Raw genomic sequence first — 40387 nt, forward strand, 5'->3', positions numbered from 1 at the left:
GGCCCGCCGCGGTACGCAGACGGTGGGGCGGTGGAGTCGCCCCCCCTCCCCCGGGTCCCCGGGCCTCAGAGGCCCTTGCGGACCCGGGCCGCGCGGCGGGCCTCGGCGGCCTGGCGCGCCTCGATGGTCTTGCGGGACTCCTTGCCCCGGCCCGGCCGGCCCGGCCGGGTGCCGATGCCCCGGAAACCGAGTTCCGTGCCGCTCGGGCGGCCCTTGGCGTCGGTCGGCAGGGCCCCGGACAGCGGGACCCCGGAGGGCTTCCTGGCGCCGGTGATCCGGCTCAGGGCCGTCTCGCCGGAGCGCACCTGGGTGATGGTGGGCCGGATCTTGGCGTCGGCCATCAGGCGCACCATGTCGCGCCGCTGGTTGGGGGTGACCAGGGTGACCACCTTGCCGGACTCGCCCGCCCGCGCGGTGCGGCCGCCCCGGTGCAGGTAGTCCTTGCTGTCCGCCGGCGGGTCCACGTTGACCACGAGGTCGAGGTCGTCGACGTGGATGCCCCGGGCGGCCACGTTCGTCGCGACCAGGACCGTGATCAGGCCGTCCTTGAACTGGCCGAGGGTCTTGGTGCGCTGCGGCTGGGACTTGCCGCTGTGCAGCCCCTCCGCCCGTACGCCCATGGCCCGCAGGTGCTTCACGAACTGGTCCACGCCGTGCTTGGTGTCCAGGAACATGAGCACCCGGCCCTCGCGGGCCGCGATCTCGGTCGCCGCCGAGACCTTGTCCGCCGCGTGGATGTGCAGCACGTGGTGGTCCATCGTGCCGACCGACGCCGACTGCGGGTCCACGGAGTGCGAGACCGGGTCCTTCAGGTACTGGCGCACGAGCTGGTCGACGTTGCGGTCCAGGGTGGCCGAGAACAGCATCCGCTGCCCGTCGTGGTGGACCTGGTCCAGGATCTCCGTGACCTGCGGCATGAAGCCCATGTCGCACATCTGGTCGGCCTCGTCCAGCACCGTGATCCGCACCCGCTCCAGGTGCACGTCACGCCGTCCGACCAGGTCGCTGAGGCGGCCGGGGGTGGCGACCACGACCTCCGCGCCGGTGCGCAGCGCGCTGGTCTGGCGGCCGATGGAGAGCCCGCCGACGACGGTGGCCATGCGCAGCTTGAGGGCCTGCGCGTACGGGGTGAGCGCCTCGGTCACCTGCTGCGCCAGCTCGCGCGTCGGTACGAGGACCAGGGCGAGCGGCCGCTTGGGGTCGGCCTGCTGTCCGGCCGTGCGGGCCAGCAGGGCCAGGCCGAAGGCGAGGGTCTTGCCGGAGCCGGTGCGTCCGCGGCCGAGGATGTCACGGCCCGCGAGGGAGTTGGGCAGGGTGGCCGCCTGGATCGGGAAGGGTTCCCGCACCTCCTGCTCGGCCATGGTCCTCACCAGCTCAGCGGGCAGCCCGAGTTCGTCGAACGAGGCCACCGGGGGCAGCGCCGGGGTGGTGGTCCGCGGCATGGCGAACTCGCCCTGGGGGCCGAGGGTCCGGGGGGCCTTGCCGGCTCCCCTGGCGCTCTTGGCTCCCGGCTTGGAGCCTGCCTTCGCCCCGGCCTTGATGCCGAAACGCCCGTGAGCTGACGGGTTCTTCATGCAGAACCTTCCGTGAGGAGAGTGAGGCGGGCGGGGCCGCGGCGGGGTAACGGCGACGAGCCGGGGTCCGTACCCCTCGGTACGGTCCCCGGCTCGTCGTACGCGTCCGCACCGGGCGCAAGCGCCCCGCGCCTCAAGTTTCCCGGCCATTTTACCAGCCGGTCACCGGCCCGGCCTGGGGTCGAGCTCCCCGGACCGCACCTGGGCGAGGTGGGCCCGCATCTCGACCGCCGCCCGGCCGAACCAGTCGGCGATCACGGCGACCTCGTCGGGGGTGTACTCGGCGAACACGGTGCCGAGCCGGTCGTAGAAGGGCTGGTAGGTGGCGATGACCCGGGCGGCGGCCTCGGGATCGGCCACCACCCGTACCCGCCTGCGGTCGGCGGGATCGGGCTGCCGACGGGCGTACCCGGCCTTCTCCAGCCGGTTGAGCACGCCGGTGACGGCACCGGTGGTGAGGTTCACCAGCCCGGCGAGGTCGCCGGCCGAGAGGGGCTCGTCGCAGGCGGCCAGGATGTGGGCGAGGCAGGTCAGGTCGGTGACGTTGATCCCGAGGAGCTGGGCCACCTCCTGCTGGCCTACGAGGCCGAGGGCCACGTACTGGTCCATGCGCGCGATCGCCTCCCCGGCCGTGGCCGCGGGGCGGGGCTTGCCGTGCACCGACACTCTCCTTACTATCTAAGTTACTTAGCTCGTGAGATAAATGATCCTGCTCCGAGCGTACTGCCGCCTGCCCTTTTAGGGGGAATCATGAGCGCCCACGGCGACGTCGACCTCGGCCACACCGTGGCCGGCTGGACCGGAACCACCCTGGCCCTGCTGGGCTGCGCCGGAGCGGGCGCCGCCCTGTGCGCGGCCTGGACCCCGGGAATCTGGCTGGGCCTCGGCCTGGTCGTGGCGGCGGGAGTGGCCACCTGGCTGCTCCACCTCGCCGGCTGGGGCAAGCCCAGCGGTCCCCGTCCGCGCGAGGCGTGGGACTGGCGCGTACGGGACACCGCCGCCCGGACGGGACACGCCGACTGCCTGGGCTGCCGGGCGGGCGGTCCGCGCCGCGCGGCGGCGGCGTCCGCGGGCCGCCCTTCCGTCGGCGGGCGGTCCGCCGCCCCGCTGCCCGCAGGGGACGGCGGCGCCTGACCCGCCCCGGTTGGCCGCGTTCGGCGTGTGGCGTGCGGGGCGGGTGGGCAGTATCGAGACGGCCGCGTATGCGGCCCGAGCGGAACGTTGAGAAGGATCAGTACCGATGGCAACTGGCACCGTGAAGTGGTTCAACTCGGAGAAGGGGTTCGGCTTCATCCAGCAGGACGACGGCGGCCCCGACGTGTTCGTGCACTTCTCCGCCATCCAGGGAACCGGTTTCAAGTCCCTGGAGGAGAACACCCGGGTCTCGTACGACGTCACCCAGGGCCCCAAGGGCCCCCAGGCGGAACACGTGGTCCCCGAGTAGCGCCGGCCGCCCCGCGGTTCCCGTCGCCGGGAGCCCCCGCCGGTCATCCGGCGGGGGCTCCCGCACGACACGGGGGACCCGCTCAGTCCGCCGGTGCCTCCCCGGCCTCCCCGGCCTCCCCGGTCTCCCGGACGGTGATCGCCGAGACCGGGCAGGCGCGCGCGGCCTCCCGGACCAGCGGGCTCCCGTGGCCGTCCTCGCGACCCGCGAGCACCTGGCCGAAACCGTCGTCGTCCTGGGTGAAGACCTGCGGCGCGGTCAGCACGCACCGGCCGGCGCCGATGCAGACGTCCTGGTCCACAAAGACCCGCACGCCGCTCACCACGTCACGGGCAGTTCGAGCATGCCCTGGATGGTGTCGCCGGGCTTGAACGGGATCCGGTCCGGGTCGGCCGCCAGGCGCAGGCCCGGCAGCCGCTCGAACAGGGTCCCGAGGGCGATCTCCATCTCGGCGCGCGCCAGGTTCTGGCCCAGGCACTGGTGGATGCCGAAACCGAAGGCCAGGTGGTGGCGGGCCGGCCGGTGCCAGTCGAGCGCGTCGGGGTCGGCGAAGACCGCTTCGTCGCGGTTGATGACCGAGGTGGAGAAGACCACCCCGTCGTCCGGCCGGATGGTCACCCCGCCGACCTCGATCTCCCGCGTGGCCACCCGCAGCATCCCGTCCGCGATGGACAGGTACCGCATCAGCTCCTCCACCGCCTCCGGCATCAGGGAGGGGTCGGACCGCAGCTCGGCCAGCTGCTCCGGGTGCCGCAGCAGGGTGAAGGTGCCCAGCGAGATCATGTTCGCCGTGGTCTCGTGCCCCGCGATCAGCAGGATCGCGGCCAGCGACACCAGTTCCTCGACGTCGGTCTCGCCCGCCGCCAGCCGGGTCGAGACCAGCTCGTCCAGCAGCCCGTCACCCGGCTCGGTGCGCTTGCGCCGGATCAGGGCCTCCAGGTAGGCGTCCAGCCGCTCCCGGGCGTCCTCCACGTCGGCGGTCGAGGGGCCGCGCAGCAGCCGCCGCGACTGCTCCTCGAAGAAGTCGTGGTCCTCGTACGGGACCCCGAGCAGGGCGCAGATCACCATGGACGGCACCGGCAGTGCGAAGTCGTCCACCAGCTCGGCCCCCGGCCCCCGGGCCGCCATCGCGTCGATCAGCCGGTCCACGGTCTCCTGGATCCGGGGGCGCAGGGCGGCCGTCCGCTTGACCGAGAAGCTCGGGATCAGCATCCGCCGCTGCGCGTTGTGCTCGGGGTCGTCCACCCCGAGCAGGGCCGTCCGCCGGTTCTGCAGCCCCTTGAAGCGGGCGGTGGGGGCGGGGAAGGCCTCGTTGGTGGGGTCGGTCGACAGCCGCCCGTCGGAGAGCAGGGCCCGGGCCTCGGCGTGGCCGGTGACCACCCATACCGAGCGGCCGTCGAAGAGCGTGACCCGGGAGAGCGGCCGCCCCTCCCGGAGTGGCCGGTAGGCGGCCGGCGGGTGGTAGGGGCAGGTTCGGTCCTGAGGGAAGGCAACGGCATCGGTCATGGAAAGCAACACCTCGCAAGCGATGGTTCCGTCTCGCCGGACTCCCATTACATGCCTGAGGCACCTATCCCACCTATGCCACTTTCGGCCAGCCTGCCCGAGTTCACCCGCCGGGCCGCGCGGACCGGTCCGGGCCGCGCGGGAGCTACAGGTGCGCGTCCAGGAAGGCGCGCAGCTCCGCCCGCCCCATCGGCCCCGCGTGCGTCGCCACGGCCTCACCGGACCGCAGCAGCACCACCGTCGGGGCACCCGTCACCCCGTAGCGCCGCACCGGTCCGGGACAGCGGGTGATGTCGGCGCGCACGGCCGTGAACCGCGCGCCGTACTCCGGGCCCTGGGCCAGCTCCGCGACGAGGGAGTCCAGCTCCCGGCACGCCTCGACGGCCTTGGGCCAGGTGCCGGTGAAATAGGCGAGGACCGGCCCCGGCGCCATCCCGGCGATGAAGTCGAATTCCTGGTCCTCGAGCGGCCGGTGTACCCGACTGGCCATGGGTGGTGCTCCTCGGTTCGCGTACGACGTGGCCGCCAGCCTATGGGGTGCCCCGCGGACCACGCGGGGCCCGTTGTCAGTGGTGGCTGTGAAGCTGGGCGCATGGACGACCGGATCCCGCGCCGCCGTGTCTACGGCGCCGACCACGAAGACCCCGACCCGGGCCCCCGCCCGGGCCACGCCTACGGCGAGCTCGTGGGCGGCCCCCTCGACGGGCTCCTCCTCGACGTCACCGGCTGGAGCCCCGACCGGCTGGCCGAAGAGGCACGCCTGCCGACCGAGATAGGCCGCTACGGGGCGGGCGGCCGCGCCCACTACCGCCGGCGGGCCTCGGACCCCGGCCGCTGGGACTGGGCGGGGGACAGCCGGTAGGCCGCCTCAGCCGTCCGCGAGCCCCCGGACCGCCGACGTGTGACCGGGGGCTCCGCCCCCTCTTCGGCCGCCGGGGCCCGCCCGGACGCGGCGAGGAGGCGCCGGTGGCCGGTTCCGCGGAATCTCCGAAGAATTTTCCGGAGAGCTGTCGATCCGGGCGTCTCCCGTTCGACGCAGAGGTGAGAGGCAGGGGAAAGGCCCCGCCCTCACGACCGAGGAGTCACCATGCCGCGCTTCCTGACGCTGATCCGCATCGACGAGCAGAACCTGACCCCCGAAACCCCCTTCCCGGCCGACTTCGAGGAGCGCATGGGCGCCCTGATGGAGGAGATCACCAAGGCCGGGGTGATGCTCGACACCGCCGGTCTGCTCCCCACCTCCGAAGGCACCCGCGTCACCTGGTCGGGCGGCAGGACCAGCTTCACCGACGGCCCCTTCACCGAGACCAAGGAAGTCGTCGGCGGATACGCCTTCCTCCAGTGCAAGGACAAGGCCGAGGCCCTGGAATGGACCAGGCGGTTCCTGGAGACCCACCCGGCGGAATGGACCGTCGGCGCCGAGGTCCGCCAGGTCCAGGAGATGTGACCCGGCCGCGGCCCGCGCCGGGTGCCGCGTTTGCCCCGCCCCGCCGCGGCTGCTCTGATGGGTGGCCGTGACGGCAGTGAGCGCGGCCCGGGCGGTCGAAGCGGTGTTCAGGATCGAGTCCGCGCGGATCATCGCCGGCGTCACCCGCATCGTCCGGGACGTCGGGATCGCCGAGGAGATCGCACAGGACGCCCTGGTCGCCGCCCTGGAGCAGTGGCCGCGGGACGGGGTACCCGACCGGCCCGGTGCCTGGCTCACGGCCACCGCCAGGCACCGGGCCGTCGACCTCGTCCGGCGCAAGGAGACCTACGCGCGCAAGCTCGCCGAGGTCGGCCGCAACCTGGAGGACGTACCGCCGCCGCCCGAACCCGCGGAACCGGACGACATCGACGACGACCTGCTGCGCCTGGTGTTCACCGCCTGCCACCCGGTGCTGGGCACCGACGCGCGCATCGCGCTCACCCTGCGCCTGGTGGCAGGCCTCACCACCCAGGAGATCGCCCGCGCCTTCCTCACCTCCGAGCCCACCGTCGCCCAGCGAGTCGTCCGGGCCAAGCGGACCCTCGCCAGGGCCCGGGTGCCCTTCGAGGTGCCCCGCGGAGCCGACCGCGAACAGCGCCTGGCCTCCGTGCTGGAGGTCATCTACCTCGTCTTCAACGAGGGCTACTCGGCCACCGCCGGCGACGACCTGCTGCGCCCCGCCCTCTGCGAGGACGGCCTGCGCCTGGCCCGCGTACTGGCCGCGCTGATGCCGGACGAGCCCGAGGTCCACGGACTCGCCGCGCTGCTGGAGTTCCAGGCCTCCCGCACGGCCACCCGCACCGGCCCCGACGGCGAGCCGGTACTGCTCGCCGACCAGAACCGGGCCAGGTGGAACCGGCTGCTCATCCGGCGCGGGGTGGAATCCCTGCACCGGGCGGGCAGCGGCCCCTACGCCCTCCAGGCCGCCATCGCCGGCTGCCACGCGGCCGCCGTGCGCTACGAGGACACCGACTGGCGGGCCATCGCCGCCCTCTACGGGAGGCTCGCCGAGCAGCTCCCCTCCCCGGTGGTCGAGCTGAACCGGGCGGTCGCCGTCTCCATGGCCGAAGGCCCCGGAGCGGCCCTGCCGCTGGTCGACGCCCTCGCCCGGGAGCCCGCCCTGCGCTCCTACCACCTGCTGCCGAGCGTACGCGGGGACCTGCTGGAGCGGCTCGGCCGCGGCCCCGAGGCCCGCGCAGAGTTCGAGAGGGCGGCCGCCCTCACCCGCAACACCCGCGAGCGGGACCTGCTGCTGGCCCGCGCCGCCGCCCTCCGGCGACTCAGCCCCTGACGCGCGCGGCCCGCTGCCCGGGACGGCGCGGCGCCGTGAGCGCGACGGGCCTGCGGAAGCCGCCGGTGCGCGTGACGCTCTGCACGGTGAGCCGCAGCGCCTCCTGGAAGCCGCCCATCGTGCGGCGCGCCGCCGGGGTGTCCACGTACAGCGAGTTCATGTGCAGCCCGTCCGAGTCCCGCTGGAACCAGGAGCAGGTCCCGTTGGCCCGCGCCGACCACACGTGCGTGGCGGGCCGCCACTCGTCGTGCCGGTCGGCGCCCCGGCAGCGGCGCATGTCGATGTACGAGAAGAAGTTCACCGGGTACGGCCAGGAGCGGCCGGCGAACTCCTCGGGCGCCAGCAGCTGCCAGGCCCGCACGAAGGGCACGTCGAGGTGGCGCATCATCTCGGTGAACCCCGCCCGGACCTCGCCCATGACCTGGGCGAAGTCCTTGCCGGGCGAGGCGTCGAACTCGATCGGCAGCGTGTTCACGAACCAGCCCACCGAGTTGTTCCAGTCCTCGCGCCCGCGTTCGCTGACGGGCATGAACCCCCGGTACACCCCGGGCCCGCCCGCCTCGCGCAGACACACGCCCACCGAGCCCAGCAGGCCCATGAACGGCTTCCCGCCGGCCTGCCCGCACACCTTCTCGAAGACCTCGGTCTCGGCGGCGTCCAGCAGCGTGGACGCCTCGTTGACGATCGGGTACATCCGGTCCGGCTCCACGCCCAGGTCCAGCGGGAAGCGGGGGAAGAACTCCCCGCCCCGGGCCGTGAACGACTTCCAGTAGTCCAGACGCTCGTCGTCCGCCTCGATCGACAGGTAGCGGCGGCGCTGCGCGTCGGCGAAGTCCAGGTAGCTGGGCGCGGGCGGCAGCACGGGCTCCTCCCCGCGCCGCAGCGCCTCGTAGCAGGTCAGCACGTCGTGGACGACGACCGGCATCGACATGCCGTCGCAGACGATGTGGTCGAAGGCGAGGTACACCGTCGCGGAGTCCGGGCGCAGTACCGCGCCCATCGTGAACAGGGGCCACGACAGGGTGTCGATGCTGCGCGTGAACCGCTCCGCGAGGAACTCGCGCTGCCGCTCCACGTCGTCGAAGTCGCCGACGTGGAACGCCTCCAGGAAGAGGACCTCGGGCGCGAGGGGCTCGCAGGACAGCTCCCCGGCCAGCCGCCGGAACTCGCAGCGCAGCACCTCGTGCCGACGCACGAAGTCCAGCAGGGCCCCGGCCAGGGCCGGTTCGTCGAGGGCTCCCTCGATCTCGAAGGTGACGGCCACCCAGGACGCCATGGGGTCGTCGTCCGCGCGGCTCTCCTCGGCGACGGTGAAGTGCTTGTCCTGGTTGAAGGACGCCTTCTTGCCCTCCTCGCCACCCCGGTCCGGTCCCTGTGGCCCGGTGGTGGCCCGCAACCGCCACTCGACCAGGCGCCCCGGCTCGATGTGGTGCATCCGCAGAGGAAACTGCCGCATTACGTCATCCCTTCGCCCCCCGGTTCAGCCCCGAGCCCCTAACGACCCCCGGGCCGCGGAAGTGACGCCCGAACCGCCGGCGCGGGTCGGGACGGTGAACGCGCCCGGGCTCTAGTCGGTGTCCTCCGGCCCCGTGCCGGCCGGGTCGTCCGCGTCGTCGCGCCGGACCTCGATGCGGTCGGCGGCCAGGTCGACCGCGACGCGGTGCTCCATGCCCAGTGCCTCCAGGAACTTGTGCGGCAGCTGCACCCGGCCGGTGCGGTCCAGCATCACGTACTCGCGCTCGCTGACCGACTCCGTGCCGTGCTCGTCGGTCACCGTGCGGCGCAGCACCTCGCTGCTGGTGCGGCCGTCGCGGATCGCCACCGTACGGCGGACCTCGCCCGCCACCATCGGGTCGTGGGTCACGATGACCACGGTGGCGCCCAGCTCCCGGTTCACGGTGCGGAAGGCCTCGAAGACGGCCGCGCCGGTCTCGGAGTCCAGCTCGCCGGTCGGCTCGTCGGCGAGCAGCACCGCCGGGTCGTTGGCCATGGCCACGGCGATGGCCACCCGCTGCTGCTGGCCGCCGGACAGCTCGGCGGGGCGGCGGCCGCCGAGATCGCCGATCTCCAGTGCCTCCAGCAGCTCCGCGACCCGGCCCGACTGCCGCGCCCGGGCGCCGCGCCCGCCGCCCCCCTTCAACTGCATCGGCAGCGCTATGTTCTGAGCTGCCGTCAGGAACGGCAGCAGGTTGCGCGCGGTCTGCTGCCAGACGAACCCCACCGTCTCGCGCCGGTACCGCAGCCGGTCCCGCGCGGACATCTCCAGCAGGTCGTAGCCGCCGACGGTGGCGGTGCCGGCCGTGGGCACGTCCAGCCCCGCGAGGATGTTCAGCAGGGTGGACTTGCCGCTGCCGGAGGCCCCGACCAGCGCCACCAGGTCGCCCTGGGCCACCGTCAGCTCCAGCCCCTGCAGGGCCTGCACCTCCACGCCGTCGCTGGTGAAGATGCGTACCAGGCGGTCGCAGGCGATGGCCGTGCCGGCGGCGTGCCGGCGCGGTGCGGCGGCCGCCAGGGCCTGGCGCCGCAGTTCCTCGTACGTGGGCGCTTCGGTGTTCAACGTCGGTCTCCCGCTCTCAACTCGGTGGTGATCTGACGCCGGCCGTTCACCGCCGCCTCCGCGAGCACGGCCGCGGCCACCAGTCCCGCCATGCCCAGCGCCTGCACGAGCACCGGCCGCAGGCCCAGCCCCAGCCCGGCCGGCACAGCGGCGCCGACCAGCGTCGACAGGTCGACCGACGGGCCCAGCAGGGCGATCGCGGCGACCGCCGTCAGGGCGCCGCCCAGCGGAGCCGCCAGCACCTGCGGCAGCGACTCCGTCAGTACGAGCACCACGCCCTGCCGGGGCCGCAGGCCCATGGTCCGCAGCCTGGCCAGCAGTGCGGCCCGCTCCGGGGCGGCCCGTACCAGGGTCAGCAGCACGGACAGCACCGCGAAGCCGGCCGCCGCGGCCAGGGAGGTCCAGAACAGCTGCCCGGCCGCGTGCTGGAGGGGGTCGCCGGCGAGCTTCGCGGAGACCCGCGCGCTGGTGCGCACGAAGGTCCGCTCGGCGACGGAGGCCGGTGCGTGGGCGCGGACCAGCTCGCGCAGCCGCTCCTCGTCGACCGTGCCCAGGGCGAACCAGTGGTTCGGCCGGGTCGCCTCGGGCACCCGCGCGGTGACGGGCCCGGCCGGCAGCACGACGACCGCCGCCTCCGCGGACGGCTCCGCCGGGGTCCCCTCGACCAGTCCTACGGGCCGCGTCCGCAGCTCCACACCGCCCGCGACGCTGATCCGGAGCTCGCCCCCGGAGTCCTTCCCGACGAGGTTCTTGCTGATCAGCACCGGGACGGGAGCGTCCGCACCGCCGCCCGCGGCCAGCCGGGAGGGGTCGAACCGCCCCCGGCCGGCGGCGTCGGACAGCGCGGCGTAGGCGGCAGGATCGGCGACCACCGCCCTGACCCGGGTGCCGATCAGGTCGTCCGACATCAGCAAGGCGTCCCGGTCGGTCCACACCCCGAGGGAACTCCGTACGCCGGGCAGCGCGCCCGCCGCCCGGAGGAACTCCGGCGCCAGCACCTCCCTGTGCGGGGCCGACACATGGGCGTCGCCCCCGACATCGCCCCGCGCCGCCTGCAGGCGGGCCCCGTCCACGGAGGCCAGCACGGCCGACCCGAACCCGCCGGTGGTCACCGCCAGCAGCAGCGCGATGAGGGGCAGGACGGAGGGACGCGTGCCCCCCGCGTTCCCCCGGGCGGCGCGCGCGAGCCCGAGGAAGCCGGTCAGGCCGCGCCCGCGCCCCGCGGCCCGGGCCGCCAGCCGTGCCAGCGGGGGCTGGATCCGGGCCAGCAGCAGCCCCCCGGACAGCGCGAGCAGCAGCGGGGCGGCGACGAGCAGCGGGTCCAGCCCCGCTCCGGCCGGGGCGACCCCGCGCCGGCGGACCTCGGCCACGGCGGCCACGGTGGCGGCGAGGAGCAGCAGCTCCGCCACCAGCCGGCGCCGGGGTGCGGCCGCGCGCCGGGCCGACAGCAGCACGAAGGCCCGTACCGGGAAGGCCAGCAGGGCCGCGAGCGCGACGGCCCCGGCCGCGAGCAGGCCGGGCGCGAGCCGGGGGGCCGGCAGCAGCAGGACGCCGAGGGCCGCGGCGAGCACGGCGGCGGGCAGCACGGTGACGGCCCCCTCGCCCAGCAGCCGGCGCAGGATCCCGGTGCGGGAGCCGCCCCGGGCCAGCAGCAGGGCCAGTTCGGCCTCCCGCCGGTCACCGGTGAGCCCGGCGGCCAGGCAGAACACCACGAGGGCGACACCCGCCACCCCGGCCGGCCCGAGTGCGGCCAGTGGCGCGGCGGCCTGCCTGCGGGCCTCGGCGGCGGCGAACAGCTTGGGCAGCTCGGAGGTGATCAGGATGTCGGCGTGGCCGGTCTCGGTGTGCAGCCGGTTGGCCGTGGGGCCGGCCACGTACGAGGAGATCTGCTCGGCGACCTCGGGCAGCCGGTCGGCGCGCAGGGCGCCGATGTCCACCGGCAGCCGCCAGAAGTCCATGGAGCGGGTTCCCCAGCCCGCCAGCCGGCCGATCCCCTCGGGGCCGACCAGGGCTGACGCGTCCCACCAGGACTTCTCCTGCTTCTTGTCCCACTTGAGACAGGCCTGCACGAGGCAGGTGTTGCCGGTGTCGCTCCAGTAGACGTCGGCGGGGTCGGCCGGGGCGAACAGGCCGACGACCTCGATGCTCATCGGCGAGGCGAGGTCCGAGGAGCCCTCCAGGACCGAGCCCACCTTGGCGCCGATGGTGTCGGCCACGCTCTTGGACAGGACGACGGGGACGGTTCCCTCGCCGCCGCCGGACGGCCAGCGCCCCTCCACCAGCCGGCTGTGAGAGGCGATCTGGGGCAGGTGCAGCAGGTCGAGGTTGGGCGCGATGTCCGACGGGCGGACGAGCCCGGGGCCCGTCAGGGAGCGCGAGTCCTTCGCGCGCACCCCGTACACCGGGCCGGAGTCCGCCAGGCGGTAGCCCGGACCGACGGCGGCGCGCAGCGTGGCCAGCGAGGAGTCCAGCAGGGCCGCGAGGTCCCCGCTCTGCCGGCTCTCCACGGTCCGGGCGGTGGCGACCAGGCTGGTCGAGCCCGGGCCCTCCTCGGCCAGGAAGGCGCGCAGGGCCTGGTCGGCGCCCCGGTCGAGGGCGCGCGGCAGCGCGGCGGCCAGCAGGACGGAGACGAAGACCAGCACGGCCGACAGGAGCGTGGCCAGGGGAGCGGCGCGCAGCCGCGTCCGCACCCAGCCGGCCCCGCCGCCGCCCCTGGGCGCGGTGGTCCGGGGGTCGGTGGTCGGGCCGGTCATATCTCCTCCACGTGGCGCAGACGGGCGGCGGCGCCCCGGGACGTGCGGTCGCCGCGGCCGCCGAGCACCGCCGACAGCAGCGGCACCGCGGCGATGGCGGCGGCCAGCAGCAGGGTCCGCAGACCGGGCAGGTCCACCAGGACCACCGGCACCGGGCGCTGCGCGGCCGGGGTGAGCACCACCAGCGGCACCGTCAGGTGCACGATGGCCGCGCCCACCGCCAGGCCGACCGCGGTCCCGAGCGCGACCAGGACCAGCCCCTCGGCCGCGGCCGCCCGGGCCAGATCCCGCCGGGGTGCTCCGAGGGCCAGGAGGACCGCGGACTCCCGGGCCCGCTGGCGGGCGGCCGCCGCCGAGGAGGCGGCGAAACCGATGGCGGCCAGTACGGCGCAGGACAGGGTGAGGGCGGCCAGCGCGATGCGGGGGCCGGCGCTCAGCGGGTCGTCCAGCAGCCCGGCGGCCACCTCCTCGCGCAGCAGCACCCGGTGGGAGCCGGCACCCGCGCGCAGGTCGGCGGCGGCCCGCGCGGGCGCGGGGTCCGAGGCGGAGGCCGCGGGCAGCCACCACTCGTCGGCGGTGGGCAGGGCCCGCCCGTCGGTGGCCGCCAGCAGCCGCCCGGCGGCGGCGACGTCGACGGCGACCGCCCGCTCGCCGGACGCGGGCAGCGCCGCGACGGCGGCGGTGACCCGTACCGGGAGGGTGGCAGAGCCGAGCAGCACCGGGATCCGGTCCCCGACCCGCGCCCCGACTGCGGACAGATAGGCCCGGGTGGCGATGCCCGGCACTTCGGCGGCGGCCGGCCCGCCCGGGGTGAGGGTCAGGTCGTAACTCCCCACCGGGGCGCCCTTGTACCGCAGCCGCAGCAGCGCCCCGTCGGCCGGCAGCAGCCGGGCGGCCGGGGTGTCCGCCCCGAGGACCGGGGACACCAGGTTCCAGTCGGGCGCGGCCGCCTGGACGGGGACGGCCGGGCCGCCGGCCGCCTCGGTGACCGCGACCCGGCGCAGCGCCACCTCCGCGTCGACCCCCGGCTTGTCGCCGGACCGGTCGAACCAGGCGGGGTCGGACCCGTACGACAGGGTGAGACCCGCGATGGACAGGGGTTCGGCGGCCGCTCCGAGCGGGGCCCCGGCCAGCGCCGCGACGTCCACGGAGAGGGTGTGCTCGCCGTTCTCCGGCAGTGCCTCGACCGGCGCCCGGTAGGTCAGCCCGAACCGGTCGCGCAGCAGTACGCCCAGCCGGGCGCCGCCGCTCGCGCCGGAGGACCGCACCGACACGTCGACGTCGATGCGCCGGGGACGGCCCGGCAGCACGATGCCGGCGCTGCCGGGGGCGTCGGCGGCGAGCGGGGTGAACAGCTCCGCCATGGGCCGCCCGTCCCGCAGGTCGGCCCGCAGCGGCACCCGCCGCGCGACGGCGGCGGCGTCCAGCGCGAGCAGCTCCCCGCCGGCCCCGTCCGGCAGCCCGTGGGCCGAGCGCACCACCGGGATCACCCGGTCGCCGCCCGGCAGGGACGCGTACCGTCCGGCCCGGCCGGCCGCGGCGACCTCGCTGCCGGTGACGCGCAGGCCCCCGGCGGTGGCGAACTCCGCCTGGTCGCGCTGCGAGGCGGACCAGGCGGTGTGGTGGCCGAGGGCGAGGACCCCGCTGGCCACCGACAGCACCAGCAGCAGTACCGGGCCGGTGGCCCGCCCCGGGCGCCGGGCCAGCTGCCAGCCCACGAGCGCCGGGCCGAGCCCGCGGCCCCGGGCGGCGATCCGGCCCCCGAGCCGCGCCGCGAACGGCAGCAGCCGCAGTACGAGGAGGGTGCCCGCGCACAGCGCCAGGGTGGGCGCGGCCACCAGCACCGGGTCGACGCCGAGTTCGCCGCCCGGGCCGGTTCCGGCGCCGCTGTAGCGGTCGAGCTGGCGGTAGGCGAGGACGGCCAGCGCCACCACCGCGAGGTCCAGTCCGGAGCGCGCCGCCCCCGACACCACGGCCGCACGGCGTCCGGCCCGCCGCAGCACGGACGCCGCGGCCCCGCGCAGGACGGAGGGCAGGGAGGTCAGCAGGACGCACGCGAGCGCGCAGCCCGCCGCGGCCGGCCACAGCAGCCACGCCCCGCCGGTCTCGATCGGGGCCTTGGCCAGCGGCCCGTAGCGGCCCGCGAGGCGCAGCAGCGGCGGGGTGAGCAGCGGGGCCAGGAGCGCCGAGGGCAGGGCGAGCAGCACCGCCTCGGCCGCCGACAGCGCCCCGAGCCGGCGGCGGGAGGCGCCGCGCGAGGTGAGCAGGACCCGCTCGGGCTCCTGGCGCTCCGTCAGCAGGTGGGAGACCAGAAGCAGGGCGGCCCCGGCCAGGACGGCCAGCTGGAGCGCCCCGACCAGCAGGGTGGAGCGGGCCACCCGCTGTCCCGTCTCCAGCGCGGCGGTGTAGTCCCTGAGTCCGGAGGTGATCGTGAGCCCGGCGGGGCCCTTGGTGTCGGTCTCCGGTGCCAGGGGGCGCAGCCGGTCGAGGTCGGCGGCGCGGGCGGCGCGGAAGTCGGGGCTCAGCAGAGTGGCGCGGCTGTTCTGGACGAGGGTGCCGCCGGTGAAGGCGGAGTCGTGGACGAGCAGCGGCCCGTAGCTGGTGAAGGAGCCGACCTGTACCTCGCGCCCGCCGAGCGGATCGAGCCTCCAGTACGGCGAGTCCGGCTCGGCCGCCCGGTAGACGCCGGTGACGAGCATGCTCAGCGGCGCCCCGCCGTAGCGGTCCTCCAGCCGTACCTCGGCCGGCAGCGCCTGCGGGCCCAGCCCGAGCCGGTTCAGCGCGGCCTCGGGCGCGGCCACCGGGACCCGCCCGGGGCGCTCCCCGACGGCCTCGGGCCACTGGCCCGCGAGGAGCCGTACGCGGCCGCGGTCGAGGGCGGCGAGCAGGGTGAGATCCGGTTCCCGGCCGGGGGTGCGGGGGCCCGGCAGCCCGTACGAGCGGCTGCGCGCCACGCTTTCGACTCCGACGGGCACGCTCCCGAACAGGCCGTCCGCGAAGCTCCGTACGGCCGCGTCGTCGCCGGCCCGGGCGGTCAGCGCGTGCTCGCCGGTGAGGACGACGGCGGTGCTCGACCGGCCGGCGGGGCCGGTCAGCGCCTGCCGCAGGCCGGCGTCCCCGACGCCCCGGGTGAAGGCCAGCAGCGCGGTCAGCGTGGTCGTGGTGATGAGCGCGGTGAGCAACACGGCGGCGGCGAGCGGCAGTCGCCCGCGCAGCCGGCGCACGACGAAGCCGATCATGTGCCTGTTCCTTCCCCCCGGACCGGACTTGGGGCACCGGATAGCGGACGATGTTGTCAGATCCGGTCCATGAGAGGAAGGGACTTGCGTGATTGATGTGACAGATGAGCAAATTCGGACGCGAAGGTAGCGAACGGCGCAGGCCGAGGGGGAGCCCACCATGACGCAGCAACCGGACCGACAGCCCGCAGCGGACGGCGGGGTGGCGCAGAACACGGACCCCGCCGGGCGCGCGGATGCCGTGGCGCCCATGATGGCGGTGCGCGACCTGCGCAGGAGCTTCGGCACCGGGGCGAACGCCGTACACGCCCTGCGCGGGGTCTCGTTCGAGGCGCGGCGCGGCGAACTCACCGCGCTCAAGGGCCGGTCGGGCTCCGGCAAGACCACCCTGCTCAACCTGGTCGGCGGCCTCGACACCCCGAGCGGCGGCACCGTCGAACTCGACGGCACCGACCTCTCCACCCTCGACGAGAACGGCCTGCTCGCACTGCGCCGCGACCGGATCGGATTCGTGTTCCAGTCGTTCGGACTGATCCCGGTGCTCACCGCCGCCGAGAACGTCGGCGTACCGATGCGCATGCGCAAGGTCCCCGCCCAGCAGCGCGAGGAACGCGTCCGCACCCTGCTGGCCCTGGTCGGCCTGGCCGAACACGCCGGACAGCGCCCCGGGGAGCTCTCCGGCGGTCAGCAGCAGCGCGTCGCCCTGGCCCGCGCGCTCGCCAACGAACCCGCCCTGATCATCGCCGACGAACCCACCGGCCAGCTGGACTCCGAGACGGGCCGCTCCATCATGCGGCTGCTGCGCGCGGTCGTCCGCAGCGAGGGCGTCACGGCCCTGGTCGCCACCCACGATCCGCAGCTGATGGAACTCGCCGACCGGGTGGTCGAGTTGCGCGACGGCCGGGTCGTCGAGCCGGCCGGGGCGGACCGCTGACCGGCGGCAGCGGGGCCCTTACCCGGTCCCAGAGGTCCAGCAGCAGACGCACCGGCCGCGAGGCGGCGGCCAGCTCCCAGCGGCGGCCGCCGCGGGACCACCGCTCCAGGACGTCGAGCAGGGCCGAGTCGCAGAAGCCGACCTCCGCCGCGTCGAGGACGAGGCGGCGGGCGCCGAGGGCGGCGGCCCCGTCGAGGAGGACGCGCAGCGGGGCACAGCTGTAGTGGTCGAACTCCCCGGCCAGGCTGACGGAGAGGACCCCGTCGCGGACCGTGGAGCGGATGCGGGGGAGCGGCGGGCCGTTCACGCCCCCTCCAACGGGCCGCGCCCGGGAGGGGAACCGGCGGCTCGGCGCCATTCACCCGCGTGGCCGTGGGGCGCGGGCGCCCCGGGCGGGCGGCCATGGCGGACAGTGGGGCGCGTGGATGACGATGCGGAACTGGATCTGGACGAGATCGTCGACGCGCTGTACGTGCCCCACCCGGCCGGGTTCACCGCCGCGCGGGACGAGGCCGCGGCGCGGGTGAGGCGGGCCGGGGACCCGGCGGCGGCGAAGCGGATCGCGGCACTGCGGCGGCCGACGCTCGCCGCCTGGGCGTCGAACGCGCTGGTGCGGGCGAAACCCGACGAGACGCAGCAGTTCCTCCAGCTCGGACAGACCCTGCGGGCCGCCCACCGGTCCCTGGACGGGGAGCGGCTGCGGGACCTGTCGCACCAGCAGCACGTGGTGATCGGGGCCCTCGCCCGGGAGGCCGCCCGGCTGGCCGAGGAGGCGGGGACCCCGGTCTCGGAGACGGTGGTGCGGGAGCTGGAGGGGATCCTGCACGCCGTCCTCGCCGATCCGGACGCGGCCCGGGAATGGGCCTCGGGCCGGCTCGTACGGGCCCCCGCGCCGGTGTCGGAGTTCCCGGCGGTCGACCCGGACGCGGCGCCGCCGCCCCCCGGCCCGGCGGCGCGCCCCGGACCGGAACCGGAACCCGGGCCGGAACCCGGGTCGGAACCCGGGCCGGCCGCGTCCGAGCCGGCCGCGCCCGAGCCCGTCGACCCCGTCCGCGCGGCCCGGCTCGCCGCGGCCCGCGCCGCCGCCGAGGACGCGGCGTGGGCCGTCTCCGCCCGCGAGGAGGAGCTGCGCGTGGCGGAGGAGGCCCGGCAGCACGCCGTGGCCCGCGCGGCCGACGCCGACGCCGCCGTCGAGCGGCTGCTGGGGGAGGCCGACCAGGCGCGGGCCGCGCGGGACGTGGCGTACGCGGCGGTGTCCGAGGCGGAGGCCCGCCACCGCGAGGCCGACCGGGCGGCCCGAGCGGCCCGCCTCGCGGCGGCGTCCGCCCAACGCCGCCTGCGCCGGCTGTAGGCCGGCTACTGCATCGGCTGCGTGTGGGGATGCCTGTCGTGCCGTGACGGATCTCCGGGGCGTGGGTGCAGCCGGGTCGCCGTGCGCGCCGGCGGGGCGGGTTCCGGGAAGACGGCGGCGACGTCGACCGGCCGGGGCGGGGTGGTGCGGGTGATCTTCATGAGCCGATGCTGCCTGGCAGCCTCGGACCACGGACACCCCCTAGGGGGCCCGCTGCCCCCTCGGCCCGGGCGGGGCCGGCGCCGGGGGCGGGGCCTGGGCCGGGAGGCCGGCGCGCGGGGCCGCGCGGCCCGCCACCGGCATCAGCTGGCCGGTCGCCGCGAGGGCGAGGCGGGAGAACAGGGTGCCCGAGAAGCCGAACAGGAGGGCGATCGCCAGTGAGATCGGCCGGGCGGGCGCGCCCCAGGAGTTGTCCAGGAACACCTGGCCCAGCAGGTTCAGCTCGGGGTCGGCGAGCATCCGCACCAGCAGCAGCCCGCCGGGCGCGGCCAGCGCTCCGCCGACCGGCGCCAGCACGAGGACGCCCCAGGAGGCGGGCCGCTGCGCGCGCATCACGCCGATCAGCGGCGACAGGAACCCGCCCAGCCCCCCGAGGAGCAGCGACAGCCGGTGGTCGAGCACCAGGCCGATCAGCAGTACCGCGCCGAGGCCGGTCAGGGCCAGCCACAGGGCGATCCGCTGGAGCTCGTACTCCCGCTCGAACGCGTCGTCCTCCTGCCAGGACAGCTGCTCGGTGACGGCGATCAGCAGTGCCCGCTCGGCGGCGGGGTCGCCGGGGTGCGCGGCGAGTTCCGCGGCGAGGGAGCCGTGCGCCGGGTCGTGGTCCGAGGCGAGCCGCAGCCGCAGGGCGCGGACGCGCAGGGCGATCTCCTCCGGGCCCTCCAGCCGCAGCAGCTGGCTCTCGGCCTCGTGCAGCACCCGCCAGGCGGAGGCGAGTTTGGACAGCGGGATGGCGACCACCCAGCGCCGGGGGAGCAGCCGCCAGGCCACCTGGCCGTTCCTCTCCAGCCGGTCCAGCCGGTCGGTGACCGCCTTGAGCGCGGCCGACCCCTGGGCCGGCCCGGCCGCGCACACGTCGATCCGGGCGCGGCAGTCGTGGATGCGCGCCTGGAGCAGGCGGTAGCGGGGAGCGGCGATCAGTCCCCGGCTGGTGATGTACACCACCACCAGGTAGCAGCCGCAGACCAGCCACAGCGCCCAGCGACCCTCCCGGACGAGGTACTCCGTCACGCCATCCCCCCTTCGGCGCCCGGCCGTTGCCCACGGCCGCCGGCCCAGGGGCATCTTCCTACGCGCGGCCGGGCGCTGTCAGGGTTTCCGGCCCGGCGGGCACGTGGAGTTCGAACGGCTCCCGTGTCAGCGGCACCGGGAGCGAGGGACGCGCGGCAGCGGCTTCGGCCACCCGGGCATCGGGAGCGTCCAGCAGGGCGCGCAGGTCCGCGGGTGCCGGCGCCGGGTGCGCGGCGGCACGGATCCGGGCCTTCACGTCGGCCAGGCAGCCGTGCAACAGGAGGTCACCCCGGCCCTGCTGGGCGGCCTCACGCGCACAGCGCGATGAGGTCCACGATGCCCTCGGCGTAGGCCGCCGACACCGAACCGGGCCGGCCCGCCCGGCCGCCGCGCAGCAGCGGCAGGCCGGCCCGGACGTGGGCGGCGCACTGGCCGTAGAGCCCCGCCTCGTACGGGGTCCCGTCGTCCTCCGAGTTCAGCAGCGCCAGCAGTGTCCACAGCAGGGCCTCGCGGGTCGCCAGCCGGGGCGGGCCGGCCGACCAGACGGCCATCAGCACCGCACAGGCAGCCGGGGCCGGGGGCCACAGCCGCGACCGGGCGAACACGTGCCCCTCCAGCGCGTGGTAGGCCGCCGGGTGCCCCTCGGCCGCGTCCCACAGGGTGCCCTCCAGATGCCCGGCCGTGCGGCCGCAGCCGCAGACGACGGACTCCCAGTCGTACCGCGCGATGGTCTCCAGCACGGCTCCGGGCACCAGCGGGCTGGTGCGCGGCTGTTCCTTCCCTCTCATGAGGCCCAAGTATGGGAGCGGGGCACGGGCCCGGTCGAGTGGCGGCGCGCCGGCGCCGGCCGTCCCGCCCGTGCGGCCGGGGAAACCCGCTTGACCTGCCGGAAAGCGGCTGACAGGGTCCGGCCGTGATCACCTTCCCCGCGTACGACGGAACCCGCCTCGCCTGCCACGTCCGGGGCGGTGGGACCCCGCTGGTCTGCCTCCCCGGCGGCCCCATGCAGGACTCCGCCTACCTCGCCGGACTCGACGGTCTCCTCCCGCACCGCCGCCTGGTCCGGCTCGACCTCCGCGGCACGGGCTCCTCGGCCACCCCCGACGACCCGGCCGGCTACCGCTGCGACCGGCTCGTCGACGACGTGGAGGCCCTGCGCGAGCACCTCGGCCTGGAGACGGTCGACCTGCTCGCCCACTCCGCCGGCGCCAACCTGGCCGCCCTGTACGCCGCCCGCCACCCCGGACGCGTCGGCCGGCTGCTGCTGGTCACGCCCAGCGTCTTCGCCGTCGGCATCCCCGTCACCGGGGACGACCGGCTGGAGACCGCCCGGCTGCGCGCCGCCGAGCCCTGGTTCGGCCCGGCGTACGCGGCCCTGGAGGAACTCGTCGCGGGACGGGCCGCGGCCGGCACCTTCGAGGCCATCGCCCCCTTCTGGTACGGCCGCTGGGACGAGGCGGCCCGCGCCCACCGGGCCGCCGAGGCGGGCCAGAAGAACCAGGAGGCCGCCGCCGCGTACGGGGCCGAGGGCGCCTTCGACCCGGAGGCCACCCGCGAGGCCCTCGCCGGGCTCGCCGCCCCGGTGCTGCTGCTCGCCGGCGAGGCCGACCTGGCGGCCCCGCCGCGCGCGATGGCCGCGTACGCCGCCCTGTTCCCGGACGCCGCCCTCACCGTCCAGCCGGGCGCGGGCCACTTCCCGTGGCTCGACGACCCGGCGGCCTTCACCGGCGCGGTCGCCACGTTCTTGGGTCAGGCCGTGTCCTGAGTGCCTAAGGCGTGTCCGACGGCTCCCAGGTCGCCGTCAGCCCGTCGAGCCACGAGGGCGGCAGCTCGGCGGCGTCCCACTCCTCGCGCAGCGCCGACGGCGACGCGGCGAGCCGTTCCAGTACGGCGAGGCTCGTGGGGGAGTGCAGCAGGGAGTAGCGGCCGTGGAGGGTGATGGCGCTGCCCGGGCCGTACCGCGCGTACAGCCGGGTCAGGTGGGGGCGGTGGGCCGCGGCGAACTGCGTGAGGCGGCCCGCGTACCCGGCCCGCTGCCTGGGGCTCATCGTCCCGAGGACGGCGGTGAGCACCTGCTCGGAGACCTCCGGGTCGAGGTCGGAGACGGTGCTGAAGGACAGGTAGAGCGGCGTCACCGCCACCTTGGCCCGCTCGACCTCCATCCGGCGGACGGGCGGCCAGGCACCGGGGGAGTCCTCCGACGGCCCGGCGCCGACGGCCCGGCCCAGGGCGCGTTCGGCGATCCCGCCGAGTTCGTCGGTGAGGGCACGGGCGCCGTCGAGCCAGCCCGACTCGTAGGGTTCGCCCTTCCCGGCGGGAGCCGTCCTCGCGGCGTCCTCGGTCTCCCGGTGGGCGGCGGCGAGCACGCCGGCCTCGACGAGCCCGATCAGCTCCTCGGCGGAACCGGAGGGAACCCCCGCCCGGCCGAGGAGCTGGACGATCGTCGTCCTCGCGTTGTGGAGGCTGGCCGGGTCCAGCCGCTGCGGGTCTTCGTCGGCGGGGTGCATGGAATCCTCGTCGTCATGGGTCGCGCCGATGCGAGTCTACGCACACCGCCCCCCGGACCGGCCGTCCTCCGCCCGACCGCTCCGGCACCGCCCCGGCGGCTGTCCGGCGCGGCGCAGGGCCAGGGCCGCGAGGGCTTCCGGGGCGCCGGACTGGCCGCGGATGCCCGGGAAGGCGTTGACGTCGACGATGAGGGGCCGGCCGCCGTCCGTGGCGATGACGTCCACGCCGTACACGTCCAGGGCGAAGACGGCGCCCACCTTCAGGGCCAGTTCGGCCCAGCCGTCGGGCAGCGGCCCGAAGGGGCGGGCCGGCTCCTTCTCCCCGGCGGCGAGTTCGGAACGCCGCAGGCCCGCGAAGACCCGGTCGCCGATCACGTACAGCTTGTGGTCCCAGCCGTTGTTGGGGGCGAACGGCTGCACCACGACCGGCTCCCGCTCCCAGCCCGCGGCGGCCAGCGCCCGCAGCCCCTCGGGGCCGTCGACGCGGGCGACCAGGTCGTGCTTGCGGCTGAGCCGGCTCTTGACCACCACCGGCCGGCCGGGCCGCGCCGACGCCTCCAGCCCGGCGAGCGAGGCATAGGTGCGGGTGGCGGCGAAGGGGAGTCCGGCCCGCAATGCCAGCTCGGCCATGCCGGTGCGGTCCTGGCAGCGCCCGGTGGCCGCCGCCGAGTTCAGTACGGGCGCCCCGCGCCGTTCCAGATCCCCGGCCAGGGCCAGGGCCGAGGGGGTCCGCGCCTTCAGCAGGTACACGTCGGCCGGCGCCCCGGCCGCCGCGGCGGTTCCGGCCGCCGGGTCCAGTACCCGTACCTCGTGCTCGGCCGCGAGCAGCGCGGCGGTGGCCGCCATCAGCGGGTGCCCGGCGTCCGGGGTGATCAGGCCGATCCTCACGCGCCGTCCCCCGCCCCGGCCGCCGCCTGCGCGGGAACGGCCACCGGCCGGGCGTGGGGACGGGCGGGCGGGAGGGGCGCGGCGGCCGGGCGCCGGCCGCCCGAGCGGGCCAGGTCCAGTACGGCGCGCGCGACCCGCGCGGCCGCGTCCGGCACCTGGCGGAAACTCGGGAAGTCGTTCACGTCGACCACGACGGGCCCGTCGGGACCCAGCAGCACGTCGACGCCGTACAGGTCCAGCCCGTACACCTCGCCCACCCGGGCGGCGATCCGCGCCACCTCGGCCGGCAGCCGCACCCGGCGCTCGCGTACGGGGGCGTCCGGGTGCAGGGGGGAGCGGCGCTCGGTGGCGTACAGCTCCCCGCCGACGCAGTACACCTTGAGGTCGGTGCCGGAGTTCGGGACGTAGGGCTGCGCGATGAGCATGCCCTCGCCGGCGAGCTCGGGCAGCAGCGCGGCGAGCCGGTCGGGCGAGGGCACCAGGTGCACGCCCCGCCCGGAGCTGCCGTCGGCGGGCTTGACCACGAGCGGGTACGCGCCGTCCGGTACGCCCGCCAGGAGTTCGGGCCGGGCGAGGGCGTAGGTGGGCGGCAGCGGCAGCCCCCGGGCACTGCCGAGGGCGGCGGCCAGCGCCTTGTCCCGTACCCCGCGGATGGACCGGGCGTCGTTGACGGTGGTCGTGCCGGCGGCGGCCGCGGCTTCCAGCAGGGTGAGCCCGGGGCCGCCGGACACCGTCTTGAGCACCCAGGCGTCGTGCGCGCCGGCCCGGACCAGGCCGTCCATGCGCAGCAGGGAGCCGCCCGGGCGGACCACGTCCACCTGGTGGCCCCAGGCGGTCAGTTGCCGGACGACTTCGTTGGGCATGCCGTCGTGGCGGTAGTGCTCCTCCACCAGGAAGCAGAGCCTCATGGACCTTCCCCGTTTTCCCCGGACGTCCGCCGATTCCGTCCGGCGAGTGGTGACGTCACAGGATGCCATGGCATAGCCCCGAAACCGCTCCAGAAGGAGCCTAAATGGGCACTACTCAACGTAATGTTTATCAAGACCTTTCCTAAACGATCACCAATCCTCTTATAGTTGTGCCCCGTTGCCACAGGAACCTTCTCTTCCATTTACGCCCGGTTTGAGGCCTTGATTGATGACGGCGTCGCCCTCCCCCCTCCGCCCCTCCGCGCTCGCCCTGCTGGTCACGGCAGCGGCCGCGGGTGCTCTGTCCACGGCGGCGGTGGCCGCGGCCCCGTCGGCCGTCCAAACCCCCCTCGCCTGGTTCTCCTTCTCCGGCTCGCTGCTGCTCGCCGTCGCCGCCGGCGCCGTCACCTGGTGGGCGCGCACCGCCCGGGAGCTGCGCGGCCGCCTCTCCCACCTGGCCGGCGAACTCTCCGTCCGTGACGCCTGCATCGCCCGGCTGACGGCCGACGGGGCCCGCGACACGGCGGCCCGCACCGCCGACCACACCCGGCTCACCAGGGACCACGCCGCCGAGGTGGAGCACCTGACGACGGCCCACGCGGCCGAACTGCACCACCTCACCACCGCCCACGCCGCCGAACTGGACCGGCTCACCGCCGCCCAGCAGGCCACCCGCGAGCGGCTCGGCGAGGAGCTGCGCCGCGCCCGGTCGGGCCGGGCCGCCGCCATGGCCGCCGCCGCCAACGCGGCCGGCCGGATGCAGGCCCTCGCCACCGGAATGCTGGCCGACCTGCGGGAGATGGAGCACAAGCACGCCGACGAGGAGGTCCTCGGCGACCTGCTCCACCTCGACCACCGCACCGCCCAGGCCGGCCGCCTCGCCGACTCCATCGCCGTCCTCACCGGAGCCCGCTCCGGCCGCCGCTGGGCCAGGCCCATCGTCATGGAGTCCATCCTGCGCGGCGCCATGGGCCGCATCGGCGGCTACCAGCGGGTCCGGCTGCACTCCACCAGCGAGGCCGCCGTCGCCGGGCACGCCGCCGAGGGCGTCATGCACGCCCTCGCCGAACTCCTCGACAACGCCGCCAACTTCTCGCCGCCCACCGCCGAGGTCCACGTCTACGTGGAGGAGGTGCCGGCCGGGGTCATCATCACCGTCGAGGACAGCGGCCTCGTCATGAGCGAGGTCCAGCTGCGCCGCGCCGAACGGGCCGTGACCGCCGAGTCCCTGGACCTCGCCGGGCTCTCCGGGACCCGCCTCGGCCTCGCCGTCGTCGGCCGCCTCGCCCGCAAGCACGCCCTGACCGTCTCCTTCCGCCCCTCCGCGCGCGGCGGCACCGGCGCGCTGATGATGATCCCGGAAGAGCTGATCAGCCACGCCCCGGCCGAACCCGTGCCCGCCCCGGCCCTCCTGACGGCCCCCGTGCCCGCCCCGGCCCCCGCCACCGCCCGGGCGGCCGTACCGGCGCAGCGGACCGAGGCCGAGCCCGTCCACGACACCCCCGTAGACTCCGGGGAGTCCGAGACCACCGGCCGGAACCCGGTGCTCGGCGAGAGCGGACTGCCCCAGCGGCGGCGCGGCCGGACCCTGGCAGCCGCCCAGTCCGAGCTCGGGCCCGCGACCGACGCCGCGAGCGCGGCGGCCCGTACCCCGGCCGCCCCCGGCGGCGCGTCCCGGTCCGCCGCCCGCTTCGGCAGCTTCCGCCAAGCCGTACGCGGCAACCCGGCCCCGGCGCCGCAGCAGCCCACGAACCCCCCGCACCCGGAAGGCAACGACACCCCATGACCGGCCCCACCACCGACGAGACGCTCAGCTGGCTCCTGGAAGGACTCCTGGAGCGCACCCCCGGCGCCCGGCACGCCCTCGTGCTCTCCCGCGACGGCCTCAAGCTGTGCCGCACCCCCGAGCTGTCCGTCGACCAGGCCGACCAGCTCGCCGCGATCTCCGCCGGCATCCAGAGCCTGTCCCACGGGGCGTCCATCGAGTTCGGCGACGGCACCGGCGGAGTGCGCTCCGCCATGGCCGAGTTCTACGGCGGGATCCTCTTCATCGTCGAGGCCGGCGAGGGCGCGCACCTCGCGCTCGTCGCCGCCGAGGACGCCGACGCGGGCCTCGTCGGCCACAACATGTCCGAGCTGGTGGAGCAGCTGAGCGAGCATCTGATCGCCAGGCCCCGGGGATGAGCCGCGTCAGGCCGGGCCGGGACGACTCCCCGGACCGGCTGTACACCCTCACCGGCGGCCGCAGCAGCTCCGGGAGCGACGCCTTCGACCTGGTGACCCTGATCGTCGCCGAGTGCGACCCGGTCCCCGGCATCCAGTCCGAGCACGCGGCGATCCTGCGGATGTGCCGCTACCCGACCGCCGTCGTGGAGGTCGCGGCCGAACTGGGCCTGCCCGTCTCGATCGTACGGATCCTCCTGGCCGACCTCCTCGCAGCCGGGCGCATCAGCGCCCGGCACCCGCGCGTCACGACGTACCGCCTTCCCGACCCCGACATCCTGGAGCAGGTGCTCGTTGGACTCCGCAACCTCTGACCCGGGCGAGCCCCGGCAGAACCTCAGCAGCACCGCCGACAACGGCCTCAAGATCGTGATCGTGGGCGGCTTCGGCGTCGGCAAGACCACCATGGTCCGCTCGGTCAGCGAGATCCGCCCGCTGAACACCGAGGAGACGATGACCAAGGCGGGCGAGAGCGTCGACCACACCGACGGCATCGGCGCCAAGACCGCCACCACCGTCGCCTTCGACTTCGGCCGGATCACCCTCGACGCCCACAACGTGCTCTACCTGTTCGGCGCCCCCGGCCAGGAGCGGTTCTGGTTCCTGTGGGACCGGCTGTTCTCCGGCACCCTCGGCGCGGTCGTCCTCGTCGACACCCGCCGCCTCGCGGACTCCTGGTACGCCATCGACCGCCTCGAACACCACGGCACGCCGTTCGTCGTCGCCTGCAACGACTTCGGCGGGCCCGCCCACACCCCCGAGCAGATCCGCACCGCCCTCGACCTCCCCTCCGAGGTGCCCCTGCTGTTCTGCGACGCACGCTCCCGCGAATCCAGCAAGCAGGTGCTCATCTCGCTCGTCGAGCACCTCCGGCACCTCCACAGCCACCGTCCCGACCAGCCGGCCGTCGTCCCGCACCCCATCCCGGAGCCCACCCCGTGACCACCCCCGAGCCGCAGCCCGTCTACCTCGGCGGCCCCCGCTTCCAGAGCGACCCCGCCGAGCTGTACCGGGAGATGCGCCGCGACCACGGCTCCGTCGCCCCGGTCGTCCTCGACGGGGACGTGCCGGCCTGGCTGGTCCTCGGCTACCGCGAACTGCACCAGGTCACCAGCGACCCCCAGCTCTTCTCCCGCGACTCCGACCTGTGGAACCAGTGGGACCGCATCCCGGCCGACTGGCCGCTGCTCCCGATGATCGGCCGCAAGCAGCCGTCCATCCTCTACACCGTCGGCGAACGCCACCGCGAGCGCGCCGCCGTCATCTCCGACGCGCTGGAATCCGTCGACCCCTTCGAACTCAAGGGCCACGCCGAGCGCTTCGCCGACGAGCTGATCGACGGTCTCTGCGGCAGGGGCAGCTGCGACATCGTCGGCGAGTACGCCATGCTGCTGCCGCTGCGCGTCCTCGCCCGCGTCTACGGGTTCTCCGACGAGCAGGGACCCGGCCTCGTCACCGCCATGAACGACATGATCAACGGCCGGGAGGGCGCCCTCGACGGCCAGCGCCACCTCGCCGAGTCCATGTACGCGCTCCTCGCCGCCAAGGCCGCCGCCCCCGGCCACGACGTCGCCTCCCGGATGCTGGCCAACACCGCCGGGTTCACCGTCGACGAGATCGCCCAGGACCTGATGGTGATGATGGCCGCGGGCCACCAGCCCACCGCCGACTGGATCGGCAACTCGCTGCGCCTGATGCTCACCGACGACCGCTTCGCCGCCTCCCTGGCGGGCGGCCGGCACAGCGTCGGAGAGGCCATGAACGAAGTGCTCTGGGAGGACACCCCCACGCAGAACGTCGCCGGCCGCTGGACCACCCGGGACACCCACCTCGGCGGCCGGCGCATCGGCCGCGGCGACCTGGTCCTGCTGGGCCTGGCAGCCGCCAACGGGGACCCGCACGTACGCACCGACGCGGGCGCCCTCACCGGCGGCAACAACGCCTTCTTCTCCTTCGGCCACGGGGAGCACCGCTGCCCCTTCCCGGCCCAGGAGGTCGCCGAGGCCATCGCCCGGACCGGTATCGAGGTCCTCCTCGACCGGCTCCCCGACGTCGACCTCGCCGGGCCCGCCGCCGAACTCACCCGGCGCCCCTCGCCCTGGCTGCGCGGCCTCACCGCCCTCCCCGTGACCTACACCCCGACCCCCGCGCTTGGAGCCACCCCGTGACCTGCCCGATCGACCACACCGGCCCCGCCCCCCTCACCCTCGACCCCTTCGTCACCGACCTCGACGCCGAGAGCGCCGCACTGCGCGCCGCCGGCCCGCTGGCCCGTGTCGTCCTCCCCGGCGGCGTCGCCGTGTACGCCGTCACGCACCACGCCGAGGCCCGCAAGCTCCTCACCGACCCCCGGGTGGTCAAGGACATCAACGTGTGGGGCGCCTGGCAGCGCGGCGAGATCCCCCTGGACTGGCCGCTCATAGGCCTCGCCAACCCCGGCCGCTCCATGCTGACCGTCGACGGCGACGAGCACCGCCGGCTGCGCACCCTCGTGGCACAGGCCCTGACCGCCCGCCGGGTGGAGAAGCTGCGCGCCGGCATCGAGGCACTCACGACCCGGTCGCTCGACGAGCTGGCCGCCCTTCCCGCCGGCGAGACGGTCGACCTGAAGGCGCACTTCGCCTACCCGCTGCCGATGAACGTCATCAGCGAGCTGATGGGCGTCGACGCCGCCGAACACCCGCGCCTCAAGGCCCTCTTCGAGAAGTTCTTCTCCACGCAGACCCTCCCCGAGGAGGTCCCCCAGATGATGGCGGACCTCGGCGCGCTCTTCTCCCGGATCGTGGAGTCCAGGCGGGCCGACCCCGGCGACGACCTCACCAGCGCGCTGATCGCCGCCTCCGAGGACGGCGACCACCTCAGCACCGAGGAGATCACCAACACCCTCCAGCTGATGGTCGCCGCCGGACACGAGACCACCATCAGCCTGATCGTCAACGCCGTCGTCGCCCTGGAGACCCACCCCGAGCAGCGGGCCCTCGTCCTGAAGGGGGAGGTCCCCTGGGAGAACGTCATCGAGGAGACCTTGCGCTGGTCCACCCCCACCTCGCACGTACTGATCCGTTTCGCCACCGAGGACATCGAGGTCGGGGACCGGATCCTCCCGGCGGGCGAGGGCCTGATCGTCTCCTTCGGCGCGCTCGGCCGCGACGAGGCCCAGCACGGCGAGGACGCGGGGGAGTTCGACGTCACCCGCACCCCCAACCGGCACATCGCCTTCGGCCACGGCCCCCACGTCTGCCCCGGCGCGGCGCTCTCCCGCCTGGAGGCCCTCGTGGCCCTCCCGGCCCTGTACGCACGCTTCCCCGGCCTCGGCCTGGCCGTCACCCGCGAGGAGCTGCGCAACAAGCCGGTGCTCACCCAGAACGACCTGCACGACCTCCCGGTGCGGCTGCACGCGTAGCGGACCCGCCCGTTCGACGGGACACCCGGGGCCTGGGGCGGACGCTCCCGGGCTCCCCCAACTCCCGTGCAGTGAAGGCCCGTACTACTTGCGGAGCATCGGACTGCGACCAGGGGGTGACGCCGGATCAGCCTGGGAGGCGACGAGGCGCCCGCACGGCACGCCTAGCGTTGATCACATGAAGATCCGACGCCGTGCCGCGGCCGCCGCGGCCTTGAGCGCACTCCTGCTCGCCGTCCCGCTGACGGCGGCCTCCACGGCCTCCGCCGCCCCCTCGGCAGCCGCCGGGACCCACACGACCGCGGGCCCCGAACTGCCCGCGCCCACCGGACGGTTCGCGGTCGGCCAGGAGGACCTCCACCTGACCGACCGCAGCCGGACCGACCCCTGGGCGCACACCGGCCCCCGCGAGCTGATGGTCACCCTGCGCTATCCGGCGCAGGGCGGCACCGGCCGCGCCCCCGCGCCGTACCTGAGCACCGAGGAAGCGCGGCTGATCCTGGCCGACAAGCGCCTCGACCAGCTGATCGACCCCGCCGTCTTCGCCGCCACCCGGTCCCACGCCCGGGCCGGCGCCCGGCCCGTCCAGGGCCGCTACCCGCTGATCGTGCTGTCGCCCGGCTTCACCGTGCCCCGCGCCACCGTCAGCTCGCTCGCCGAGGACCTGGCCTCCCGGGGCTATGTGGTGGCCGCCGTGGACCACGCCTACGAGAGCGCCGCCACCGCCTTCCCCGGCGGCCGGATCCTGACCTGCCTGGCCTGCGACCAGTCCCAGGGCCCGGGCGGCCACGCGGCCGTCGCGAAGGTCCGCGCCGAGGACGTCTCCTTCCTCCTGGACCGCCTCACCGGCCGCCACCCGGCCTGGCGCCACGCCGGGCTCATCGACCAGCGCCGCATCGCCATGGCGGGCCACTCCATGGGCGGCTCCGCGGCCCTGCCGGCCATGGCCGCCGACCAGCGGATCCGCGCGGGCTTCGACATGGACGGGGGCCTGCCCGATCCCCTTCCGGCCGCCGGGACCGGCGGCCGCCCCTTCATGCTGTTCGGCTCCGCCGCCAGCGTGCCCGGGAGCCCGGCGAACGGCGACTGGTCGAAGGCCTGGCCGCACCTCGACGGCTGGAAGCGCTGGATCACCGTCGAGGGCACCGACCACTTCGGTCCCACCGACTTCCCCGCCATCCGCGACCAGCTCGGCCTGCCCCACCCCGAGGCGCCGCTGTCCGGCTCCCGCACCATCGAGCTGACCCGGACCTACGCGGCCGCCTTCTTCGACCAGCACCTCAAGGGGCAGCCCAGGCCGGTCCTGGACGGCCCCCGCGCGGACACTCCCGAGGTCCGCTTCCACAACCCGTGAGAAGCCGGTACGGGGACCCGCGCGGGTCCCCGTACCGCACCCGGCGGCTACACCGGGACGGACACGAAGGTCCGGCCCGCCTCGTTCACCACCAGGACCTCCTTGACGTCCGAGGGGTCCACGGCCGCGGAGCCGTCCAGGGCCGCGCCCTTCCCCTCGCCGTGCTCCGCCGTGCCCACCACCCAGCCGCCGGCCGTGGAACGCGTACCGTCCCGGGAGACCACCACCAGCCGGCACCGCTCGCCCGCCGGCACCCCGGTCACCGCCGCGTGCAGCCGCACCCACTTGGCGGCCGGCGTCAGCTGTACGGTCATCCGCGCGCCCGTACCCGCGTCCGTCGCGGAGGCCACCCGGGTCCCCGCCACCGGCGGCGAGGGCACCGCGGACACGGTCGGCGACGGCGGCGGGGGCAGCGCCCCGGTGTTCCCGTCGTCCGCGCCCACCCGGGCCCCGGCCCAGAACACGGCCGCCAGCGAGGCCGCCGCCGCCAGGCCCACCACACCGGCCCGCCACCGCGCGGCCGCCGCCCGCTCCCCGCGCACCTGCCGCAGGGTCCGCTGGAGCATCAGGTCCCCGCCCTGCGGGGGCCCGTCGAGGAAGGCCTCCTCGGGCACCTCCCCGAGCACCCTCTCCATCTCACGCAACGCGGCCACCTCCTCCCGGCACCGCACGCAGTCGCCGAGGTGCCCCTCGACGCGCCGTACCTCCTCCTCGTCCAGGACGCCGAGCACGTACGGGCCGAGCAGTTCCACTTCCTCCTCGTGCCGCTGCCGGTTCACGCCACCACCTCCCGCAGTCCGCCGGGCTGCTGGGGCGGCCGGCCGGTTCCTTTCCTCCTCGCGCCGTCACCGGCGCCGTCCCCGAACACCTCGCGCAGGGCCTTCAGCGCGTAGTGCGAGCGCGACTTGACCGTGCCCGCCGGGATGCCGAGCCGGTCGGCGGCCTCGGCGACGCTGTGCTGGCGGTAGTACAACTCCGTCAGCACGTCCCGGTGTTCCGGCGACAGCCGGTCCAGGGCGCCGAGCACCGTCATGGTGTCCACCACCGAGTCCGCGTGGTCCCCCTCGACGGGGGGAGCGGCCGCGGAGCCGGAGACCTCCGGCGGCCGGGCGGCCTTGGCCCGGTACCGGTCGGTGATGATGTTGCGGGTCACGGTGAGCAGCCAGCCGCGCACCGAGCCCTTCCCGTTGACCAGGACCTCGGAATGCCGCCAGGCCCGGATCAGCGTCTCCTGGACGACGTCCTCGGCGGCGGCCCGGTCCCCGGTCAGCCGCGTGGCGTAGGCGAGCAGCGCGTTGCCGTGCTCCTCGTACACCGCCCTGATCAGCGCCTCGTCGGTAGAGCCCCGCCGAGTGCGGGGCCACAGTGGTCCAGGCATACAGGTTCTCCGTCCGCCTCGTATCGCGTCGTGCGGTCGGAACACGCCCGTGGGGCCCCGCCGGTTCATGTGACCTGCGTCACTCACATCCGGCAGGTGCGGCCCTCGTTGAGGCAGGCGACCAGTTCCTCCATCCGCCCGTCGGTCATCACGTCCACGAACATCGCGTGGTCCGTCCTCGGGCTGTGCCGCTGCTCCGGGAAGGAGTCGAGGGCGATCGGCACCTCCGGCGGCACCGCGTAGGCCAGCGAGAGCCGCAGCTCGGGCACCGGGAACATGCCCTGGGGGCACACCCCCTGGGCGGAGGGGAACACGAGGTGGGAGCGGTGGTCGGCGGCCGCCGTGTCCAGCCCGTTCCAGCAGGAGGGGAAGACGAGCGTACGGGTCACCAGATCGCCGGCCGGGCAGAGCGGATAGCTCGTCGTGGACCGGCCGGGGGAGCCCGAACAGCCCCACCGGGCCCGGACGGCGGCGTCCGTCGCGGCCGTGTACGCCACGGCGTCCCCCGTCATCGCGCGCAGGAAGCGGGGCATCGCCACCACCTTGCCGACCGGACTGCCCCGGAACTCCACCCGCACCGAGGCCTCGGGCAGGATCTCACCCGTGTTGCCGTGCCCGGCGGCACCCTCGTGCGCGCGTCCGCCCGGCCGGTCGGTGCGCCGCAGGACCGGCCAGTAGTACGTGGAACGGTCGCCGCCGGCGCAGCTCGTGGCGGCCGCGGCCAGCGAGGCGTCGGTGGACAGGGCGTCCGTGGACAGGTTGCCCACGTACGCGTGGGTGTGGTGGGCGCCGGCCCGCAGCCCCGGCGAGACCACCAGGTTGTCCTCGTTCCAGTGGCCCTCCTCGTTGCGCCCGCAGTCCACCGTCACCGTGCCCGCCGAGGCGTCCGGTCCGGCGGGCGGCGGGGCGGGGCCGGGCGGGACGCCGGCGATGTCCACGCGGTCCCCGGCGGCGGAGGCGTGGCGCGGGCCGGCCGCCCGGGAGGCGCCCAGCACGGCGGCGGCCAGCCCGGCGCCCAGCACCAGGCAGACGAGCAGCGCAAGCAGGCGGTTTCCGTTCCCCATGACGGTCACGGTCGCCGCTGCCGCGCCGGACCGTCAACCGGGCGTCCGCACGAGGGAGCGTCCGGGATTTCGTAGGTGTGGGGCCGGGCGCCGACGGGAGCCGCGTCCCCGGGGACGGCCGCACGCGCGCGCCGCGTCCACACGGCCCGAACAGGCCCGGTGCGGTGCGAGTATGGCCCGTCCGGTGCTTGTCCGGCCGCGGGCCCGCCCCCGAGAGTTCTCGTATGACACCGGAAGAGCTCCTGCACGCCTTCGCCCGCACCCGCGCCTCCCTCGACGGCGGGGACACGGTCTTCTGGTGGACCGGCGACATCCACTCCTGGGCCCCCGGCGAGCCCTACCGCCGCCTCTTCGGCTTCGAGGGCCTCAACGCCGCCCGGCTGGAGGCCGACGAGGAGGGCGGCGGCTACCGGATGCTCTCCCGCGAGGCCGCCTTCTACCTCGACCCCGCCACGCGGGAGGTCCTGGAGACCTGGCAGGGGAAGCCCGTGGTGCACGTCTGGAACGATCCGGCCAACCAGCGGTGGCGGCCCTTCCCCGTCCCGCGCACCGAACTGGGCGACCAGGTCTGCTTCAGCCTGGAGATCCCCCTCGCCTACCCCTCCCCGCTGCCGGTCGCCGACTACCCGCTGAACTCCGCCGACGACACCTACCGGGCCCTGGAGCTCTTCCAGTTCTTCACCTCCGCCGCCGCCCTCGCCGGTGACGCCCCGAGCGTCCCCGCCACCATGTCCTGGACCCGGATGTCCCCCTGGCTGCCCTGGATGGAGCAGGGCCAGCGCCCCGGCGGCCTCACCTTCCACTGCCGGGGCGTGAAGCTCGCCTCCTACGCCGAGGTGCCCGAGCGCACCCGCGCGTACATCGCCGCCCGCCACCCGGAGTTCGCCCGCGCCCCGGAGAAGTGGGCCGAGCCCAACGAGTCCAGCTGGACGTACTTCCGCAAGCTCAACCCGCGCTGAGCCGGCAGATCCCGCCGACCCCCGGTAACCCCCGGGCGGGGCGGGGGCCCCACAGGGTCCGGACAAGGGTTTTCCCCGTATCGGGTTCACCCCCGCGTTGCCTACTGTCTGCCCACCGGCGATCTTCCGCGCCCCGGGCGGCCCCGCACCAACCCCACATGGTGTGAAGCGACCGCGGACGCGCTGATCGCCGGGGTACGCCGTCGCCCTGCCCCGCCGTTGCGGCCGGGCGACGTGGCGCGCGGCGGCGGCCGGGGCGGGTTCGACCAGCCCGTCCAGGCCCCGCTTCCGCCGGTTCCACCTCCCACACCTGCACCGACCGGCCGCTCCGGCCTGCCCGGAACCGGCCCGTAAAGGGGAACACCGTGCACGCACCCAGACGTCGGCTCATATCCGTCGTGGCCATGTCCGTCACCCTGCTCGCCGGCGCCGCCACCTCCGCGGTGGCCGTGACCCCCGCGAACGACCCGGCCGCCTCCACCCTCCCGGCCGCCGCGGCCCCCGCCGCCCCCGCCGCCGCCCCGGTCGAGAACCTGATCGTCGGCTACAAGTCCTCGGCCTCCGAGGCCAGCTCCAACGACGCGGCCGCGACCGACGCCGCCGCCAAGGGCCAGAAGGCCGGCAAGAAGGCCAAGTTCGACCGCCGTCTCGGCACCGGAGCCGCGCTCGTCAACCTCGGCGGTGCGACCGCCCCGGCCGACGCCGCGAAGGTGATGGACCAGTTCCGCGCCGACCCGGACGTCGCCTACGTCGAGCCGGACTCCCGCGCCTACGCCATGGCCACCCCGGACGACACCGAGTACGCCAAGCAGTGGGACCTCTTCGAGCCCACCGCCGGCATGAACGTGCCCGCCGCCTGGGACAAGACCACCGGCTCCGGCGTCACCGTCGCCGTCATCGACACCGGCTACGTGGCCCACTCCGACGTGGCCCCCAACGTCGTCGCCGGCTACGACTTCATCAGCAGCTCCACCGCCGCCCGTGACGGCAACGGCCGCGACAGCAACCCGGCCGACCAGGGCGACTGGAGCGCGGCCGGCGAGTGCGGCACCGGATCCAAGGCCAGCGACTCCTCCTGGCACGGCACCCACGTCGCCGGCACCATCGGCGCCGCGACCAACAACGGCAAGGGCGTCGCGGGCATCGCGTACAACGCCAAGATCCAGCCCGTCCGCGTGCTCGGCAAGTGCGGCGGCGCCACCTCGGACATCGTCGACGCCATCACCTGGGCCTCCGGCGGCACCGTCGCGGGCGTCCCGGCGAACGCCACCCCCGCCAAGGTCATCAACATGAGCCTCGGCGGCTCCGGCGCCTGCACCTCCAGCTACCAGAACGCCATCAACGCGGCCGTCGCCCGCGGCACCACCGTCGTGGTCGCCGCCGGCAACAGCAACGCGGACGCGGCCGGCTTCTCGCCCGCCAGCTGCAACAACGTGGTCAACGTGGCCGCCAGCAGCCGCTCCGGCGACCGCTCCTTCTACTCCAACTACGGCGCGATCATCGACGTCGCCGCCCCGGGCGGTGAGACCCGCCGCGCCACCGACACGCCCGGCACCGTCACCACCCCCGAGAACGGCATCCTCTCCACGCTGAACGGTGGCACCACCACCCCCGGCGCCGAGATCTACAAGCCGTACCAGGGCACCAGCATGGCCGCCCCGCACGTCGCGGGCCTCGCCGCCCTCCTCGTCGCGGCCAAGCCCTCGCTGACCCCGGCGCAGATCGAGTCGGCCATCAAGGCCAACGCCCGCCCGCTGGCCGGCACCTGCACCGGCGGCTGCGGCGCCGGCCTCGCCGACGCCACCGCGACCGTCAACGCCGTGACCTCGACCCAGCCCACCCCGGCCTTCGAGAACACCGCCGACTTCGCCATCGGCGACAACACCACGGTCGAGAGCCCCATCACCGTCACCGGTGTGACCGGCAACGCCCCGGCCGCCCTCCAGGTCGGCGTGAACATCGCGCACACCTACATCGGTGACCTCAAGGTCGACCTGGTCGCCCCCGACGGCACCGTCTACACCCTGCACAACCGGGCCGGCGGCAGCACGGACAACATCAACCAGACCTACACCGTCAACGCCTCCTCCGAGGTCGCGAACGGCACCTGGAAGCTCCGCGTGAACGACAACGCCGGCGGCGACACCGGCAAGATCGACTCCTGGAACCTCGGCTTCTGACCCCGGTCCCGCACCGGTCCCGGCGGAGCCCCCCAACTCCGTTCTGACGGACCGATGGTACGGACCAATCCAGTGCGCGGGCCTGCCGGTACCTCCCGTACCGGCAGGCCCGCGGCGCATTCCTGCCGCCTGACTGAATTCTGCGTCACAATCCGGGTCCGTCGGGGGGCTGACCTCGTATTGTCGCGTCTCACAGGAAGGGCACAGGAGCAGGGGCGCGAAAGGCTGGTGGCTGTGCGTGGCGGCGACGGGGAACGCTGACACCAACGTCGGACACGGTGCACTCATCGAGGCGGTCGACCGGGCGCTGACCACGCACGGCCGCGCCGTCCTCACCGGATGCGCCGGCTCCGGAAAGACCGAGGTGGCGCGCGCCGTCGCGGCCGCCGCCGCCCGGCGGCGCGAAACCGTCCTGCGCCTCGCCCCCGAAGCCGCCGACCGGGAGATACCCGAGGCCGCGGCCGCGGCCCTCCTCGCCTCCGTCCCCCGCACCGCCCTGGACCGCCTCGCCGGACCCCAGCGCACCGCCATCGCGCTGCTCCGCCGCGAGGCCGACGCCCCCCGCGCCGGCCGCGACCACGTCGCCCTGCGCCTGGCCGTCGTCGAAGTGCTCCGCAGCCTCGCCGCCCCCGGCCCCGTCCTGCTCGTCCTCGACAACGCCCAGTGGCTCGACCCCGAGAGCACCGACCTGCTCCGCTTCGTCCTGCGCCTGACCCCGCCGCGCGTCCGGGTCCTCGCCGCCGAATGCGTCCAGGCCGCACCCGTCGCCGAATCCCTCTGCGGCCCCGGCACCCCCGTCGTCCACGTCCCCGCGCTCGGCGCCGACGAGGTCGCCGAACTGCTGCTGCGCCACGGCCTGCCCGCCCGCCTCGCCGGCCGCATCCACCAGGCCAGCGGCGGCAACCCGCGCCTCGCCCTCGCCCTCGGCCACTCCCTCGCCGAAGCCGCCGCCGGCCAGGGCGGCGGCGCCCACCACGCCGACACCCTGCCCCTCACCGGCCAGGCCCGCGAGGTCGCCCGCCGGCTCCTCGCCGCCGCCCCCGGCCGGACCCGCCCCACCCTGCTGCTCGCCGCCCTCGCCGCCCGCCCCACCACCGCCCTGCTGCGCCGGGCAGGACGCCGCGACGCCGAGGCGGAACTCGCGCAGGCCGAACGGGCCGCACTGGTCACCGTCGCCGAGGACGGCACCGTCGCCTTCACCGCCGGCGCCCTGCCCGCCGCCCTGGCCGCCGACGCCGGCTGGCCCGAGCGGGCCGCCGGGCACGCCGCGCTCGCCGCCGCCGTGGACGACCCCGTCCAGGCCGTACGCCACCGCGCGCTCGCCGTCGACACCCCCGACGCGGAGCTGGCCGCCGAGATCACCCGGGCCGCCGACGCCTGCCGCCGCCGGGGCCAGCGGGCCCTGGCCGCCGAGCTCGGGCTGCTCGCCGCCGAACGCACCCCCGCCGCCTTCCCCCAGCAGGAGCTCGCCCGCCTCGTCTGCGCCGCCGAGGACGCCGGCTGGGCCGGCCGCGCCGACCTCGCCCGCCGCGCCACCCGCGCCGTCCTCGCCCGCGACGCCTCGCCCGCCCAGCGGGTCCGGGCCCGGCTCGCGGTGATCGACGCCGCCGGGCAGGCCCTGGCCGACCTCGACGAGACCATCGCCCACGCCGTCGCCGACGCCGCCGGCGACCCCTCCCTGCAAGCCGCCGTCCAGCTGCGGATCGCCTGGAAGCACAACATCGGCGACGGCGACCCCGTCCGCGCCCGCGACGCCGCCGCCGAGGCCGGAGCGCTCGCGAAGGCCGGGGGGGACCAGGTCGCCGAAGCCATGGCCCTGACCGTCCGGGCCCGGATGGGCCGCATCCTCGGCGACCCCGACGCCGAGGACATCCTGGCCGAGGCCCTCGCCCTGCCCGCCCCCGAGGTCCCCCTCGGCATGCGCAACGCCCCCCAGTTCCTCGCCGTCCGCCACGCCCTCTTCGACGACCGGCTCCCCGACGCCCGCCGCCAGCTCCTCGTCCTGCTGCCCGCCGTCCAGCGCACCGGCTCCGCCGAGGACGTCTTCGAGGTGCTGCGCAGCATGACCGAGGCCGAACTGCGCCGCGGCCACTGCGTACGCGGCGCCCTCCACGCCCGCCGCGCCCTGGAGCTCACCATCGAGGCGGGCCTCTCACCCGGTCCGGCCTGGTACGTGGCCGCCACCGCCGAGGCCGCCGGCGGCAGCTTCGCCCGCGCCGCCGCGTACGCCCGCCGGGGCATCCGGGCCTCCGAGGAGGAGGGCGACCAGGTCTTCCTGTCCCGGGGGCTGTACGCGCTCGGCACCGTGGAACTCGCCACCGGGGAGGCCGCGAAGGCGGTCGCCACCCTGAGCCGGGTCGCCGCCCTGGAGGAGGCCCAGCAGGTGGTGGACCCCTCCGTCCTGCGCTGGCACGGGGAGCTCGCCGAGGCGCTGGTCGCCGCCGACGCGCCCGGCGAGGCCGCCGAGCTGCTGGACCGGTTCACCCCGGTCGCCCGTTCCCTCGGCCGGGCCACCGTGCTCGCGGCCCTGGACCGGGCCCGCGGGCTGTGCCTGTCCGCGCGGGGCGAGCCGGAGCCGGCCGTCGCCCTGCTGGAGGCCACCGCCGAGCGGTTCGGCGCCTTCGGACTGCCCCTCGAACACGGCCGTACCCTGCTCGCGCTGGCCCGCGTGGAACGCCGGCGCCGCCGCCGCGCCCCCGCCCGCGCCGCCCTGCGGGCCGCCGCCGAACTGTTCGAGGCCGCCGGGGCCGGGCCCTGGCTGGACCTGGCCCGGGAGAACACGCCCGAGAGCTGCGGTCCGCACCCCGGGGTGGCGGCCCTGACCGAGGCGGAGGCCCGGCTCGCCCTCCTGGTCGCCGGGGGAGCCAGCAACCAGGAGGCGGCGGCGAAGCTCTTCCTGAGCGTCAAGACGGTGGAGGCCCGGCTCACCCGGATCTACCAGAAGCTCGACGTCCGCTCCCGCGCCCAGCTGGCCACCGCGCTGCGCGGCCAGTGAGCCGGGCCGGCCGGTGAGCCGGGCCCTCCGCGCCGTCAGCAGCTCAGGTCGTTCCCCGGAGTGACGCCCAGCAGCTGGGTGAAGCTCTGGTACTTGCTCACCCGGCTCTGCACCTGCGCCGGGTTCCCGCCGTTGCACTCCAGGGCCCCGTTGATGGAGCGGATCGTCTCGCCGAAGCCCGCCCCGTTGACCATGGCCGCGTGCGCGGTCATCGTGCCGGGGCCGTTCTGGGTGTTCCAGTACCAGAGCGCCGTCTTCATCGCGACGGCCGGGTCCTGCTCCACCAGGTAGGGGTTGGCGAGCAGGTTGATGCCGAGGGCGTCGCCCGCCGCCTTGTAGTTGAAGTTCCAGCTGAGCTGGATGGGGCCGCGGCCGTAGTACGCGGCCTGGCCGGCGGGACAGCCGTAGGGCTGGGAAGCGTCGCAGTAGTGCGGGTAGTTGGCGGTGTTCTGCTCCACTATGTACACCAGGCCGCCCGTCTCGTGGGAGACGTTCGCGAGGAAGGCGGCCGCCTCGCGCCGCTTGACGGTGTCGTCTCCGGTGTTGGCGAAGCCGGGGTACGCGGAGAGCGCCGCCACCAGGCCGTTGTAGGTGTAGAAGGGGTTCCGGTTCGGGAACATCTGGTTGAACTGGGCCTCGCTGACCACGAAGCCGGACGGGTTGCCGGTGCCCGGGTCGGGGTCCTGGCCCCCGCCGCCGCAGGCGCCCTGGTCCGACCAGACGCCCCACTGGCCGGTGGTGCCGGGCGTCTCGCCCTGGGTCCACCACTTGGCCTGCCAGTTGTGGCCGCCGTACGAGGCGCTCGCGCCGCCCGTGTAGACGGCGGAGGAGCTCCAGGCCCCGGCGCAGGCGGGGGCCGCGGCGGCGGGGGAGGCGGGCAGGGCGACGGCCAGGCCGAGGGTCGCGGCGGCCGCCGCGGCGAGGGAGAGGGCGCGGCGGCGAAGCGTGGGTATCACGTAACTGCTCCTGGAGTGGGGGGAATCGTCGCGGGAATGGGGGGGCGACGACTACCGCCACTGAACCGATAGTGGTCTGGACCTGTCAAGGTCTAGACCAAATCCTTTGCCTGCGGGCCCGGAACGTGCCGGAGGGGGGGGGGGGGGGGGGGGGGGGGGGGGGGGGGGGGGGGGGGGGGGGGGGGGGGGGGGGGGAGGGGGGGGGGGGGGGGGGGGGGGGGGGGG

39 protein-coding genes are annotated in these 40387 nt (G+C 75.5%); 18 read left to right on the forward strand and 21 right to left on the reverse strand.

All coding sequences use genetic code 11. From position 1 onward, the window contains the following. Positions 1–65: 65 nt before the first annotated feature. Both ACZ7IF_RS05395 and ACZ7IF_RS05400 read right to left on the reverse strand, forming a co-directional pair. Positions 66–1574 (reverse strand): DEAD/DEAH box helicase, encoded by a 1509-nt coding sequence (locus ACZ7IF_RS05395; RefSeq protein ID WP_470963355.1) that lies wholly within the window; start codon positions 1572–1574, stop codon positions 66–68. Between the two features lie 162 nt (positions 1575–1736). Beyond that, on the reverse strand, positions 1737–2234 hold the full coding sequence (locus ACZ7IF_RS05400) for a MarR family transcriptional regulator (RefSeq protein WP_470963358.1): 498 nt from the start codon (positions 2232–2234) through the stop codon (positions 1737–1739). Positions 2235–2324: 90 nt separating this feature from the next. Here ACZ7IF_RS05400 and ACZ7IF_RS05405 point away from each other — a divergent pair, with 90 nt between their 5' ends. Continuing rightward, complete coding sequence (locus tag ACZ7IF_RS05405; protein WP_470963361.1) at positions 2325–2708, forward strand: HGxxPAAW family protein; 384 nt, start codon at positions 2325–2327, stop codon at positions 2706–2708. A gap of 106 nt (positions 2709–2814) precedes the next feature. After that, on the forward strand, positions 2815–3018 hold the full coding sequence (locus tag ACZ7IF_RS05410) for a cold-shock protein (RefSeq protein ID WP_470963364.1): 204 nt from the start codon (positions 2815–2817) through the stop codon (positions 3016–3018). An 82-nt stretch (positions 3019–3100) separates the two neighbouring features. Here ACZ7IF_RS05410 and ACZ7IF_RS05415 read toward each other — a convergent pair whose 3' ends face one another. From ACZ7IF_RS05415 to ACZ7IF_RS05425, 3 genes are all read right to left on the reverse strand, one after another. Next, positions 3101–3331 (reverse strand): ferredoxin, encoded by a 231-nt coding sequence (locus ACZ7IF_RS05415; protein WP_470963367.1) that lies wholly within the window; start codon positions 3329–3331, stop codon positions 3101–3103. 5 nt (positions 3332–3336) lie between these two features. After that, positions 3337–4524 carry a cytochrome P450 gene (locus ACZ7IF_RS05420; protein ID WP_470963370.1) on the reverse strand — a complete coding sequence of 396 codons (1188 nt, stop codon included), beginning with the start codon at positions 4522–4524 and terminating at the stop codon, positions 3337–3339. 145 nt (positions 4525–4669) lie between these two features. Beyond that, positions 4670–5014 (reverse strand): thioredoxin family protein, encoded by a 345-nt coding sequence (locus tag ACZ7IF_RS05425; RefSeq protein ID WP_470963373.1) that lies wholly within the window; start codon positions 5012–5014, stop codon positions 4670–4672. Between the two features lie 102 nt (positions 5015–5116). Here ACZ7IF_RS05425 and ACZ7IF_RS05430 point away from each other — a divergent pair, with 102 nt between their 5' ends. The 3 genes from ACZ7IF_RS05430 (at position 5117) to ACZ7IF_RS05440 (ending at position 7283) form a co-directional block, all read left to right on the forward strand. Continuing rightward, entirely contained in the window at positions 5117–5386 is a 270-nt protein-coding gene (locus tag ACZ7IF_RS05430) for a hypothetical protein (RefSeq protein ID WP_470963376.1), read from the forward strand. A gap of 225 nt (positions 5387–5611) precedes the next feature. Then, on the forward strand, positions 5612–5971 hold the full coding sequence (locus ACZ7IF_RS05435; protein WP_470963379.1) for a YciI family protein: 360 nt from the start codon (positions 5612–5614) through the stop codon (positions 5969–5971). 76 nt (positions 5972–6047) lie between these two features. Then, on the forward strand, positions 6048–7283 hold the full coding sequence (locus tag ACZ7IF_RS05440) for an RNA polymerase sigma factor (protein ID WP_470963508.1): 1236 nt from the start codon (positions 6048–6050) through the stop codon (positions 7281–7283). Here the strand turns inward: ACZ7IF_RS05440 and ACZ7IF_RS05445 are convergent. From ACZ7IF_RS05445 to ACZ7IF_RS05460, 4 genes are all read right to left on the reverse strand, one after another. After that, a complete protein-coding gene (locus tag ACZ7IF_RS05445; protein ID WP_470963382.1) occupies positions 7273–8739 on the reverse strand; it encodes a condensation domain-containing protein in 1467 nt (488 codons plus the stop codon). The genes ACZ7IF_RS05440 and ACZ7IF_RS05445 overlap by 11 nt on opposite strands. A 111-nt stretch (positions 8740–8850) precedes the next feature. Beyond that, positions 8851–9840: an ABC transporter ATP-binding protein gene (locus tag ACZ7IF_RS05450; RefSeq protein WP_470963385.1), complete on the reverse strand. Its 990-nt coding sequence runs from the start codon at positions 9838–9840 to the stop codon at positions 8851–8853. Beyond that, positions 9837–12593 carry a hypothetical protein gene (locus ACZ7IF_RS05455; RefSeq protein WP_470963388.1) on the reverse strand — a complete coding sequence of 919 codons (2757 nt, stop codon included), beginning with the start codon at positions 12591–12593 and terminating at the stop codon, positions 9837–9839. The genes ACZ7IF_RS05450 and ACZ7IF_RS05455 overlap by 4 nt, the downstream gene beginning before the upstream one ends. Continuing rightward, on the reverse strand, positions 12590–15832 hold the full coding sequence (locus ACZ7IF_RS05460; RefSeq protein ID WP_470963391.1) for an FtsX-like permease family protein: 3243 nt from the start codon (positions 15830–15832) through the stop codon (positions 12590–12592). Before ACZ7IF_RS05460 ends, ACZ7IF_RS05455 begins: the two co-directional genes overlap by 4 nt. A gap of 250 nt (positions 15833–16082) precedes the next feature. Between ACZ7IF_RS05460 and ACZ7IF_RS05465 the strand changes: the two genes are divergently transcribed. Beyond that, entirely contained in the window at positions 16083–16766 is a 684-nt protein-coding gene (locus tag ACZ7IF_RS05465) for an ABC transporter ATP-binding protein (protein ID WP_470963511.1), read from the forward strand. Here the strand turns inward: ACZ7IF_RS05465 and ACZ7IF_RS05470 are convergent. Beyond that, positions 16660–17124, reverse strand: coding sequence for an STAS domain-containing protein (locus ACZ7IF_RS05470; protein WP_470963393.1), 465 nt, complete (start codon positions 17122–17124; stop codon positions 16660–16662). The genes ACZ7IF_RS05465 and ACZ7IF_RS05470 overlap by 107 nt on opposite strands. Positions 17125–17187: 63 nt before the next feature. Between ACZ7IF_RS05470 and ACZ7IF_RS05475 the strand changes: the two genes are divergently transcribed. After that, complete coding sequence (locus ACZ7IF_RS05475) at positions 17188–18117, forward strand: hypothetical protein (protein ID WP_470963396.1); 930 nt, start codon at positions 17188–17190, stop codon at positions 18115–18117. A 5-nt stretch (positions 18118–18122) separates the two neighbouring features. On the opposite strand, the gene ACZ7IF_RS05480 is transcribed toward ACZ7IF_RS05475, so the two are convergent. Genes ACZ7IF_RS05480 through ACZ7IF_RS05495 form a run of 4 tightly spaced genes read right to left on the reverse strand, consistent with a single transcriptional unit; the run spans position 18123 to position 20135 of the window. Further along, positions 18123–18278: a hypothetical protein gene (locus ACZ7IF_RS05480; RefSeq protein ID WP_470963517.1), complete on the reverse strand. Its 156-nt coding sequence runs from the start codon at positions 18276–18278 to the stop codon at positions 18123–18125. Between the two features lie 40 nt (positions 18279–18318). Beyond that, complete coding sequence (locus tag ACZ7IF_RS05485; RefSeq protein ID WP_470963399.1) at positions 18319–19347, reverse strand: hypothetical protein; 1029 nt, start codon at positions 19345–19347, stop codon at positions 18319–18321. Positions 19348–19405: 58 nt separating this feature from the next. Beyond that, positions 19406–19624: a hypothetical protein gene (locus ACZ7IF_RS05490; RefSeq protein WP_470963402.1), complete on the reverse strand. Its 219-nt coding sequence runs from the start codon at positions 19622–19624 to the stop codon at positions 19406–19408. A gap of 31 nt (positions 19625–19655) precedes the next feature. Beyond that, positions 19656–20135: a hypothetical protein gene (locus ACZ7IF_RS05495; protein WP_470963405.1), complete on the reverse strand. Its 480-nt coding sequence runs from the start codon at positions 20133–20135 to the stop codon at positions 19656–19658. Between the two features lie 125 nt (positions 20136–20260). On the opposite strand from ACZ7IF_RS05495, the gene ACZ7IF_RS05500 reads away from it, so the two are divergent. Next, positions 20261–21112 (forward strand): alpha/beta fold hydrolase, encoded by an 852-nt coding sequence (locus ACZ7IF_RS05500; protein WP_470963408.1) that lies wholly within the window; start codon positions 20261–20263, stop codon positions 21110–21112. 4 nt (positions 21113–21116) lie between these two features. Here the strand turns inward: ACZ7IF_RS05500 and ACZ7IF_RS05505 are convergent, their stop codons facing one another. The 3 genes from ACZ7IF_RS05505 to ACZ7IF_RS05515 are packed head-to-tail and all read right to left on the reverse strand — an operon-like array spanning position 21117 to position 23650. Further along, positions 21117–21854: a hypothetical protein gene (locus ACZ7IF_RS05505; RefSeq protein WP_470963411.1), complete on the reverse strand. Its 738-nt coding sequence runs from the start codon at positions 21852–21854 to the stop codon at positions 21117–21119. Positions 21855–21890: 36 nt separating this feature from the next. After that, positions 21891–22742 (reverse strand): ATP-grasp domain-containing protein, encoded by an 852-nt coding sequence (locus ACZ7IF_RS05510; protein WP_470963414.1) that lies wholly within the window; start codon positions 22740–22742, stop codon positions 21891–21893. Next, positions 22739–23650 carry an ATP-grasp domain-containing protein gene (locus ACZ7IF_RS05515; RefSeq protein ID WP_470963417.1) on the reverse strand — a complete coding sequence of 304 codons (912 nt, stop codon included), beginning with the start codon at positions 23648–23650 and terminating at the stop codon, positions 22739–22741. Before ACZ7IF_RS05515 ends, ACZ7IF_RS05510 begins: the two co-directional genes overlap by 4 nt. A 229-nt stretch (positions 23651–23879) precedes the next feature. On the opposite strand from ACZ7IF_RS05515, the gene ACZ7IF_RS05520 reads away from it, so the two are divergent. The 7 genes from ACZ7IF_RS05520 (at position 23880) to ACZ7IF_RS05550 (ending at position 30630) form a co-directional block, all read left to right on the forward strand. Then, on the forward strand, positions 23880–25436 hold the full coding sequence (locus ACZ7IF_RS05520) for a sensor histidine kinase (RefSeq protein ID WP_470963420.1): 1557 nt from the start codon (positions 23880–23882) through the stop codon (positions 25434–25436). Next, positions 25433–25834 (forward strand): roadblock/LC7 domain-containing protein, encoded by a 402-nt coding sequence (locus ACZ7IF_RS05525; RefSeq protein WP_125820074.1) that lies wholly within the window; start codon positions 25433–25435, stop codon positions 25832–25834. The genes ACZ7IF_RS05520 and ACZ7IF_RS05525 overlap by 4 nt, the downstream gene beginning before the upstream one ends. Continuing rightward, the gene (locus ACZ7IF_RS05530; protein ID WP_125817928.1) at positions 25831–26187 is read left to right on the forward strand and encodes a DUF742 domain-containing protein; all 357 of its coding nucleotides are present in this window, start codon (positions 25831–25833) and stop codon (positions 26185–26187) included. The genes ACZ7IF_RS05525 and ACZ7IF_RS05530 overlap by 4 nt, the downstream gene beginning before the upstream one ends. Next, on the forward strand, positions 26168–26815 hold the full coding sequence (locus tag ACZ7IF_RS05535) for a GTP-binding protein (RefSeq protein WP_470963423.1): 648 nt from the start codon (positions 26168–26170) through the stop codon (positions 26813–26815). The genes ACZ7IF_RS05530 and ACZ7IF_RS05535 overlap by 20 nt, the downstream gene beginning before the upstream one ends. After that, positions 26812–28041, forward strand: coding sequence for a cytochrome P450 (locus ACZ7IF_RS05540; protein WP_470963426.1), 1230 nt, complete (start codon positions 26812–26814; stop codon positions 28039–28041). The genes ACZ7IF_RS05535 and ACZ7IF_RS05540 overlap by 4 nt, the downstream gene beginning before the upstream one ends. After that, positions 28038–29276 (forward strand): cytochrome P450 family protein, encoded by a 1239-nt coding sequence (locus ACZ7IF_RS05545; RefSeq protein WP_470963429.1) that lies wholly within the window; start codon positions 28038–28040, stop codon positions 29274–29276. Before ACZ7IF_RS05540 ends, ACZ7IF_RS05545 begins: the two co-directional genes overlap by 4 nt. A gap of 178 nt (positions 29277–29454) precedes the next feature. Continuing rightward, the gene (locus tag ACZ7IF_RS05550; RefSeq protein WP_470963432.1) at positions 29455–30630 is read left to right on the forward strand and encodes an alpha/beta hydrolase family protein; all 1176 of its coding nucleotides are present in this window, start codon (positions 29455–29457) and stop codon (positions 30628–30630) included. A gap of 47 nt (positions 30631–30677) precedes the next feature. Here the strand turns inward: ACZ7IF_RS05550 and ACZ7IF_RS05555 are convergent, their stop codons facing one another. The 3 genes from ACZ7IF_RS05555 to ACZ7IF_RS05565 all read right to left on the reverse strand — a co-directional run bounded on the left by ACZ7IF_RS05555 (position 30678) and on the right by ACZ7IF_RS05565 (position 33072). Further along, positions 30678–31409: an anti-sigma factor family protein gene (locus tag ACZ7IF_RS05555; protein ID WP_470963435.1), complete on the reverse strand. Its 732-nt coding sequence runs from the start codon at positions 31407–31409 to the stop codon at positions 30678–30680. After that, on the reverse strand, positions 31406–32008 hold the full coding sequence (locus ACZ7IF_RS05560; RefSeq protein WP_470963438.1) for a sigma-70 family RNA polymerase sigma factor: 603 nt from the start codon (positions 32006–32008) through the stop codon (positions 31406–31408). The genes ACZ7IF_RS05555 and ACZ7IF_RS05560 overlap by 4 nt, the downstream gene beginning before the upstream one ends. Before the next feature lie 83 nt (positions 32009–32091). Beyond that, positions 32092–33072, reverse strand: coding sequence for a DUF1996 domain-containing protein (locus ACZ7IF_RS05565; RefSeq protein WP_470963441.1), 981 nt, complete (start codon positions 33070–33072; stop codon positions 32092–32094). A gap of 224 nt (positions 33073–33296) precedes the next feature. Here ACZ7IF_RS05565 and ACZ7IF_RS05570 point away from each other — a divergent pair, with 224 nt between their 5' ends. From ACZ7IF_RS05570 to ACZ7IF_RS05580, 3 genes are all read left to right on the forward strand, one after another. Then, positions 33297–34031, forward strand: coding sequence for a DUF1838 family protein (locus ACZ7IF_RS05570; RefSeq protein ID WP_470963444.1), 735 nt, complete (start codon positions 33297–33299; stop codon positions 34029–34031). A 404-nt stretch (positions 34032–34435) separates the two neighbouring features. Further along, positions 34436–36211 (forward strand): S8 family peptidase, encoded by a 1776-nt coding sequence (locus ACZ7IF_RS05575; RefSeq protein WP_470963514.1) that lies wholly within the window; start codon positions 34436–34438, stop codon positions 36209–36211. A 238-nt stretch (positions 36212–36449) separates the two neighbouring features. Continuing rightward, a complete protein-coding gene (locus tag ACZ7IF_RS05580; protein WP_470963447.1) occupies positions 36450–39206 on the forward strand; it encodes a helix-turn-helix transcriptional regulator in 2757 nt (918 codons plus the stop codon). A gap of 35 nt (positions 39207–39241) precedes the next feature. Here ACZ7IF_RS05580 and ACZ7IF_RS05585 read toward each other — a convergent pair whose 3' ends face one another. Continuing rightward, entirely contained in the window at positions 39242–40162 is a 921-nt protein-coding gene (locus ACZ7IF_RS05585) for a glycoside hydrolase family 19 protein (RefSeq protein ID WP_470963450.1), read from the reverse strand. Positions 40163–40387: the final 225 nt, after the last annotated feature.

This window comes from Streptomyces sp. NPDC037421, from assembly GCF_055602105.1.

Bases quoted from the DNA above. Each gene is read 5' to 3' on its own strand.
- ACZ7IF_RS05395 (WP_470963355.1), bottom strand. From the start codon at position 1,574: ATGAAGAACCCGTCAGCTCACGGGCGTTTCGGCATCAAGGCCGGGGCG.
- ACZ7IF_RS05405 (WP_470963361.1), top strand. From the start codon at position 2,325: ATGAGCGCCCACGGCGACGTCGACCTCGGCCACACCGTGGCCGGCTGG.
- ACZ7IF_RS05410 (WP_470963364.1), top strand. From the start codon at position 2,815: ATGGCAACTGGCACCGTGAAGTGGTTCAACTCGGAGAAGGGGTTCGGC.
- ACZ7IF_RS05420 (WP_470963370.1), bottom strand. From the start codon at position 4,524: ATGACCGATGCCGTTGCCTTCCCTCAGGACCGAACCTGCCCCTACCAC.
- ACZ7IF_RS05425 (WP_470963373.1), bottom strand. From the start codon at position 5,014: ATGGCCAGTCGGGTACACCGGCCGCTCGAGGACCAGGAATTCGACTTC.
- ACZ7IF_RS05430 (WP_470963376.1), top strand. From the start codon at position 5,117: ATGGACGACCGGATCCCGCGCCGCCGTGTCTACGGCGCCGACCACGAA.
- ACZ7IF_RS05435 (WP_470963379.1), top strand. From the start codon at position 5,612: ATGCCGCGCTTCCTGACGCTGATCCGCATCGACGAGCAGAACCTGACC.
- ACZ7IF_RS05445 (WP_470963382.1), bottom strand. From the start codon at position 8,739: ATGCGGCAGTTTCCTCTGCGGATGCACCACATCGAGCCGGGGCGCCTG.
- ACZ7IF_RS05455 (WP_470963388.1), bottom strand. From the start codon at position 12,593: ATGACCGGCCCGACCACCGACCCCCGGACCACCGCGCCCAGGGGCGGC.
- ACZ7IF_RS05460 (WP_470963391.1), bottom strand. From the start codon at position 15,832: ATGATCGGCTTCGTCGTGCGCCGGCTGCGCGGGCGACTGCCGCTCGCC.
- ACZ7IF_RS05465 (WP_470963511.1), top strand. From the start codon at position 16,083: ATGATGGCGGTGCGCGACCTGCGCAGGAGCTTCGGCACCGGGGCGAAC.
- ACZ7IF_RS05470 (WP_470963393.1), bottom strand. From the start codon at position 17,124: ATGGCGCCGAGCCGCCGGTTCCCCTCCCGGGCGCGGCCCGTTGGAGGG.
- ACZ7IF_RS05480 (WP_470963517.1), bottom strand. From the start codon at position 18,278: ATGAAGATCACCCGCACCACCCCGCCCCGGCCGGTCGACGTCGCCGCC.
- ACZ7IF_RS05495 (WP_470963405.1), bottom strand. From the start codon at position 20,135: ATGAGAGGGAAGGAACAGCCGCGCACCAGCCCGCTGGTGCCCGGAGCC.
- ACZ7IF_RS05505 (WP_470963411.1), bottom strand. From the start codon at position 21,854: ATGCACCCCGCCGACGAAGACCCGCAGCGGCTGGACCCGGCCAGCCTC.
- ACZ7IF_RS05515 (WP_470963417.1), bottom strand. From the start codon at position 23,650: ATGAGGCTCTGCTTCCTGGTGGAGGAGCACTACCGCCACGACGGCATG.
- ACZ7IF_RS05520 (WP_470963420.1), top strand. From the start codon at position 23,880: ATGACGGCGTCGCCCTCCCCCCTCCGCCCCTCCGCGCTCGCCCTGCTG.
- ACZ7IF_RS05525 (WP_125820074.1), top strand. From the start codon at position 25,433: ATGACCGGCCCCACCACCGACGAGACGCTCAGCTGGCTCCTGGAAGGA.
- ACZ7IF_RS05530 (WP_125817928.1), top strand. From the start codon at position 25,831: ATGAGCCGCGTCAGGCCGGGCCGGGACGACTCCCCGGACCGGCTGTAC.
- ACZ7IF_RS05550 (WP_470963432.1), top strand. From the start codon at position 29,455: ATGAAGATCCGACGCCGTGCCGCGGCCGCCGCGGCCTTGAGCGCACTC.
- ACZ7IF_RS05560 (WP_470963438.1), bottom strand. From the start codon at position 32,008: ATGCCTGGACCACTGTGGCCCCGCACTCGGCGGGGCTCTACCGACGAG.
- ACZ7IF_RS05565 (WP_470963441.1), bottom strand. From the start codon at position 33,072: ATGGGGAACGGAAACCGCCTGCTTGCGCTGCTCGTCTGCCTGGTGCTG.
- ACZ7IF_RS05570 (WP_470963444.1), top strand. From the start codon at position 33,297: ATGACACCGGAAGAGCTCCTGCACGCCTTCGCCCGCACCCGCGCCTCC.
- ACZ7IF_RS05575 (WP_470963514.1), top strand. From the start codon at position 34,436: ATGTCCGTCACCCTGCTCGCCGGCGCCGCCACCTCCGCGGTGGCCGTG.